The organism is Streptomyces sp. NPDC029152, assembly GCF_055564355.1.
This window is the reverse complement of the sequence record NZ_JBVHWR010000005.1, coordinates 311596-368645: the sequence shown is the minus strand read 5'-3', so window position 1 is coordinate 368645 and position 57050 is coordinate 311596. Positions and strand designations below refer to the sequence as shown.

Sequence of the window (57050 nt, the reverse complement as noted above, 5' to 3'; positions counted from 1 at the left end):
ACCCGTGGATCTCGCCTGGGTGGTGCACGTCTACGCCCTGACCTTCGGCGGCCTGCTGCTGCTCGGCGGCCGGGCCGCCGACCTGTACGGACGGCGGCGCCTGTTCGTCCTCGGGCTCGCCGTGTTCGGCACCGCCTCCCTGACGGGCGGACTGGCCCAGGCGCCCTGGCAGCTGGTGGCCGCCCGCGCGGTCCAGGGAGCAGGGGCCGCCGCGCTCGCCCCGGCTGCCCTGGCCCTGCTCACCGTCACCTTCCCGGAGGGCCCGTCCCGGGTGCGGGCCCTCGGTGTGTGGAGCGGCGTCAACGCGGTCGGCGGGGCCTCCGGAGTGCTGGTCGGCGGCCTGCTCACCGAGTACGCCGGCTGGCGCTGGGTGATGCTGGTCAACGTGCCCGTCGTCCTCGGCGCACTCGCCGCGGGCCTGGCGGGCATGCCGGGCGGAGCCGGCGGCGGGCACCGGGGCCGTCTGGACGTGCCGGGCGCGCTGCTCGCCACCGCCGGCACCGGAGTGCTCGTGCTCGGCGTGGTGCGCACGGACCGCGAGGGCTGGACCTCGCCGGCGACGGTGGCCCCGCTCGCCGCGGCCGCCCTGCTGCTGGCCGCGTTCGTGGCCGTGGAACGGCGGGTGCGGCAGCCCCTGGTCCGCCCGGGGCTGTTCCGCAACCGGTGGATCAGCGGGGCCAACGCCTTCGTCATGCTCGTCGCTGCCGGGCAGTTCAGCGCCTTCTACTTCGTCTCCCTCTACCTCCAGCAGGTGCTGCACCTGAGCGCGGCCGCCACCGGGGCCGCCTTCCTGCCCTTCTCCCTCGGCACCGTCGCGGCGACCGTGGTCGCGACGCGGCTCGGCTCCCGCCGCTCCCCGCGCGCGGCCCTGCTCGCGGGCGGGCTCGCCGGTGCCGCCGGACTCGGCTGGTTCGCGCTGATCAGCCCCACGGGCGGCTTCCTGACGGACGTGCTCGGGCCCTCGCTGCTCACGGCGGCCGGCATCGGACTGTGCCAGGCGCCCGTGGCAGCCGCCGCGACGACCGGAGTGAGCGCCGCCGAGGCCGGCTCCGCCTCCGGGATCCTCAACAGCTCCCGCCAGCTGGGCGGATGTCTCGGCGTCGCCGCGCTCGCGACGGTGGCGGCCCGGCACACCGGCACGGACGCCGGCGAGGCGGCGCTCAGCGGCGGCTACGCGCTCGGCCTAGGGGTCGGCGCCGTCCTGCTGCTCGCGGCGGTCGCCCTCGCCGCCTTCGTCCTGCCGGCGCACCGGCCCCGGCACCCCGGCCCCGACCGGACGCCCCCCTCCACGGCCTCCGGGACACCACTGAAAGGAACCGTGTCATGACCGCACTCCACCCGATCGACCTGTTCTCCGCCGCGGTCCACGTCGGACCCGACGGCGGCGTCACGGCCGGCGAACGCCGGATGACCGAGGCCGCCCGGCCTGGCTCCTGGCAGATGGCGGCCTTCCGCGCGGCCACGGACGCCGACGTCCACGCCGACCACTGGGAGATGCATCCCGCGGCCGACGAGCTGGTGTGCGTGCTCGCCGGCCGAGTGCGCTTCCACCTGCGGCCCGTGACCCCGGACGAGCCGCAGGAGGCCGTCATCCTCACACCGGGCACCGCGGTCGTCGTACCCCGGGGCCGGTGGCACCGCATGGAGGTCGACGGCCCGGTCGAGCTGCTGTCCCTGTCGCCGCGCGAGGGCACCCGCCTGGAGCCGGTGGCGGCCGGCCCGGACACCGCGGGCTGAGCGCCGCGAACCTCCGCACACGCGGGCGGCCCCCACACCGTCGCCGGGTGGGGGCCGTCACCGTACGGACCGGGCAGGCGTCAGGCCAGCCCCGGCTCCCGCACCGGGATCGTCGTGAACGTCGGCGCGGGCGCCGGGTCCTGGAAAAAGTCGTTCGGCTTGTTCATCTAGCGTGTACCCTCGTACGATCACCGCCATGATCAAGCACCCGAGGGTCCTGGGCGCTGTCCGCCTGTCCATCCTCAAGGACGACACCACCAGCCCCGAGAAGCAGCGGCAGGCCGTAGAGCACTGGACTGCTGGCCCCGCCGTGGACGGTCGCATAGCGGGCTGGGCGGAAGACCTGGACGTGTCCGGGGCGATGCACCCCTTCAAGCGACCGGGCCTCGGTCCATGGTTCAACGAGCGGGCCGACGAGTGGGACGTGTTGGCCGTCTGGAAGCTCGACCGCCTCAGCAGGAAGGCGGGCCACTTCGCCGAGGTCTTCGAGTGGTGCCAGAAGCACGGGAAGTCCATCGTGTCCGTGACCGAGGGCATCGACATGTCCACCCCCATGGGCAAGATGTTCGCTCAGATCATCGCCGCCTTTGCCGAGGGAGAGTTGGACACCATCCGCGCCCGCGCACTTTCTGGCTCGGCCGCTCGTAAGGCCAAGGGTGTTTGGATCGGTGGCGTCGAGCCGTACGGGTACCGCTTCGAACGGCAGGACGGCGGCGGAAAGAAGCTGGTTCAGGACCCCACGTATGCGGAGCTGTTCCGCGAGATCGTCGAGCGGCTGAAGGGCGACTGGTCGTCGTACAAGATCGCGCTTGATTTGAATGCGCGCGGCGTTCCCACCTGGCGGGATCATCTTCGAATCGTGAAGGGGGAAGATCCGAGGGGTGTTGCCTGGACTGCCAATGCGATTCGTGCCATAGCCATGAACCCCACGGTGGCCGGCATCTACACGTACAAGGGCGAGAACGTCGTAGACGAGAACGGCGAGAATGTTCGGATCACTGATGATCCCTTGATGGATTTTGCCGAGTGGTCGGAATTCGTGGCCGCGCTCAAGAGTGATCGCCCGGTTAGGCGGTCCACTCCTTCGCGGTCGATGCTGGGCGGTGTGGCTACTTGCCAGGGTTGCGGCGCCCGGATGTCGTCCAACAAGAAGACGAAGCCGAACGGGCGCGTGCATCACTACTACGCCTGCAACAACGTCAACACCGGAACATGTCCTAACCCCGGCCGCATTCGGCGCGATGACCTGGATATGGCTGTTGGGACTTTCGTGAAGGTCACTCTCGGCCCGCTTCCGGTTATGGAGCGGGCCGGTAATTCCATCAGTCAGGCCAAGACCGAGCTTTCCGAGGCCGAGGCGACGCTAGACCGACTGGAAGCTGACTACCTAGCTGGACGGTTTAAGACCGACGTTCAAGTTGAACGCTACTGGGGGCAACACGAATTCCAGTCGGCCAAGATTGAACGCCTGAGAGAGGAAATCAAGACCGCCGAGGATGCCCCGGCCTGGAAGGAGACGGGGCGGACCTACTCCGAAGAGTGGACGACCAAGGAGGACGAACAGAAGCGTGTGTTCCTGCAACGGCACGGCATAACTGTGACGGTGGGGGCTACGGAAGACGGGAGCCGACGAGTCGTCTGCAAGATGCCTGAGCTTGCCGAGATTACCAAGGATACCGGGCTTCAAGTTCCCGAGGGATACTGGTTGATCGAGCCGGAGGCGGAATACATTCTGCCGAAGCAGATGGCTTATAAGCGGAAGTAGGCAGGGTCGCCCACGCTCCCAACCTTTGCCCCCGTCGCGTGTAAACGCTTCGGGGGCTTTTCCATGCCCATGCTCGGCCCCCTGGCCGTTTAAACACTCTTCCTTGATTCCGCCACCCCCGGCGGGTTAAAACCTAGGCACAGAAGACCGCACAACGGCCCCGGATAACCCGGGTCTTTTCTGTACCGCATCCCCCGAAAGGGAACGTGACCCATGACCTTTGCCGAACAGTACGCGGACGCTATCAAGGGGCGCAGAGTGAAGCTGCGAAAGCGCAGGTTCGCCCTTGCGGCCGAGACGGCTACCCCGACCGGGCAAGCCGCCCTGTGGTATGCCGACGCGGTTCAATGCGTGCCGCGTAGCGGCCAGGCCGTGGCCCGCCAGATAGCCCGCCTCTGCGGCGACGAATCCGAGGTGACTGTTCCGTGGCGTTCGCTTGCCGATGCTGTCGGTGTGCGGGACCGGGCCGGGAACCTTCGCCGCTATGCCGAGCGTGGAGTAAAGGCCCTGATTGATGCCGGATGGCTCGAAGTCGAGACGGTTGGGAGCAAGCGTGGAGCGAAGACGACGTTCCGCCTCCTGGCGGGTGACCGTTCCTCGGAGTGCCTGGGCTGGATCGGTGACCGGAGATGGTTCACCGAGGCTGCCTGAACGGCCCTCGGCGACTTATGGCCTTAGTAAGGCCCCCTCGGGGGCCGTTAGCTGCTGCGCTCCGCTGCGCAGATATGCCCTGGCCGATCAAGGCCAGGGAACTTATGGCCTTAGAGAGAAGCAGCGCCCCTCTAAGGGCGCTGCTCTATAGAAGGTCACTAGCGTGCGCTTCTCGCCCTGGCCGAGGAATGGAGGCCAGGCTTCATGGCAACCTAACGGCACCCGGTGGAGGGTGCCTCTATCTGCGAGACAGAATTACTCAGCTTCAACGACGTCGGAGGGCGAGTCGTCCTCGGCGTCGAGTAGGCCGCCGAAGTGACCAAACACCCAACGATCGACCATGGTTGGGTAAGCGTCTATCAGCATCCTCGGAAGAGAGTCTTTCGGCTCATCGAGATGGAAGCACCATTGCGACACGACGTTGTCGCCCAAGGCTAGATCGGCTACAGTAGCGCGCAGCCGCGCCGCATGCTCCAAGATGTCGCCTTGACTCACGGCAGATATTGAGCCTATCGAGGCTCCTTCGTGCGCAATGAAGTTGCGGGCTTTCCTCCCCCCATCGAGGGCGCCGAAGTCGGAGGTTCGCGAGCCGAGCGATGTGTTCGCTAGGTCTCGTAACGTCCTCCCAAGCATCTTGTCCGGGGGCAGGCCATTGATCATCTCTTGCAGACCCAACACCGGGTCGGCTTGTGCAGCCTCGGCAAGGTTGGCCATCCGCAAGACGTACTGACACTTCGCCTCGAAGGCATTGGCCAAGTGCAATGCGCGACCAGCCGACAGGAAAAGCGCGTCCAACAACTGTGGCTCACGCGGCTTCAGATAGCTCAGCGACCAACCCATGCGATCCACGGTACCGACACCGTCAAGGGGATTTCGGCCGGCTGACGGGGAAGGCCCCGGTGCCCAGGTTGCGGAGGCTCCATAACGGCCCTGGCCGCCGGGAAATCCGGGGAGGGGGAGTCTGAAACTCTGAGGGGAGCCTTCCCGGCACCCGCCGCCTTCGCTCCGCTTGAACGTGCGGGGGTTCGCTCGAACTTGTGAGAACTTGAGACAATGAAAACCCTGCATACGGTTTTTCATATTGCATGATCCATACTCGGCTGTTGATGCGATATGCGTTGCTTTGACTCGGTTGCACGATAAGAAACTTTCCGCGCGTGCATGGTTCTGCGAAGGCTCAAGGTTACGCTGCGGCTAACTTCCGTCGACGTTCCGGGTAGGCTCCCATGGGATACAACCTTGCCAGTGTGACCCTGCGATTTGAGGGCCGGTAAATCAATACAGTCAAGTGGGTGACGGACGTACTCACGTCGCTTAACTATTCCTATGATGTCGCAGCCGTCGCATACTTCATGGAGCACGGAGGAGTGGGCTCTCAGGTAGACCTCCTCGAAAACGTTCTAGAGGGCACTGCGGAAGCCGGCCTGTCGGCCGCTGTTCTCTCTATCGAGCCCATGCTTGAGGAGGGAGCCAAGCTGAGGCTGGAAAACCTGGCGACCGGGCATACATTCGAAATCAACGTCACTGGCGTGGCTGAGGTGATCGACTCTTTGGCGAAGGTAGTCGATCCAGCAAGGCGAGCCGACCTTAAAGAGGACACGAAAAAGAAGCAAGGCGAGCGCGCGCATCAGGCCGAAATGGATAAAACAGCGGAGGTGATCGCCAAAGCTTCCGCCGAGCTCCAGGTTCTAACTATCAACAATCAAATTGCTCTGGAGGATCTTAGGGGATTCAGGGAGGTGATGAAAGAATACTCAAACCTCCACAGCCAGCTTGTTGAAAACTTCGGGGAAGGAAATGCAGGCAAGCTATTGGAGAAGTTTGCCGCAGAATACGCTCGCGGCCTAGGTTTGCTTCCAGCCAGCGAGATCAAGGTAATCGAGGGTCCGAAGTAGGCGCCGTCACGCCTTCTGAACGTAACTGACTTCTCGCACCGCCGCGTACGACGGTGCGAGGGCGTGTGTCCGGGCGTCTATGCGTTCACGCGACTATGCGCGTTGTCGCATAAACCGGCGGGGCGGCTGGTCCATCGTGGAGCTCACCAGGGGGGCGTACCCGGAGCCTTTTTGCCTGCCCGCAGCGGCAGACCCCCCGGCGGGCGCGCCGAGGGGTCTGGGAGGGGGCATCAAGGGCACTCAGGCCAGGCCCGGTCCCCGCACCGGGATGCTGGTGAATGTCGGCTGCTCAGGTTCCCGCGAAGTGAAGAAGTCGTTGCCCTTGTCGTCCACCACGATGAACGCCGGGAAGTCCTCGACCTCGATCTTCCAGACCGCCTCCATGCCGAGTTCCTCGTACTCGACGACCTCGACCTTCTTGATGCAGTCCTGTGCGAGCCGCGCCGCCGGGCCGCCGATCGAGCCGAGGTAGAAGCCGCCGTGCGCGTGGCAGGCGTCGGTGACCTGCTTGCTCCGGTTGCCCTTCGCCAGCATCACCCTGGAACCGCCCGCCGCCTGGAACTGCTCCACGTAGGAGTCCATCCGCCCGGCCGTGGTCGGCCCGAAGGACCCGGACGCGTACCCCTCCGGCGTCTTCGCCGGGCCCGCGTAGTACACCGGGTGGTCCTTCAGGTACTGCGGCATCTCCTCGCCCGCGTCCAGCCGCTCCTTGATCTTGGCGTGCGCGATGTCGCGCGCCACGACCAGCGGGCCGGTCAGCGACAGCCGGGTCTTGACCGGGTACTTGGTCAGCTCCGCGAGGATGTCGTCCATCGGCTGGTTGAGGTCGATCTTGACGACGTCCCCCTCCGACTCCAGCTGCTCGTCCGTCGTCTCCGGCAGGAACCGCGCCGGGTCGGTCTCCAGCTGCTCCAGGAAGACGCCCTCGGCGGTGATCTTCGCGACCGCCTGGCGGTCCGCCGAGCAGGACACGGCGATGGCGACCGGGCAGGACGCCCCGTGCCGCGGAAGGCGCACCACGCGCACGTCGTGGCAGAAGTACTTGCCGCCGAACTGCGCGCCGATGCCGATCCTCTGCGTCAGCTCGAAGACCTTCTCCTCCAGCTCCTTGTCCCGGAAGCCGTGCCCGAGCTCGGAACCCTCGGAGGGGATCTCGTCCAGGTAGTGCGCGGAGGCGTACTTCGCGGTCTTCAGGGCGTACTCGGCCGACGTGCCGCCGACCACGATCGCCAGGTGGTACGGCGGACAGGCGGCCGTGCCCAGCGAGCGGATCTTCTCCTCCAGGAACTTCATCATGGAGGCCTCGTTCAGCACGGCCTTCGTCTCCTGGTACAGGAACGACTTGTTGGCCGAGCCGCCGCCCTTCGCCATGAACAGGAACTTGTAGGCGCCGCCGTCGGTCGCGTACAGCTCGATCTGGGCCGGGAGGTTGGAGCCGGTGTTCTTCTCCTCCCACATGGTGAGCGGAGCCATCTGCGAGTAGCGCAGGTTCAGGTTCTTGTAGGCGTCGTAGATGCCCCGGCTCAGGGCCTCCTCGTCGCCGCCCGTCGTCAGGACGTTCTGGCCGCGCTTGCCCATGACGATCGCCGTGCCGGTGTCCTGGCACATCGGCAGCACGCCCGCCGCCGCGATGTTCGCGTTCTTCAGCAGGTCCAGCGCCACGAACTTGTCGTTGCTCGACGCCTCGGGGTCGTCGACGATGCGGCGCAGCTGCGCGAGGTGGGCCGGGCGCAGGTAGTGCTGGATGTCGTGGATCGCCTCCTCGGCGAGCTTGCGCAGCGCCTCGGGCTCCACCTTGAGGAACGTCCGCCCGTCGGCCTCGAAGGTGGAGACACCCTCGGCGGTCACCAGCCGGTACGGAGTGGTGTCCTCGCCCTGGGGGAGCAGATCGGTGTACGCGAACTCAGGCATCTCGCCCATTCCTCACTCGGCATCACGCGCGGCTGGATTCCTCAGCAACGACGGCTGGCCTCCATCGGCAGCGTCCACCAGCGTAGAACCTGCCGTCGGCGACGGGCTTGTGAGGTAAGGCTCAGTGGGGAGGACGGGGGCGGGCGGCGCGACGGGACCGCCCCGACCCCTGGTCGCGATCTATCGCGTTTCGGTACGCTGCCGGGGTGGACCTTCAGAAGCACGACCGACAGCAGGACGCCGGCCCGGCGCCGCGCGTCACCGAGCTGCGCGCCTCGGACGCCGACCGTGACCGCATCGCCGACATGCTGCGCGACGCCCTCGCCGAGGGGCGGCTGACCGCCGAGGAGCACGCCGAGCGGGTGGAGGGCGTGCTGGCCGCCAAGACGGTGGGCGAGCTGGACGTGTTCGTGCGCGACCTGCCCGCCGCGCACGCCGGCCGGGGCACCGCCGCCGCCCCCGCCCCGCACCGCCCCACCGCCGGCGCCGTCCCCGCCGACCCCGACGAGAACGTGGTGGCGGTGTTCAGCAGCGCCGTCCACAGGGGCCGTCGGCGGGCGGGCCGCCGCATCCACGCGTACGCGGTCTTCGGCAGCGTCGAGATCGACCTCAGCGAGGCGGTCTTCGAGCATCAGCAGGTCGTGATCAAGGCGTTCTCCGTCTTCGGCAGCATCGACGTGCGCGTCCCGGAGAACGTGTCGCTGCGCGGCGCGGGCGGTGGTGTGCTCGGCAGCTTCGAGGTGGCCACCCTCGACTCGGACGAGACCGAGGCCCCGGTCGTCTACGTGGACGGCTGGGCCGTGCTGGGCAGCATCGAGGCGCGCCCGAAGCGCGGCAAGTTCGTCGCGGACATCCTCGACCGGGTGCAGCGCAAGGTGGAGAAGAGTTTGCGCAAGCACGTGTAGCGCGACGCTGGGCGCGGCGGGGAACTCAGTGCATAGGCGCGCGCACAGCGGGTAAGCCTGACGCATCGTCTCTCGCTCGCGAAGCCGTCGTCAGGAGTAGACCGTGCTGCAACCGCCGCATTCGTCCCTGCAGGTAGCCGCCGTTCCGGCCCAGCGGGTACCCGTGCGGGACAGGGACCAAGACGCTCCGTGGCACACCGAGGCGGTGTGCCGGCGCGACGAGGCCGGACTGTTCTTCGCACCCTCCAAGGAACCCACCGCCGCCCGGCTCTCCCGCGAGGAGGCGGCCAAGCGCGTGTGCGCCCGCTGCCCGGTCATGGTCGAATGCCGCGAGCACGCGCTCCTGCAGCCCGAGCCCTACGGCGTCTGGGGCGGCCTCACCGCCGCCGAACGCCGCGTGGTCCTCGCCCGCCGTCGCCGCCGCGACCTGGAGCTGAAGAAGACGGCCCGCACGGCAGCCGGCCGCATAGCCGCGGCCGGCTGATCCCGGACACGACGAGGGCGCCCCCTCCGCACAGGGGGCGCCCTCGTCACGCCGGTCAGGACGGCCGGCTCAGGGGCACGGCCTTTTCACGTCCTGGACCCGCGCGGGCGCGACCGGTCACCGCGGACCCGCACCCGCCGACGGACAGGCGCTCCCGCTTCGAGGGGCGCCCGCGACACCGGCAAAGTCACTTCGCCCGGTCGAAGTCGATCGCGCTGTACGCCCGCAGCTTGCTCAGCCGGTGCTCGGAGTCGATCCGCCGCACCGTGCCCGACTTCGACCGCATCACGATCGAGTCGGTCGTGGCCGTCTCGGACCGGTACCGCACCCCGCGCAGCAGCTCGCCGTCGGTGATGCCGGTCGCGACGAAGAAGACGTTGTCCCCGGCGACCAGGTCGTCGGTGGTCAGCACCCGGTCCAGGTCGTGCCCGGCGTCGATCGCGCGCTGCCGCTCCTCGTCGTCCTTGGGCCACAGCTTGCCCTGGATCGTGCCGCCCAGGCACTTCACGGCACAGGCCGAGATGATGCCCTCCGGCGTGCCGCCGATGCCGAGCAGCAGGTCGATGCCGGTGCCCTCGCGCAGCGCCAGGATGGAGCCGGCCACGTCGCCGTCGGAGATCAGCTTGATCCGGGCGCCGGTCTCCCGGACCTCCTTGATCAGGCTCTGGTGCCGGGGCCGGTCGAGGATGACGACCGTGACGTCCTCGGGCGTGGCCCGCTTGGCCTTGGCGACCCGGCGGATGTTCACCGACACGGGCGCGTTGATGTCGACGAAGTCGGCGGCCTCCGGTCCGGTGACCAGCTTGTCCATGTAGAACACGGCCGACGGGTCGAACATGGAGCCGCGCTCGGCGGCGGCCAGGACGGCGATCGCGTTGGTCATGCCCTTGGCGGTCAGCGTGGTTCCGTCGATCGGGTCGACGGCGATGTCGACCTCGGCGCCGGTCCCGTCCCCGACCCGCTCCCCGTTGAAGAGCATCGGGGCCTCGTCCTTCTCACCCTCGCCGATGACGACGACGCCGTTCATCGAGACGGTGGAGACGAGGGTGCGCATGGCGCGGACCGCGGCACCGTCGGCGCCGTTCTTGTCACCGCGCCCGACCCAGCGGCCGGCGGCCATCGCCGCGGCCTCGGTGACCCGGACGAGTTCCAGGGCGAGGTTGCGGTCGGGGGCCTCTGAGGGGACGTCCAGTTCGGACGGCAGATGATGATGCTCGGTCATCGGAGCGCACCTTTCTGATACGACGACGGCCGGATGAGGGTATGGGCGCACTCTATCGCCAGTACGACAAAATGAGCAGGGGACCCCACGGATGAGCAGTTCGGGGACCTGCGACGATAGGGGCGTGGCAGGTACGAAAGGCAAGCAGAAGACGGCCCGGGACATGATCCTCTCCCTGGGGGTCATCGTGCTCGTGGGGCTGGGCATGTGGCTCTTCATCCCGCACGACGAGGGGGAGCCCGACATCAAGCGGGTGGACTACCGGGTCGAGCTGCTCACCGCGCGCCGTGCCGCGTCGTACCCGGTGGCGGCGCCGGAGGGGCTGTCCGAGGACTGGAAGCCGACCTCCGTCCGGTTCCGCGGCGACGAGTTCGACGCCTGGCACCTGGGCTTCCGTGCCCCCGACGGCGAGTACGTGGCGGTCGAGCAGTCCGCCGGGAAGCCGGCCGCCTTCATCGAGGAGGCCAGCCAGGGCGGGCGGAAGACCGACGCCACCGAGCGGATCGGCGGCCGGACGTGGACCCGGTACGAGGGCGGCCGGTACGACGCGCTGGTGCTCCAGGACACGGACGGCGTCAAGGGCGCGACGACCGCCGTGGTGGGCACCGGGTCGTTCGAGCAGCTGGCCGACATGGCGGCGGCGCTGAAGACGGGCTGAGCCCCGGTCGCGACCCGCGTACGGCGAAGGCCCCCGGCGTGTGCCGGGGGCCTTCGTCCTGCGGTGACCGCGCCGCGGCGCGGTCACCGTCTCAGACGGTGGTGACGACCTGCTCGTACGACAGGCGCGGGGAGCGCGGGAACCAGGCGTCCGGGCCCGGACGGCCGATGTTGACGACCATCAGCGGGGTGTGGTCGTCGTCCAGGAACTCCTTGCGGACGCCCTCGAAGTCGAGGCCGGTCATCGGGCCGGCGGCCAGACCCGCGGCGCGGACGCCGACGATGAAGTACGCGGCCTGCAGGGCGGCGTTCAGCGTGGCGGCACCCTCACGCACGGGGCGCTCGCTGAAGAAGGCGTCCTTGGCCTCGGGGAAGTGCGGGAAGAGCTGCGGCAGCTCCTCGTGGAACTCGTTGTCGGCCGACAGGATCGCGACCAGCGGGGCGGCGGCGGTCTTGGGCCGGTTGCCCTCGGCCATGTGCTGGACCAGGCGCTCGCGGGCCTCGGGGGAGCGGACCAGCGTGATGCGCAGCGGGGACTGGTTGAAGGCGGTCGGCCCGTACTTGACCAGGTCGTAGATCGCCTGCACCTGCTCGTCGGTCACCGGCTCGTCGGTGAAGGTGTTGGCGGTGCGGGCCTCGCGGAACAGCAGGTCCTGGGCGGCGGGGTCGAGAACGAGAGACATGCGTGAACTTCCTGGGGATGTGCGTCGGCCCGCGCTGTTCGGCGCGGGAGCCGTTGACGGCGACGACACTACGCCAAAGAAGTTCAAGCTTCAACCAAAGTCCCCTTCGCGGTGATCCGGTTCACACGGCCACCGGAGTGAGGGGCGCGAGCGGGTCCGCGGTCTCCTGCGCGTCGGACGGGAACGGCGATACCGGAGTGCGCCGGTACGACCGTGCGGAGGACACGGCGCTCGACGGTGCGACCGGACCCGCCGTCGCGGGCGTCGGGCTCGGCCGCGTCGGACCGCCCACGGCGCTCGCGCTCTCCGGCGCGGGCGCGACGGTCATCGGCTTCGACGGTCATCGGCGTCGACGGCGGCCCGGGGCGGTTCGCGTACCCCTTCTCCGAGAAGCCCGGCACGTCAGAACCCCGGCCCGCACCGGACCGGCGTGCCGGTGACGCCGGAACGGGTGCGGGGGACCGCCGGCGGCCGGCGCCGCGCGACCGTACGGGCGGGCGGCGGGAAGGAGGCGGAGGGCCTCGAAGGTTTCTCCCCCGGCGTGAGGAACAGCGGACCGGGCGCGCGGTGGCCCCGCCTCACCTCGCTGGAGGTGGAGTACGGGGGGTGACGCACATCACGGCCGGCGGACGATCACTTCGCCCGCCGGCCGCGGTCCTACCAGGCACAGACCGCACCTCACACGGATGGGACCGCGCCGACATGACCAGCACCGTCAAGGGCCCCGCCTCCTACTTCCCGTCGATCGAGAAGAAGTACGGCCGGCCGGTCGCGGAGTGGAAGGAACTGATCCGCTCCTCGCCGCTCACCAAGCACATGGAACTCGTCACCTGGCTCAAGACCGAGCACGGACTGGGCCACGGACACGCCAACGCGCTCGTCGCCCACACGCTCGCCGAGGACAGCGGGAAGTAGCGGGAAACAGGGGGAGGAGGCGAAGGAGCGGGGGCGCTAGGCGTCCTCGTCCTCGTTCCCGTCCCGCGCCCCGGTCTCCTCGGCCAGCGCCGCGTCCAGACGGGCGCGGGCGCCCTCCAGCCACCGCCGGCACACCTTCGCCAGCTCCTCGCCCCGCTCCCACAGGGCGAGGGACTCCTCCAGGGTCGTGCCGCCGGCCTCCAGCCGCCGTACGACCTCGATCAGCTCGTCCCGTGCCTGCTCGTACCCGAGCGTCTCGGACACGGCCGCCGGCTGTTCCACCTCGCTGGTCATCCACTCACCCTATGCGTCGACTCGTACGGAGAAATCACCCTCGGACACGCGTGCGCGCAGCGTCTCGCCCGGCTCCACCTCGTCCGGGTCCCGCACCGCGCGGCCGTCGGACCGCTGCAGCACGGCGTACCCGCGCCGGAGGGTCGCGGCGGGGGAGAGGGCCACCACGCGCGCGTGCGTGTGCGTCAGCTCGGAGTCGGCCCGGTCGAGCTGGTGCCGCAGCGTGCGGCGCCCCCGCTCCAGCAGGGCCGTCACCTGCTCGGCCCGCTCGTGGATCATCCGGTGCGGGTCCTGGACCGACGGCCTGGACAGCGCGTGGGCCAGCCCCCGCTCCTCGCGGTCGACGAACGCCGCCACGCACCGGCGCGCCCGGTCCCGCAGCAGCCGCACCCGCTCGTACTCCTCCCCGACGTCCGGCACGACCTTCTTCGCGGCGTCGGTCGGCGTGGAGGCGCGCAGGTCGGCGACGAGGTCCAGCAGGGGAGTGTCCGGCTCGTGCCCGATCGCCGAGACGACCGGCGTACGGCAGGCGGCGACCGCCCGGACCAGCTGCTCGTCGGAGAACGGCAGCAGGTCCTCCACGCTGCCGCCGCCGCGCGCGACGACGATCACGTCCACGTCGTCCCGCGCGTCCAGCTCCTTCACCGCCTGCACCACCTGCGGTACGGCGTGCACGCCCTGCACGGGGACGTTGCGCACCTCGAAGCGGACGGCGGGCCAGCGGTTCCGTGCGTTCTCCAGCACGTCCCGCTCGGCCGCGGAGGCTCGCCCGCAGACCAGGCCGATCAGCTGCGGCAGGAAGGGCAGGGGCTTCTTCCGCTCCGGCGCGAACAGGCCCTCGCGCGCGAGCGACTTCTTCAGCTGCTCCAGCCGCGCGAGCAGCTCCCCGACGCCGACCGGCCTGATCTCGGCGGCCCGCAGGGACAGCTGCCCGCGCGGCGCGTACCACTCAGGTTTGGCGTGCACGACCACGCGGGCGCCCTCGCCGACCACGTCCGCCACCGCGTCGAACACCTGGCGGTAGCAGGTCACGCTCACGGAGACGTCGTACGACGGGTCGCGCAGCGTCAGGAACACCACCCCGGCGCCCGGACGCCGCGACAACTGCGTGATCTGCCCCTCGACCCACACCGCGCCGAGCCGGTCGATCCAGCCCCCGATCAGCCGTGACACCTCGCCGACGGGCAGGGGAGCTTCGGGGGACGTGTTCGCAGCCATGCGCCCGAGCGTAACGGCCGGGTGCGACAACGGTCCCCGTCCGGACACGCCCGCCGCGCCCACCGGGCCGGCCCCGCGCCGGGCGGTCTCACGCCCCCGCCGGGCCCCGCCGTCGCGCCTGGGCCGCCAGGACCGCCAGGCCGATCACCAGCCAGACCGCCCCCACCACCCGCGCGGTCCCCGAGGCCTCCACGATCACCGCGACCGTGATGGCCGCGCCGAGCACCGGCACCAGCACATGCCGCCACCAGCTCACCGGGCCCCCGCGGCGGCGGACCGCGAACCAGCCCACCACGCTCGCGTGCAGCAGCGTGAACGCGGTCAGCGCGCCGACGTCGACCACCGACACCAGCTGGTCGAGGCCGTCGTCACGCCGTGCCGCCCACACCGCCGCCACCAGCGTGATCACGGCCGCGACCAGCAGCGCCACCCGCGGCACCCCGCCGTCCGTGCGCGACAGCGCCCCCGGCAGCCGCCGGTCGCGGCCCATCGCGAACAGCAGCCGCCCGGCCGCCGCCTGCCCGGCCAGCGCGGCGAACGCCGCGCCGATCGCCTTGCTCACCGCCACCAGGTCGTGCAGCCACGTCCCCACGGACGAGTCCACCGCGTCGTAGAACGCCGACCCCTGCCGCCCCGGCTCCGCCGCCAGCCGCGCCGACGACACCGGCTCCAGCAGCGCCACCAGGTACGTCTGCGCCACGAACAGCACACCCGTCAGCGCCAGGCAGAACAACAGCGCCCGCGCCACCTTCGCCGACCCGCCGGTGACCTCCTCCGCGAACGTCGCGATCGCGTCGAAGCCCAGGTACGACAGCACCGCCACCGACACCGCGCCCACCACCGCCGACAGCGCGAACGCCCCCTGCGTGCCGTCCCCGGTCAGCGGCGACAGCCAGTCCCGCTCGGCCCCGTCGCGCGCGAGGACCACGATCGCCGTCGCCACGAACACCAGCAGGACCGCGACCTCCAGGGCGAGGACCAGGAAGCCCACCCGGGCCGCCGTCCGCACCCCCCACAGGTTCAGCGCCGTCGTGACGACCACCGCGAGCGCCGTCCACACCCACCGCGACACCTCCGGGACCAGGGCCTCCATGGCGATGCCGGAGAACAGGTAGGCCACCGCCGGGATCAGGACGTAGTCCAGCATCGCCATCCACCCGGCGACGAACCCGGCCCCGTCGCCGAGCCCCGCGCGCGCGTAGGCGAACACCGACCCCGCCTGGGGGACCACCCGCACCATCTGGGCGTAGCTGAAGGCGGTGAACGCCATCGCGACCGTGGCGACGACGTAGACGAGCGCCACCGCGCCGTGCGACTTGGCGTCCAGGGTGCCGAAGACGCCGACCGGCGCCATGGGCGCGATGAACAGCAGCCCGTAGACCACCAGGTCCCCGAAGCCCAGGCTGCGCCTCAGCTCGTGTTCCCGACCGGCCCCGCGGGCCGTCGTACCGGACTCGGTCATCGTGCCTCCGCCAGCGCATCGCACCTGTGCCTCGGACTGTGCCTCGGAACGTCCCCGTCAGTGTCCCCGCCGACGCCGTGCCCACGCGATCCCTGGCCCGCCGAACGCGGCCTTACGATGGGTGCCATGACCGCTTCGTCTGGCCGCCGTGTCCTGCTCGCCGCCCCCCGTGGCTACTGCGCGGGTGTGGACCGCGCCGTGATCGCCGTCGAGAAGGCCCTGGAGCAGTACGGGGCCCCCGTCTACGTCCGGCACGAGATCGTCCACAACAAGTACGTCGTGCAGACCCTCGAGAAGAAGGGCGCGATCTTCGTCGAGCGGACGGAGGAGGTCCCGCCGGGGAACATCGTCATGTTCTCCGCGCACGGCGTCGCCCCCGTCGTCCACGAGGAGGCCGAACGCGGCCGGCTCGCCACCATCGACGCCACCTGCCCCCTCGTGACCAAGGTGCACAAGGAAGCCGTCCGCTTCGCGAACGACGACTACGACATCCTCCTGATCGGCCACGAGGGCCACGAGGAGGTCATCGGCACCTCCGGTGAGGCCCCCGACCACATCCAGCTCGTCGACGGCCCCGAGGACGTCGCCAAGGTCGAGGTCCGCGACCCGTCGAAGGTGGTGTGGCTGTCGCAGACCACCCTCTCCGTCGACGAGACGATGGAGACCGTGGACGCGCTCAAGGAGAAGTTCCCACAGCTCCTCTCCCCGCCGAGCGACGACATCTGCTACGCCACGCAGAACCGCCAGCTCGCGGTCAAGCAGATGGGCGCCGAGGCCGACCTGGTGATCGTCGTCGGCTCCCGCAACTCCTCCAACTCCAAGCGGCTCGTCGAGGTCGCCAAGCAGGCGGGCGCGCGCGACGCGTACCTCGTGGACTTCGCCGACGAGATCGACGAGGCCTGGCTGGACGGCGTGACCACGGTCGGCGTCACCTCCGGCGCCTCCGTCCCGGACGTCCTGGTCGAGCAGGTCCTGGAGTGGCTGTCGCAGCGCGGCTTCGAGGACGTGGAGATCGTCAAGGCCGCCGAGGAGTCGATCACCTTCTCGCTGCCCAAGGAGCTGCGCCGCGACCTGCGCGAGGAGGCCACCGCGCTGGTGGCCGGGCGGGGCGGCTCCGGCACGGCGGGAGCGTGACCGGCTGGAACACGCCGCCCGCGTGACGGTCGGTGGCCCGTCGTAACGTGGAGCCATGCAGATCTTCGGCGTGGACATCGGCGGATCCGGGATCAAGGGCGCCCCTGTGGATCTCGACAGGGGCGACTTGGCCCAGGAGCGCTGCAAGGTGCTCACCCCGCACCCGGCGACCCCCGACGGGGTGGCCGACGGGGTGAAGCAGGTCGTCGACCACTTCGGCTGGACCGGCCCGGTCGGACTCACCTTCCCGGGCGTCGTCACCGGCGGCGCCACGGTGCGTACGGCGGCCAACGTCGACAAGAGCTGGATCGGCACGGACGCGCGGGCCCTGTTCAGCGAGCGGCTCGGCGGACCGGACGTCACGGTCGTCAACGACGCGGACGCGGCCGGCGTCGCCGAGATGCACTTCGGCGCCGGGCGCGGCCAGCGGGGGACGGTCGTCCTGCTCACCTTCGGCACGGGCATCGGCAGCGCCGTCTTCACCGACGGCGTCCTCGTCCCCAACAGCGAGCTGGGCCACCTCGAGCTGGACGGCCACGAGGCCGAGAAGCGGGCCTCCGGCAAGGTCAAGGACGACCACGACCTGTCGTGGGAGCAGTGGGCCCGCCGCGTGCGGAAGTACCTCGCCCACGTCGAGATGCTGTTCTCGCCCGAGCTGTTCATCATCGGCGGCGGGGTCAGCCGCAAGTCCCACAAGTTCCTGCACCACCTCGAGGGCATCCGGGCCGAGATCGTCCCGGCGCAGCTGCAGAACAACGCCGGCATCGTGGGAGCGGCGATGCGCGCGGCCGGCTGACCGGCCGGCGTCCGGGCCGCCGTGCACGCCGGGGCACGGCCGTCACGGTGCGGCGGCCGTCACGCCGTCGGCCGCTTCCGGGCGGTGGTGGTGGCAGCGGCGGCAGCGGCCCGGCGCGCCGAGCGGATCCGCCGGGCGATCGCGATCGACCCGGCGATCAGCGTCCCGCCGTACAGCCAGCCGGCCTCGGTGGCCAGCGCGGTCACGAGCCCCGTCAGCCGCCCGCCGGCACCGTCACCGTGCCCGGCGGCGGTCAGGAGACCCGTGGCGAAGGCGATCGGCACGACGACGGGCGCGGTCAGCAGGTCGCCCCTGCGCACCCAGAACGCCGTGAGCACGCACACCGGCAGGAACAGCACGCCGTACACCGTCAGGGACCCGCCGAACAGCGCCTGGACGAGGAACCCGAGCGCGACCATCACCGCCGCGCAGAACAGACCGCTGCCCAGCCCGGTCAGCCGCGGATTGGGCAGCGCGCGCACCCGCCGCAGGACCCGCGGCGCGGCCGGCGCCGCCGCCCCGGGCCGGGGACCCGCCACCGGGGCCGGACGACGCGGTCCGCCGCCCGCGCGCGGTGCGCCGGGCCGGACCGGCGGTCTCGCCGGCCCGCCGCCGGCGCCCCGCCCCTGCGGGGGCAACGGCGTCCGGCCCCGTCGCGGTCCGTACTGCGCAGGTCGCGTCCCGTGTTGCTCCACCGGACCAACTTAGGTCGGTTTATGTGCCGAATAGCCCGACAGACACGCCGTAGGGCGGGACCCGGCCAAGCGTTCGACGCCCGGCACGGCCGTTACCGGACACCCCGTAGACTGGTGGATCGGCCCAGCCCGGCCTGCCCCGCCCTCCGCACCCTCACGTACGGGAAGTCGCAACGTGTCGCTCACGATCGGAATCGTCGGTCTGCCGAATGTCGGCAAGTCGACCCTGTTCAACGCCCTGACCAAGAACGACGTGCTCGCGGCCAACTACCCGTTCGCCACGATCGAGCCCAACGTCGGCGTCGTGGGCGTCCCCGACCCGCGCCTGACGAAGCTGGCCGAGATCTTCTCCTCCGAGAAGGTCCTCCCGGCGACGGTCGACTTCGTCGACATCGCCGGCATCGTGCGCGGCGCGAGCGAGGGCGAGGGCCTGGGCAACAAGTTCCTGGCCAACATCCGCGAGTCCGACGCGATCTGCCAGGTCATCCGCGCCTTCAAGGACGAGAACGTCGTCCACGTCGACGGCAAGGTCTCGCCCAAGGACGACATCGAGACGATCAACACCGAGCTGATCCTCGCCGACCTCCAGACCATCGAGAAGGTTCTGCCCCGCCTCCAGAAGGAGTCGCGGATCAAGAAGGACGTCGCGCCCAAGGTCAAGGCGGTCGAGGAGGCCAAGGAGATCCTGGAGAAGGGCGACACGCTCTTCGCCCACGGCGTCGTCCAGGGCAGCGAGCGCGCCGAGCTCCTCCACGACCTGCACCTCCTCACGACGAAGCCCTTCCTCTACGTCTTCAACGTCGACGAGGACGAGCTGACCGACGAGGAATTCAAGAACGAGCAGCGCGCGCTGGTCGCCCCCGCCGAGGCGATCTTCCTCAACGCCAAGCTGGAGGCGGACCTCGCCGAGCTGGAGGAGGACGAGGCCCTGGAGCTCCTCCAGTCCGTCGGCCAGGACGAGCCCGGTCTCGCCACCCTCGCCCACGTCGGCTTCCGCACCCTCGGCCTGCAGACCTACCTGACGGCCGGCCCCAAGGAATCCCGCGCCTGGACCATCAAGAAGGGCGCCACCGCCCCCGAGGCCGCCGGTGTCATCCACACCGACTTCCAGAAGGGCTTCATCAAGGCCGAGGTCATCTCCTTCGACGACCTGGTCGCCACCGGCTCGGTCGCCGAGGCCCGCGCCAAGGGCAAGGCGCGCATGGAGGGCAAGGACTACGTGATGCAGGACGGGGACGTGGTGGAGTTCCGCTTCAACGTGTAGCGCGGAACCACCAGGTCGTCGATCTGACACGTGCGCAGGCTGGACGGGGCCCGCTCTTCCGGAAGAGCGGGCCCCCGGTCGCCTCGGCCAGGGCGCCGGTGGCCGGCCGGTCGACGTTGCGGGCGGAACGGGCCGGGCTCGGAGATGACGCCGAACAGCCGGCCGGCGCGGGCCCGGGCGGTGGCGCGCACCTTCCGGTGGGTGGTCCTCCTGGCGTCTCAGCTCGACAGGGCGCTCTCGGCGGCCGCCAGCACCGTGCGTGTCTGGTGTTCCACCTGCTGCCGCACGGGCACCCAGCGCAGACGCAGGGCCTGTTCGAAGTCCGCGCACCACGCGGTGAACAGCTCTTCCAGCTCGCGGTGCAGTCCCGGGGCGGCGGGGTCGGTCGCCTCGTCCAGCAGGCGCAGCAGCAGGCCTGCCGCGCGCAGCGGCTGCCGGCGGGCCACGACGTCCAGGGCGGAGACCCGGGCCGTCGCCAGGCGCCGCGGATCGTCGGGGCCGGTCGCCTCGGCGGCCTGCCGGGCGAGTGGTTCCCAGGAGTCGGCGACCAGGTCGTAGAGGTCGTCGGCCATCCATTCCAGCACGCGTCGTGGCGCGCTGTCCCGGGCCGGCGGCAGGAAGCCCCTCGCCTTGTCGAGGAGGGCGGTCACCTGCCGTCCGCCCTCCCGTACCAGCGCGGACAGGTCGCGCAGTACGTGGGCGGCCCGCGGGTGCGGGGAGAGGTCGTCGGCCGTGTCGCTCGCCCACATGGGTACTTCGACGATCGCGGTGGCACCGCCGTACCGCTGAGGAGCGCACCAGGTGGACAGGCCGATGTTCTCCGACCCGGCCGCCAGCCGGTCGGTGCTGTCCGGCGGAGGCAGGACGTACACGCCGGGGCCGGGGTTCTCCCAGTACAGGGCGTCGTACGTGCCGTGCTGGACGGGGATCCCGAGTTCGTGCGCGGAGGTCCGGAAGGGGGCGGCGAGGCCGGGGAGGTCACGGGTCAGCTGGACCCAGCTGCCGCCCGCTTCGACGTTGTGCAGGGAGCACTGCAGGAACGGGCGCTGTTCGTCGATCACGTCGAACAGCGCGCGGCTCTCCGGGAGCTGCCGCGAGACGATCGGTGCCCATTCCGGCTGTTCCTCCGCGACCGGGCGGAAGGCGGCGCGGTAGTAGCCCGCCAGGGTGGGGGCGGGGCCGGCCGTCGCCTGCTCGATCCCCTCGCTCAGAGCGGCGCCGTCCGGGTCCAGGCACAGAACGAGGTCCCAGGTGACGACTGCCGGGTCGGTCGCCGGAGACGGCCGTTCCCCGTGCACCACCCGCTCCGCCAGCGCGAGCGCCGTCGCGCCGCCGACCGGCTCGTCCGGGTGCGGTCGGGCGACCACCAGGACGTGGCGTGGTCCGTGGCCCACGGACAGCATCAGGATCGGGCGGCCTTCGCGCGACGTCCCGATCCGGAGCAGGCGGGCGGTTCCGGGGAACCGGGAGACCAGACGCCGCGCCGAACCGGTGACCTCCGCGACCGTGAGGTAGCGGTCCAATGCGTGTCCGATCAGGCGCCGCCGTTGCCGCCGCTGTCGCCGGTGGTCTCCTTCTTGTCCAGCGGACGGATCTCGATCTTGTTCGGCATACCGTGTCCTTCCGGTGGTGACTGCGGGGTGCGGCGAGCCGCTGTGCTCTTGCCAGACTTCGCCGCCCGGATCACTGTTGTCAACGTCCGTTGATGCCGGGGCAGTCGGGGCCGACGAGATTGGCGCGAAGATGACGGTGCAGGCGATGCGGAGACCTCGGATCAAGCCGGAGCACCGGGCCTACCGGACGGTGGACGGGCACGTGAGGATCGGCAGCGTCGTCCACGGCATCGGCTCGGAGGTCAAGGATCCCGACGGCTGGGTGTGGACGCTGGTCGAGGCCATGGACGGTACGCGCGACGCCGCCGGCATCGTCGCCGAGGTGTCCCGGCGCCACCCGGAACTGCGGTTGCCGACGCCGGACATCGTCCAGGCGATGACGGACCTGGCCGCTGCCGGGTACGTCGAGGACGCCGGGGCCCCGCCGCCCGCCGAGCTGTCCGAGCGGGAACGCGAACGGTACGGCAGGGGCATGGCCCTGATGCGCTGGATGGACCTCCGGCCCAGGCGGAACCCGTGGGAGCCGCAGCTGCGGCTGCGCCGGGCCCGGGTCCTGCTGGTCGGCGTCGGCGGTACCGGCGGAGCCGCCGCACGGGACCTGGTGGCCTCCGGAGTGGGGCGCTTGCACTGCGTCGAACCGGACGTCGTGGAACTGTCCAACCTCAACCGGCAGACGCTCTTCCGTGAGCACGACATCGGCATGCCCAAGCTCGACGCGGCGCTGGCGGCGTTGCGCGCCTTGAACTCGGACACGACCGTCACGGGTGAGCGCCGCGAGGTACACGGGCCGGCGGACCTCGCGGACGTGCTCGCCGGCGCCGGCGAGGGGGCGGGGTACGACGTGCTGCTGCTGGCCGCCGACCGGCCCCGTCCTGTGGCTCGTCACCCGGTGGCGCAACCGCCGCCCGGGCAGGCGTGCGTGAGCGTCCGTCCGGTGGACCTCACCCCCGCCCGATCACCTGCCGGCACGCCTCCACGTACCCCCGCACCAGCGGGCGGCCCTCGTCCTCCCGGCGCCAGGCGAGCGCGTAGCGGCTGGGGCTCAGCCCGCGGACCGGGCGGGTGGTGACGCCGCCCAGGGTGATCAGCGGGGCGTTGCCCGCGGCGACGAGGCAGACGCCGAGGCCGGCGACGAGGGCCTCGTACGTCTCCTCCGTGCCGGCGATCTCCGCGCCGATGCGGGGCGGGCCGCCGGTGCCTCCGGCCGGGCCGTGCCGTTCGGCCAGGGCACGCCGTTCGTCCAGCGCCAGCCAGAAGTCGCGCAGGACGCCCGCCTCCGGCGGCAGGGCGAGGAACGGCTCGTCGACCAGGTCCGCGAAGTCGACCTCGGGGCGGGCCGCGAGCGGGTGGGTGTCGGGGAGGGCGACCAGGCGGGGCTCCTCGGCGACCGTGGTCCACGCGTAGCGGCCGGCGTCGGGCAGGGGCAGCCACACGTAGGCGAGGTCGGCCGTGCCGTCGGCCAGGCCCGCGGTCGGGTCGTGCCAGCTCAGCTGCCGCAAGCGGGGCAGCGCCTCGGGATGGGCCGCCGTGAACCGGGAGCGGATCGCCGGCAGCAGGCCACCGCGTCCGGGGCTGGTGCTCATGCCGATCACCAGGGTGCCGCGCCGCGCCGCCAGCGCCTCCCGCACCGCCACCGCGCCCTCGGTCCAGTCGGCCAGCACCCGCCGGGCGTACGGCAGCAGTGCCGTGCCCGCCTCGGTGAGCGCCACGCCGCGCGGCTCGCGCCGGAACAGTTCGGCGCCCAACTGCCGTTCCAGCGCCCGGATCTGCTTGCTCAGCGCCGGCTGGGACACGTACAGCCGCTCGGCCGCCCGCGTGAAGTGCAGTTCCTCGGCCACCGCCGCGAAGTAGCGCAGCTCCCGCACGTGCACGTCCGTCGTCATGACCGTTGGCTATCACCATGGGTCTTGGATGGGCAACCGGCTTTCCCGGCAGGGTGGTCGGCGGTTGCAGGACAGGCGGACGACGAGGGAGCCGGCATGAACAAGGTGTGGCTGATCACGGGTGCGAGCAGCGGTTTCGGGCGGGCGATCGCCGAGGCGGCGCTCGCCGAGGGCGACGTGGTCGTCGGCGCGGCACGGCGGCCCGAGGGGCTCGACGACCTGGTGGCCGCCCGCCCCGACCAGATGGAGGCGGTGCGCCTGGACGTCGCCGACACGGCCGCCGCCGAGGCCGTCGTGCGGGACGTGGTGGCCCGGCACGGGCGGATCGACGTGCTGGTCAACAACGCGGGCCGCACGCACGTCGGCGCCTTCGAGGAGACGGGCGAGGACGAGCTGCGCGCCCTGTTCGACGTGCACGTCTTCGGGCCGGCCGCGCTGACGCGGGCCGTGCTGCCGCACATGCGGGAGCGGCGCTCGGGCGCGATCGTGCAGATGAGCAGCATGGGCGGGCAGATGTCCTTCGCGGGCTTCTCGGCCTACAGCGGGACGAAGTTCGCGCTGGAGGGCATGAGCGAGGGGCTCGCGGACGAGGTGCGGGAGTTCGGGATCAAGGTGCTGATCGTGGAGCCGGGCGCCTTCCGCACCGGCCTGTTCGCGAGCGGCGCGGCCGGGCTCAGCGCGGACAGCGGCGTGTACGCCAAGGTGAGCGAGACCCGCGGGTTCGTCACCGGCGGCGACGGCAGCCAGCCCGGCGACCCGGCCAAGGCGGCGGCCCTCGTCCTCGCCGCCCTGGCGGCCGACGACACCCCGCTGCGGCTGCCGCTCGGCGACGACGGTGTCAGCGCGGTCCTCGGCCACCTCGACCAGGTGCGGGCGGACGTGACGGCCTGGGAGAAGCGCGCGAGGGCCACGGGCTTCGACGACTGAGACGCACACCGGCCGGAGCGGCGGCCCGGAGGGGACGCCCCCTCCGGGCCGTCCGCTCCGGGCCGTCCGCTCCGGGCCGCCGCTCCGGACCACCCCCCGGGACCGTCGCTCCTGATCTCGCGTACCGCCCCCGCCCGGCGCGCGCCTACCATGCGATCAGTCACGCGGCCGTGCGTTCCGGGCGGCCGCTCCCGCCCCGCGGGGCCTTCGCGTCGCCGCACGGATCAGGAGCACGGCACCCGTGTCCATACCGCCGCCCCCCGGCCCCCAGGGACCGTACTCCCCAGGGCCGTACCCCCAGGGGCCGTACGCCCCGCAGCAGCCCCAGCCGGTCTGGGGCGGTCCCTACGGGGCGTACCCGCGACAGGCACCCGTCAACGGCGTGGCCATCGCCGCGCTCGTCCTCGGCGTGCTCTGCTTCGTACCGGCGGTCGGACTCGTGCTCGGCCTGGTCGCCCTGCGCCAGATCAGGAGGAAGGGCGAGCGGGGCAAGGGGCTCGCCGTGGCCGGTTCCGTGCTCTCCTCCGTGGGCCTCGCCCTGTGGGTGGTGTCGCTCTCCACGGGCGTCGCGGCCGACTTCTGGCAGGGCTTCAGGGACGCCGCGCGGGGCGAGGGCACCGCGTACGCGCTCTCCGAGGGCGAGTGCTTCACCACGCCCGGCGGATCCCTGCAGGGGGTCGCCTACGACGTCGACGTGGTGCCCTGCGCGCAGGAGCACGACGGCGAGGTGTTCGCCGCCTTCGACCTGCCCGGCGGCGCCTACCCCGGCGACGACGGGATCACCCGGTCCGCCGACGACCGGTGCTATGCGCTCCAGGACACCTACGCCATGGACCGCTGGGCCCTGCCGGCGGACGTCGACGTGTACTACCTGACGCCGACCCGGCAGAGCTGGCGCATGGGCGACCGCGAGGTCACCTGCCTGTTCGGCAACACGGACGAGCAGGGCACGCTGACCGGCTCGCTGCGCAACGACGCCAGGACGCTCGACCCGCACCAGCACGCCTACCTGACGGCGGAGGGCGTGCTCAACCGGGCGATGGACGAGATGCCCGAGGCCGAGGCCGTCGAGGACGACTTCCCGGCGTACGGGGTCTGGGCGGGGCAGGTGTCCGAGGCGCTGGTCCGGGAGACCGGGATGCTGCGCCGGCACAGCTGGCCCGCCGGGTCCGAGCGGCAGGTCGCCGATCTGCTCGAGGACCTCGAGGAGGCGCGGGAGGAGTGGAGCCTGGCGGCCCGGGCCACCGACGTCGACACGTACTACGAGCACTACGACAAGGGTTTCGACCTCGTCGAGGCCGACACGACGGTCACCGCACGCAAGGCCCTGGGGCTGTCCACGACACCGCCGGTCTACGAGGACGGCGGCGGCGACGGGGGAGACGGCACCGGCATGGAGGTGTGAGGGCGTCCACAGCGGGGAGAAAGTGCCTGCGTGAAGCCCTCCGCCGGCACATGTCATCACTTCGAGTGATTCCTTGGCCTTTGCTTGCCTGGCACAACCTACGGTTGCCACGCTGTTGCTGTCTGTACAACCTGATGGGAGCGGCCAGTGACATTCGGTGAGCAGCCGGCGTACCTGCGTGTCGCGGGTGATCTCCGCAAGAAGATCGTCGACGGCCTGCTGGCGCCGCACACCCGCCTCCCTTCCCAGGCCAGGATCCGCGAGGAGTACGGCGTCTCGGACACCGTCGCACTGGAGGCGCGCAAGGTGCTCATGGCCGAGGGGCTGGTCGAGGGCCGCTCGGGTTCCGGCACCTATGTGCGCGAGCGGCCCGTGCCCCGGCGCATCGCCCGTTCCGGGTACCGGCCGGCCGGCGGCGCCACGCCCTTCCGGCAGGAACAGGCCGACACCGGGTCCCGCGGCACGTGGGAGTCCCGCAGCGAACAGACCGAGGCGAGCGGTGCCGTCGCCGAGCGGCTCGGGATCAAGCCGGGGGGCCGGGTGATGTGCACGCGGTACGTCTTCCGGGAGGGCGGCGAGGCGATGATGCTCTCGACCTCCTGGGAGCCGCTCGACCTCACCGGCCGCACACCCGTGATGCTGCCCGAGGAGGGTCCGCTCGGCGGCATGGGCGTCGTCGAGCGGATGGCCGCCATCGACGTCGTCGTGGACAACGTCACCGAGGAGGTCGGCGCCCGTCCCGGACTCGCCGATGAACTGCTCGCCCTGGGCGGCGTCCCCGGGCACGTGGTGCTGGTCGTCCAGCGCACCTTCTACGCCTCGGGCCGCGCGGTCGAGACGGCCGACGTGGTCGTCCCGGCCGACCGGTACCGGGTGGCGTACCACCTGCCCGTCAAGTAGGGCGCCCGCCCGTCGGGCGGGGCCCGGACCCGTCGGCCGGGCCCGCCCGCCGTCAACCGGCCGACCTGCTCTGTGAGATGGCGCACGCCTTCGTGCGCCTCTCGCGCCCCCTCGCCCGCGTCGGCAGCGCGTCCCGCGTCCCGGATCGCCGTCCCGCACCGCGCCGTTTCGGTCGTTCTCGCAGGTCGCCCCCGTCCCGCCGCGCACACCCCTGACCGGAAGCGTCGACGCCCCGGGAGGGCGCGTCGGGCCTCGTGCGCCCCTGTGTTCTGGCTGGTTGCGTACCCCTTTGTGAAAAGCCGTATTCGCTGAGTGAAGGTTGGGCGTAGGCTCGGGCATATGCGGATTGCGGTTTCCTCCACGGACGGGGCGTGACGAGGAACGCGGGGCGGGAAGCGGAGGGGCGCGATGAACGACAGCACGGTCACTCTTCCCTGGCTGGTGTTCCGCCAGGACGACAACGGCAATCGCTACCGCGTGGGCAGGTACGCGACGCGGGCCGAGGCCCAGGAGGTCGCGGACACCCTCGACGGCCGCGGTCACAAACAGCTCTACTGGATCGAGAAACTCGGCCCGAGCACCACCGTGCCGTCCGGCCCGGCCGACTGACCCGGCGCACCACCGTGCCGTCCGGCCCGGCGGGGGAACTAGGCTCCGCGGCATGACGGAACGGATCGTGGTGGGTGCCGCGCTGGTCGACGGGGGACGTCTGCTCGCCGCCCGACGCAGCGCGCCGGCCGACCTGGCCGGGCGCTGGGAGCTGCCCGGCGGCAAGGTGGAGCCGGGCGAGACGCCCGAGGCGGCCCTCGTGCGCGAACTGCGCGAGGAGCTCGGTGTGACGGCCGAGACCGGCGAGCGGGTCCCGGGACAGTGGCCGCTGAGACCCCCGTACGTCCTCCAGGTGTGGACCGCCCGTCTGCTGCCCGGCTCCGCCGCCCCCGAACCCCTCGAGGACCACGACGCCCTGCGCTGGCTCGCCCCCGCCGAGGTCTGGGACGTGCCCTGGCTCGACCAGGACGTGCCGGCCGTCGAGCGGGCGCTCGCGCACCTGTCGCCGGAGGCGGACGACGCGCGGGGCGCATAGAGGGGCCGGTACGGATGCCCCCCGTACGCCGTCGGTGCTTCCGTGCGCTCGCGCGCTCCGAGATGCCCCTCCGGACGATATCGGCTCCCCGAATCGGGTATGTCCCCATTAACCCCACGAAACCGGACGGGGTGGGGTTGTCGGCCGGGGATGTGAGCGGCGTGATCAGGACCGAGGACGACTGCGTCGAGTGGGTCTTTTCGGGGCAGCCGGACGCCGTGCGGACCGCGCGCTCCCTCGTCCGCGACCGCCTGCGCGGCTGGGGCCTCGAGGGGGTCGGCGACATCACCGCCCTGCTGGTCAGCGAGCTGGTCACCAACGCCCTGCGGCACGCCACCGGCCCCATCGGGGTCCGTCTCGTCCACCGCTCCGGCGGCCTGGGCGGCGTCCTGCTCGTGGAGGTCTCCGACCCGCTCCCGGACCCGCCCCGCGAACGCGCGGCCCGTCCCGAGGACGAGGGCGGCCGGGGGCTGCAGCTGGTGGCCTCCTCCGCCCGCCGCTGGGGCACCCGGCCCGGAGGGAGTGGCAAGACGGTCTGGTTCGAACTCACGGTGCCGGAGTGACGCGGCGCCGGCCGCCGGCGCGGCCCGGCGACCGGTAACGGGACCGTCGCCCGGCCGTGCGGGCCGGTGGCAGTTGCCGGGTACGTGATTCGATGCCGTGTCCGCTGGTTAGAAGACTGGAAGTGTTGTCACGGTCCGGACCGAAAAGCATCGGGACCGTGCTGTGATCGTGAACACCGTGTCGCGCGGCACCGTAGTGCTGGATACTGCGGGCAGCCGCCCCCGGTGACCGGTGCCGGGCGCGGTGAGCTGGAGGGGACGGTTCGCGTGAGCGAGATACCAGCGAGGGCCACGGAGACCGAGGGTCCGTCGGACGTCGTCCGGGCCGGCGCCGCGGGCGCGGCCGGGAGTGCGACGGGCACCGGAGCCGGCGGCGGCCCGTCCGGTGACGTGCCGTCCGGCGACGCCGTGTGGCAGACCAGCCCGCCCGGCTCCATGTACGACTACATCAAGGTCGCGTCCTTCTCCATCGGCCCCGACGGTCTCGTCGACCAGTGGAGCCTCCGCGCCGAGCAGCTGCTCGGCATCCCCGCCGAACACGCCGTCGGCACCGACCCCATCGAGACGCTCATCGACCCCGACCTGCGGGAGCGGGGCCAGCGCAAGATGGCCGAGATCCTCGACGGACGCGAGTGGACCGGCGTGGTCCCCTTCCGGGCGCCGGCCGCCCGGCCCGAGGAGGGGGGACGCGGGCGCCGCGGACCGCGCGGGCTCGCCGAGGTGTACGTCATGCCGACGCGGACGGAGGACGGCGAGAAGGCCGCCGTCTGCATCGTCGTCGACGTCCGCACCCTGCGCAGCATCGAGACCGACCTCGCCGCCTCGCAGGCCATTTTCGGCCAGTCTCCGTTCGGGTTCCTGCTGATCGACCCCGAGCTGAGGGTGCGCCGCGCCAACCAGAGGTTCGCCTCCGTCTTCGGCGGCACGCCCGACGCCCACCGGGGCAAGGGCGTCCACGACTACCTGCCGCGCGCCGAGGCCGACCGGGTCTCCGCCACCCTGCGCCGGGTGCTGGAGACCGGCGAGTCCATCACCGACATGCACGTCACGGGCTTCGTGCCCGGGTCCGACGAGCGCCGCCACTGGTCCGTCAACCTCTACCGCGTGCACAGCGGTTCGGGCCGGCCCATCGGCGTCGCCTGGCTCGGCACCGACATCACCGCCCGCCGCCAGGCCGCCCGCGAGGCCGCCGCCGCCCGGCGCAATCTCGCCCTCCTCAACGAGGCCGGAGCCCGCATCGGCAACTCCCTCGACCTGGAGACCACCGCCCGCGAACTCCTCGACGTCGTCGTCCCCGGCTTCTGCGACCTGGCCACCGTCGACCTCTACCAGGGCCTGCTGGCCGGCGACGAGACCCCGCCCGGCCTCGCCGACGGCAGTGCCGAACTGCGCCGCGTCGCCTTCTCCAGCGCCGTCTCCGACGCGCCCTTCCACGGCGCCGGCGAGCGGGTCAAGCTCGGCGCCCTCCACCACTACCCGTTCAACTCGCCCTGCGCGGACGCCCTGCGCACGGCCCGCCCGCGCACCGTGCCCGCCGAGGAGGGCGGACTCGTGCAGTCCACGCTCGCCGTCCCGATGGTCGCCCACGACACGGTCGTGGGACTCGCGCAGTTCGCCCGGACCAAGGGCAGCGAGCCGTTCGGGGACCGCGACCGCGACCTCGCCGTGGAACTGGCGGCGCGGGCCGCCGTCTGCATCGACAACGCCCGCCTCTACCGGCGCGAGCACGAACGCGCGCTGATCCTCCAGCGCTCCCTGCTCCCGCCCGGCGACCCGGAGGCCTCCGGACTCGACATCGCCTGCCGCTACCTGCCCGGCAACGCGGCCACCGGCCGGCCCAGCGAGGTCGGCGGCGACTGGTTCGACGTCATCGAGCTCCCCGGCCACCGCACCGCCCTCGTGGTCGGTGACGTCATGGGGCGCGGACTGCGCGCCGCCGTCGCGATGGGCGAACTGCGCACCGCCGTGCGGACGCTGGCGCAGCTCGACCTCGAACCGGCCGAGGTGCTCTCCCACCTGGACGAGATCGCCCGCGGCCTCGGCGCCCCCGGAGGCGTCCAGCAGGCGACGCGCGCGGCCCGCCGCCCCCGCGAGAAGGACCTCTCGGAGGTCTACCTGGCGACCTGCGTCTACGCCGTCTACGACTCGGTGACCCGGCGCTGCACCTTCGCCAACGCGGGCCACCTGCCGCCCGTCCTGGTCGAGCCCGGCGAGTCCGCGCTGATGCTGGACGTCCCGCCGGGCCTGCCGCTCGGCGTCGGCGGCGAGCCGTTCGAGGAGGTCGAGGTCGAACTGCCCGAGGGCGCTCTGCTCGCGCTCTACACGGACGGTCTGGTCGAGAGCCGCGACCACCCCCTCGACGAGGGCCTCCAGGCCTTCGTGGGCGCCCTCACGGACCCCGCGCGCCCTCTGGAGGACGTGTGCGACCAGGTCCTGCACACCCTCGGCTCCCACCACGGCGAGGACGACATCGCCCTGCTGATGGCCCGCGTCCAGGGCCTGCCCGCCGAGTCCGTCGGCGACTGGACCCTGCCGCGCGAACCGCGCAGCGTGGGCCGGGCCCGCGAGTACGCGCGGGCACAACTGCTCAGCTGGGACATGGAACCCCTGGTCGACACCACCGAGCTGCTGGTCAGCGAGCTGGTCACCAACGCGCTCCGCTACGGCGAGGGCGAGATCAGACTCCGCCTCCTGCTCGACCGCACCCTGGTGTGCGAGGTCTGGGACTCCGGCCTGGTCCAGCCCCGCCGGCGCCGCGCCCGCGACACCGACGAGGGCGGCCGCGGCCTGCAACTGGTCGGCCTGCTCAGCGCGGCCTGGGGCTCACGCCGTACCCCGCGCGGGAAGACGGTGTGGTTCGAACTCCCCCTGCCGGGCGGCGACACCCAGCTGACCGACCCGGCGGAGGCCCTGCTCAGCCTCTTCTGACGCGCCCCGGTGTCGTACGCGTCCTGGCCCGCCGGACGCGGCGTGCCCGGGCGTGCCCGGCCAGCAGCAGCGCCGCCCCGGCCGCGGCCAGGGGCGGCACCAGGTCGGCGGGGATCACCGCGCCGCACCCCGGACCGCAACCGGAACACCGGTTCGAGTCGTCCCCACGGGCAACACGCTCGGAGCGTATGCGCCGGATCCGGCCACCGCGACCGGGGACGGCCACAGGGAAGGGAGCGCCGTGGAGCACGCGGAGCCGCACACGGACCCGGGAACCACCGGCCCGGGAACCACCGCCCCGGGAACAAGCGACCTGGGAACCACCGCCCCGGCGGCGGCCGACGGCGGAAGCCGTACGGACGGCGGGGGCGGGAAGGCGGCGGACGAGAAGGCGGCGGACGGGACGACGGGACGGGGAAGACGGCTCCGCCGCGTCCGCCGCACCGCCCTCGTCGTCCTCCTGGTCCTGCTCGTCCCCCTCCTCACCGCCGAGGCGGCCCTGCGCGTCAACTACATGGGCGACCCCGCCGACGGCACCTACACCAGGAACCGCGACGCGATCTGGCTCGGCCACGCCTGGGTGGACGGCCGCAAGGACGACGCGGACCTCGCCGCGCTGGCCCGCAGCCTGAAGACCACCGGCATCCGCGACCTGTACGTGCACACCGGCCCGATGGAGCACGACGGCACGCTGCCCGAGTCCCTCCACCCCAGGGCCCGCTGGCTGACCGAGGCCGTGCACCGGGAGATGCCCGGCGTCCGCGTCCAGGCCTTCCTCGGCGACGTCCTCGCCACCGAGAGCCCCGACGGCATGCGGCTGGAGAAGGCCGCCACCCGGGCCGCCGTCGTCCGCTCGGCCCGCCAGGTCCTGGACGTCGGCTACGACGGTGTCCACCTCGACCTGGAGCCGCTCCACTCCGGCGACCGGAACTACCTGTCCCTCCTGGACGACCTGCGCGCCGTGACCCGGGCCGAGGGCGCGCAGCTCTCGGTGGCCGCCCACCAGATCGACCCGCTCCCCGCCTTCCACTCCTTCTGGGGCACGGTCGCCGGGCACCCCAAGTGGTGGTCGCAGGAGTTCTTCGGCCAGGTCGCCCGCCGCGTCGACCAGATCGCCGTCATGTCGTACGACACCATGCAGCCCCTGGAGAGCCTGTACGGCGGCTATGTCGCCCAGCAGACCTCCCTCGCCCTGGAGGTCACGCCGCCCACCACGCACCTGCTGATGGGCCTGCCCTTCTACCACGAGAACCGCTTCGGCCACTGGGCGCACGCGGAGACCGTCGCCGCGGCCGTCCGCGGGGTCCGCCTGGGCCTGTCCCGCACGGACGCCGGCCGGGAGCGCTTCGGCGTCGCCGCGTACATCGACTTCGCGGCGACGGAGGAGGACTGGGCGGCGTACCGCGACGGCTGGGTCCGTTAGGACGGCCGGCGCCTGATCTTCGGGCCCAGCCACACCAGCGGGTCGTACGCGCGGTCCACGACCCGCTCCTTCAGCGGGATCAGCGCGTTGTCCGTGATCCTGATGCCCTCGGGGCAGACCTCCGTGCAGCACTTGGTGATGTCGCAGTGGCCGAGGCCGTGGGTGTCCTGGGCCGTGCGTCTGCGGTCCAGGCCGGTCTCCGGTGCCGCGTCCGGCGGGTGCGTGTCCAGCCCGGCGACCCGCATGGGGAAACGCGGTCCGGCGAAGGCCTGCTCGTTCTCCTCGTGGTCGTGGACGACATGGCAGGTGTCCCGGCACGGGAAGCACTCGATGCACTCGCGGAACTCCTGCGAGCGGTCCGCGTCCTCCCGCATACGCCCAGAAGCCCCGGTAGCAGGCCTTGCGGTAGTAGCAGCAGGCCGGGCGGAAGCCGAGCGGGAAGACCAGGATGACGATCGCGGGGGAGACGCCCCGCCAGGTGCCGAACAGCTCCTGGTCCGGGCCGGCGCGCATCGGCTCGCGGTTCTCCGCCAGGCAGGGGGAGTGGAGCGGCGAGACGTACGGGGCCGTGTAGTGGTCGGCGTTCGCGAAGGCCCGCCCGGTGGAGTGGACGACGAAGGCCGGCAGCCCGGCGGCGGTGGCGGCCGGCGCCGGGCTGCCGGCGGTCGGTGCGCAGGTGCGGGGCGCGGACGGCGGCGCGCCCCGGGGCGTGGACGCCGCGGGGACGGGGGTCCGTGCCGGGTGGGTCCGTTCCGGTGGCCACGGGCCGGCTCCGGTCCGGTGTCAGGGGGCGCGGCGGTCGCGGGCGCCGAGGCCCTCGTCGTCCGAGTCCGTCCACAGGGAGCCGTCGTACGGCGTGTCGGGGATCGGGACGAGGTCGGGCCGCTTCGCCGCGTCGGGGGAGGCGGCCGCAGCCCGCAGCAGCGCGACGCTCTCCCGCAGGTGGTCGGCGTCGGTGCGGACCCGGCGCATCTCCAGGCCGTCGCCGCCGATCCGCCGCGCCAGGCGGTTCACCGACCGGGACAGGTCGTCGAGGCAGCGCTGGAGGGATGACAGGTCGTCGTGGACGGACATGACGTGACCTCACTTCCGTAGGGCCCGGCGTCCGGCCGGCCCCGGACGGCGACGTCCATGCGCCTGAGAGTGTCGCGCGTCGCACCTGCCGCTGGGAAGGGACGTGCACCGATCGCCCGGGGTGTACGGGGGCGAGGAGCGGTGCGTTGCGCCGCACGGGTGGCCTTGCGCACCGCCACCGCCGTGTCTCCCCGCGTCGCCGAACCGTTTCCTCTTCAGTGGCCGCATATCGCACGAATACAAATGATCAACTCCAAATACCGCAAGAGCGGTCATCGTGGACCCGATCACCCCGGACGTGATCACCACCCCGCGGCCTTCCGGAGGTAGCAGAGATGTCCCACGTCGGCGTCGGACCCCGCGCGGTCACGCGCTCGGTCGCCTTCCTCACCGCGGGTGTGCTCGCGCTCCCCGCGCTGGCCGGCTGCAGCTCCGAGGACTCCTCCGGGGAGCCGCTCGCCGGGCAGGACATCGCTCCGGCGGCCCGCGCCCGGATCGCCGACGGCGGCACCCTGCACTGGGCCGTGGACTCCGTGCCGGACACCCTGAACACCTTCCAGTCGGACGCCGACGCCACCACGGCCCGCGTCGCGCAGGCCGTGCTGCCCTCGATGTACCGGACGGACGCGACCGGCCGCCCGGTGCGCAACCCCGACTACCTGGAATCCGCGAAGGTCGTCGACACCGAGCCCAAGCAGGTCGTCCTCTACAAGCTCGACCAGCAGGCCGTCTGGAGCGACGGCCGGGAGATCGGCGCCGCCGACTTCGCCGCCCAGTGGCGCGCCCTGTCCGGCAAGGACAGCGCCTACTGGACCGCGCGCAACGCCGGCTACGACCGCATCGAGAAGATCGAGCGCGGCGACAACGACCTGGAGGTCAAGGTCACCTTCAGCCGGCCCTACACCGACTGGAAGTCGCTGTTCACGCCGCTGTACCCCAAGGAGGTCATGGGCACCCCGGACTCCTTCAACGACGGAGCCCGGCGCAGGCTCGAGGTCACCGCCGGGCCCTTCTCCCTCAAGAAGGTCGACACCGAGGACGACGAGATCGTCCTCACCCGCAACCCCCGCTGGTGGGGCGACCAGCCCAAGCTCTCCGAGATCGTGCTGCGCGCCGTGCCGCGCGACAAGCGGGTCTCCGCGCTGGCCGCCGGCAAGGTCGACCTGGCCGAGCTCGACCCGGACACCGCCGAGGAGGTGACGCTGGCCGCCGGACCCCGCGAGGCGGCCACCGGGACCCCGGTGATGGGCGCGAGCGGCACCTCCGCCGGCACCCCGTCGGCCACGGAGGACGGCAAGCGGTCCGCCGCCGACGAGCTGCGCTCCTGGGCCGTCGCCAACGGCTCCGACGAGGAGGCGGCCGACGAGGAGACCCTCGCCCGCGAGGAGCGCCGCGAGGCGGCGGAGAAGCAGCGGCGCAGGCAGCAGGCCCTGCGCGGATTCGAGCTGCGCAAGTCGCTGGAGCCCGCCTACACCCAGCTCGCCCTCAACGGCGCCGGCGGCCCCCTCGCCGACGAGCGCGTCCGCCGCGCCGTCGCCCGCGCCCTGGACCGCAGGGCACTGGCCAAGGCGGTGCTGGGGCCGCTGGACCTGCCCGCCGAGCCCGTGGGCAGCCACCTCGCCCTGGCCGGCCAGCCCGTGTACGCCGACAACAGCGGGGCGCTCGGCGGCCAGGACGCCAAGGAGGCCCGCGCCCTCCTCGCGGACGCCGGGTGGGTGTCCGGCGGGCCCGTGGACGAGCGGGAGAAGGGGGAGAAGGCGGCCGGCGCCGAGGGCGAGAAGTCCGAGGACGGCGAGGACGGCGAGGACGGCGAGGAGAACAAGAAGAACAAGAAGGAAGGCGAGGAGAGCAAGGAGGGCAGGGACGGGGAGAAGTCCGAGGGCGACGACGACGGCACCTACATCGTCGGCGAGGACGACAAGAAAGACGACACCGACCGGGAGAGCGGTGAGAAGCACAGGAGCGGGAAGAACACCGCCCAGGGCGGAGCACCCGGCGCCTACGCCCCCAAGGGCACCGCCGCCCCGGCGGGCTCGGCGGTGAAGCCGCTGGCCAAGGACGGCAAGGCCCTCACCCTGCGCTTCGTGCTCCCCTCCGGCCCCGGCTCCGAGGCGCTGCGCACCGTGGCCGACCGCGTCTCCGGCATGCTGAAGAAGGTCGGCATCGGCACCGACATCACCAAGGTCCCCGGCGAGAGCTACTTCAAGGACCACATCGCCTCCGGCGAGTACGACCTGGCGCTCTACTCCTGGCCGGCCACCGCCTTCCCCGCCACCGACGCCCGCCCCATCTACGCCAAGCCCGTCCCGGCCGCCGACGGCTCCCTGAACGTCGCGCAGAACTACACCCGGGTCGGCACCGACCAGGTCGACCAGCTCTTCGACCAGGCCCTGGCCACGCTGGACGAGAAGGAGGCCCGCGACCTGCTGCGCAAGGCCGACTCGCGGATCTGGGCGGCGGCCGGCTCCATCCCCCTCTACCAGCGCCCCCAGCTGACCGCCGCCCGCAAGAACCTCGTCAACGCGGGAGCCTTCGGTTTCGGGACCCCGGTCTACGAGGACATGGGCTTCCTGAAGAAGGGCGCCGAGGGCGCGCCGCGGTCGGCGAGCCCGTCGTCCTGAGCGGGCGTCCCCGGCCCCCGGACACGGCCCGGCAAGCCCCTGCCCCCGCGGCCCCGTACCATTGGGTGAGGCCGTGGCATGTATCGCCCGGCAGGCCCGCGTGACACGGACGTCCGCGAGGGCCGTCCTCACACCCTCCGGGAGTACGCCACACATGGCTGTGTCTGTTACGCGTCACAACATCCGCAACGTCGCCATCGTCGCCCACGTCGACCACGGCAAGACCACCATCGTCGACGGGATGCTCAAGCAGGCCGGTGCCTTCGCCGCGCACCAGCTCGACTCCGTCGACGACCGCATGATGGACTCGAACGACCTGGAGCGTGAGAAGGGCATCACGATCCTCGCCAAGAACACGGCGGTGAAGTACCACCCGAAGGACGGCGGGGAGCCGATCACGATCAACATCATCGACACCCCCGGCCACGCCGACTTCGGCGGCGAGGTCGAGCGCGGTCTGTCGATGGTCGACGGCGTCGTCCTGCTCGTGGACGCCTCCGAGGGTCCGCTGCCGCAGACCCGCTTCGTGCTGCGCAAGGCGCTCCAGCAGCGGCTGCCGATCATCCTCTGCATCAACAAGACGGACCGGCCGGACGCCCGGATCGACGAGGTCGTCAACGAGACGTACGACCTCTTCCTCGACCTGGACGCCGACGAGGAGCAGATCGAGTTCCCGATCGTCTACGCCTGCGGCCGCGACGGCGTCGCCTCCCTCACCAAGCCGGAGGACGGCACGGTCCCGTCCGACTCGGACAGCCTGGAGCCGTTCTTCTCGACGATCCTGGAGCACATCCCGGCCCCCACCTACGAGGAGGGCGCCCCGCTCCAGGCCCACGTCACCAACCTGGACGCCGACAACTTCCTCGGCCGCATCGCGCTGCTGCGCGTCCACCAGGGCGAGCTGAAGAAGGGCCAGACCGTCGCCTGGATGAAGCGCGACGGGTCCGTGCAGAACGTGCGGATCTCCGAGCTGATGATGACCGAGGCGCTCACCCGCAAGCCCGCCGAGAAGGCCGGCCCCGGTGACATCTGCGCGGTCGCCGGCATCCCGGACATCATGATCGGCGAGACCCTGGCCGACCCGGAGAACCCGGTCCCGCTGCCGCTGATCACGGTGGACGAGCCCGCGATCTCCATGACCATCGGCACCAACACCTCCCCGCTGGTCGGCCGCGGCGCCACCGGCAAGGGCGCCGACAACAAGGCGGCCGTCAAGGACCGCAAGGTCACCGCCCGCCAGGTCAAGGACCGCCTGGACCGCGAGCTGATCGGCAACGTCTCGCTCCGCGTCCTGGACACCGACCGCCCGGACGCCTGGGAGGTGCAGGGCCGCGGCGAGCTGGCGCTCGCCATCCTGGTCGAGCAGATGCGCCGCGAGGGCTACGAGCTGACCGTCGGCAAGCCGCAGGTCGTCACCAAGGAGGTCGACGGCAAGACGTACGAGCCCGTCGAGCGCATGACGATCGACGTGCCCGAGGAGCACATGGGCGCCGTCACGCAGCTCATGGGCGTGCGCAAGGGCCGCATGGACAACATGTCCAACCACGGTTCGGGCTGGGTCCGCATGGAGTTCGTGGTCCCCTCCCGCGGCCTCATCGGCTTCCGCACGGAGTTCCTGACCCAGACCCGCGGCACCGGCATCGCCCACTCCATCCACGAGGGCCACGAGCCGTGGTTCGGCACCCTGACGACCCGCAACAACGGCTCGCTGGTCGCCGACCGCGCCGGCGCCGTCACCGCGTTCGCGATGACGAACCTCCAGGAGCGCGGCGTGCTCTTCACGGAGCCCGGCACCGAGGTGTACGAGGGCATGATCGTCGGCGAGAACTCCCGCGCCGACGACATGGACGTCAACATCACCAAGGAGAAGAAGCTCACCAACATGCGGTCGTCCACGGCCGACGTGACCGAGTCGATCGTGCCGCCGCGCAAGCTGTCGCTGGAGCAGTCGCTGGAGTTCTGCCGCGACGACGAGTGCGTCGAGGTGACCCCCGAGGCGGTCCGCATCCGCAAGGTGAACCTGGACGCCCGTGAGCGCGCCCGCGCCGCGAGCCGCGCCAAGCACGGCTGACCCGCCCCGCGGAGAACGGCGCCGGGCATTCCTCCTCGGAGGGGTGCCCGGCGCCGTTTTCCGTACATGCGGTGCGATGCGTGGGGTGCGATCCTCTGGAGAGGGGCTCGCGAAGACGTAGGGAAAACCCTCGACTCCGGGACGAGGCGCCGTACGGGGGGCCGGCTCGCACTACCCTGCCCGCAAGTCGCGCGCCCGGTCGGACCGGTGGGGCCGAAACCGGCGTCACCGAGGTCAACGGCCTTGCACACGGAGCGTGGTGGGTGCGGGACATGCCCGTGGGCACCCTGCACGGCGGGCACGTTACCCGCAATCTCTTTTTCCGACACGGGTGTCCGCTATTCGGGCACCGGCTTCCGATAGATGTGTAACAAGTCCGTTTCGCAGTGATCTCTCACCAAACCCTTTGTCCGGATTTTGGAAGATCTAGGCCCTATCTGTGATCGAACCGAGACCTCGAGAGTGTGGTTCGGTCCCTGGCGGATGGCAGATAGTTAGGCGCGTAGAGCTCGTATGAACGGGTCACGCGCTGACGGCGCAGACTCGCGAGCGCGGGGGCACTTGACGAATCTCGGGCACCGGTGACGGGGCCGGAAGTTGTCGTGTGCTCCTCTTTGCGGTGAACCAGCGGATTCATGAGGAGGAACCCATGCGAGGTGCCACAAGCGCCATATGGGCCGCGTCGTCCCCGGTGGCAGGTGCAGGTCCCGTAGGTGGGTTCGGTTCCGCCGCCTTCGCCGCGGTGGCGATCCGGTGGCGCGAACTTCCCTGACGGCTCGCTCCCGTGGCCGGCCGGTGCCGGTCGCGAGCCGGGCCCCCGAGGGCGGGTTCCCCCAAGTCGTTGTTCCCCTCGCGCGCTTCGAATGACATACGCCGTGCGAAGGCCGTCGGACCACTCGTGCACTCCCGGCGGTCTCCAACACCTGTGAAATGGACGAATCATGACGAGTCCAATCGAGATTGAGGGTGCTGAAGCCTCTTCCGTCTTGGACAAAGAGAGCGCACCCCAGGGTGACGCCAAGGAGTCGAAGAAGTCGGAGGGGCGCAGCCCCGGGCAGTTGATGTGGAGTCGCTTCAAGCGCGACCGGACCGGTGTCATCTCTGCCTTCGTCGTCCTGTTCTTCTTCGTCGTCGCGGCGGCGGCACCGCTGATCGCGAAGGTGTACGGCAAGAACCCGTATACGCTCTACGGCCAGGACAACCCCGACCTCCTGGACATGTTCACCATGCCGGCGAAGCCCGCCGGCGGCATCGACGGCGAGTTCTGGTTCGGCATCGAGCCCGGTCTGGGCCGCGACGTCTTCACCCAGCTGCTGTACGGCATGCGGACCTCGATCGCCACGGCACTGGCCGCGACGCTCATCATGACGATCCTGGGTGTCCTGATCGGCCTCGCCGGAGGCTACTTCGGCGGCAAGACCGACTACTGGCTCGGCCGGGTGACCGACTTCTTCATGGCCCTGCCCAGCCAGCTGTTCTTCGTCGCCGCGATGCCCGTGATCACCACGGTGTTCGTCGCCCCGGACGAGGAGACGCCCACCTACGTGCGCACCTGCGCGATCATCATCGTGATGTCCTTCCTCGGCTGGATGAGCATGGCGCGCATCGTCCGGGCCGCCACGCTGTCCCTGCGCGACCGGGAGTTCGTCGAGGCGGCGCGCATCTCCGGCGCCTCGTCCTGGCGCATCATCCGCAAGGAACTGCTGCCCAACATCGTCACGCCTACGCTCGTGCAGGCGACCCTGACGCTGCCGAGCACCATCCTGAGCATCGCCTTCCTCTCCTTCGTCGGTGTCGGGTACGTCGAACCCACGCCGGACTGGGGCCGGATGTTCGCCATCGGCGCGAACATCGTGGAGCAGGACCCGTACTACATGCTCTTCCCCGGCATCGCCATGGTGATCTTCGTCGTGGCCTTCAACCTCCTCGGCGACTCGGTCCGGGACGCCTTCGATCCCAAGACGGGCCGCTGAGCCCCCACGGGGACTCCTCGCTCTGCCCCAGGTCGGGCCCGGTGCCACCCAGCCCGTCTCCGGCCGCGTACCAGCAGTGCTCACTACTCACAGGCAGGTGGATTCGACTCCATGAGCATCTTCCGAAACCGCACCGCTACGGCCGCGCTCGTCGCGGTGGCGGCGGGCGCCCTGACCCTCACCGCCTGCGGCGGCGGCGACAGCGGCAACTCGTCCAAGGACAACAGCAAGAGCAAGAAGGACGCCGCGTCGCAGTCCAAGCCTGTGCAGATCGGCGACGCCAAGGCGTCGGCCGGTCCCGCCCCCGAGGTCCCGGGCGCCAAGCCCGGCGGCGTCGCGACGGTGTACCAGGAGGACGACTTCTCCCACCTGGACCCGGGCCAGATCTACGTCTCGGACGGCAAGCTGCTCAGCCGCCTCATCTACCGCGGCCTGACCCAGTACTCCGAGGACGACAAGGGCAACCTGACCGTCGTGGGCGACCTCGCCACCGACGCGGGCAAGGTGGCCGACGGCGGCAAGACCTGGACGTACACCCTCAAGGACAACCTGAAGGACGAGAACGGCAACCCGATCAACTCGGCGGACATCCGCCACACGGTCGAGCGCCTGTACGCGAACTACATCACCGACGGCCCGACCTACCTCCAGCAGTGGCTGTCCGGTGCCGGCACCACCTACCGCAAGGCGTACGAGGGTCCGGACAAGGGCAAGCACCTGCCCGACAACGTCCTGGAGACGCCGGACGACAAGACGATCGTCTTCCACTTCAAGGAGGCGCAGCCCGACCTCCCGCAGATGCTGACCATGCCCGGTTACAGCGTCGTCCCCGTGGAGACGGACACCAAGGAGAAGTACGACTCCGACCCGGTCGCCACCGGTCCGTACAAGATCGCGGACTTCAAGCCGGGCAAGTCGATGAAGCTGGTCAAGAACACCCAGTGGGACCCGAAGTCCGACTCGGTGCGCCACCAGTACGTGGACGGCTTCGACATCGAGATGAACCACGATGACGAGGACCAGACCAAGACCCTGCTCGCCGACCAGGGCGCGGCCAAGAACGCGATGATGTTCACGGGCCAGGTCGCCACCACGCAGCTGCAGAAGGTCGTCAGCAACAAGGACGCCATGACCAACCGCACGATCCAGGGCTACGCGCCCTACGTGTGGCAGCTCAACTTCAACATGGACCGCGTCAAGGACAAGAAGCTCCGTGACGCCATCGCCCTGGCGATGCCGGCCACCTCGGTCTTCAAGGCCGACGGCGGTGCCTACGGCGGTGAGGTCGCCAACTCCCTGATGTCGCCCACCACTCCGGGCTACGACGAGAAGTACGACCCGTTCAACCGCGCCAAGAAGCCCAACGGCGACATCGAGGCCGCCAAGAAGCTGATCAAGGAAGGCGGCTTCGAGGGCAAGAAGCTCGTGTACGCCTACGCCAACACGCCGACCCGTCAGCAGCAGGCCGTCCTGATCGCCGACGCGCTGGGCAAGATCGGCCTCGACATCCAGAAGAAGGAGATCGACGCCGCGACCTGGTACGAGCAGGTCGGCAAGGTCAACAACGGCCTGGACCTGTACATGACCGGCTGGGGCCAGGACTGGCCGTCCGCGTCCACGGTCTTCCCGCCGGTGTACGACGGCACGCAGATCCAGGACGGCGCGTCGAACTACTCGCACATCAACGACGAGCACGTGAACTCGGAGATCAAGCGGATCCAGAAGATCACCGACACCGCCGAGGCCACCAAGGCGTGGGGTGAGCTGGGCACGTACATCACCGAGAAGGTCAACCCGGCCGCGCCGATCTACTACACCAAGGTCTTCCAGATCTTCGGTTCGAACATCGGCGGCATCCGCTACAGCTCCGACTCGAGCTACGTGGACGTCACCCGGATCTTCCTCAAGAAGTAATCCGCCCTGTCGGGAAACCGGTGGTGGGCGCGCGGCGGAGCGCCCACCACCGGGGCCCGGACCCCCTTCCAGACCTCCCCAACCGATTGCCGCCGTCCTGAGAGCAGCTGCCTGCCATGCTTCAATTCCTCATTCGCCGGACGTTCGGCGCGGCGCTGATTCTGCTGTTGATCAGTGCGTTCACGTTCTTCATGTTCTTCGCGATCCCGCAGGACCCGGCCATGCTGGCCTGTGGCAAGAACTGCACGCCGGACGCGCTGGCGATCATCCACAAGAACCTCGGCCTCGACTCGCCGGTCCCCGTCCAGTACTGGAACTTCATCGTCGGCATCTTCGCCGGCCGTGACTTCGCCGTCGGTCACTGCGCCGCGCCCTGCTTCGGCGTCTCCTTCGCGAACAACCAGAACGTCTGGGACACGATCGTCGACCGCTTCCCGCTGACGCTCTCGCTGACCGTCGGCAGCCTCGTGGTCTTCCTCATCGTCGGTCTCGGCGCCGGCATGCTGGCCGCGAAGAACCGCGGCACCTGGCTGGACAAGACGTTCAGCTCCGGCTCTCTGGTCATCAGCTCCATGCAGATCTACTTCCTCGGTCCGCTGGTCCTGCTGCTCCTGGTCTACAACACGGGCTGGCTGGACAAGCCGAAGTACGTGCCGTTCTCCGAGGACCTCGGCGGCTGGTTCATGGGTCTGCTGATCCCCTGGATCGTCATGGCGACGATCTTCACCGCCAACTACACCCGCATGAGCCGTTCGTCGATGATCGAGCAGCTCCAGGAAGAACACGTGAAGGCGGCCCGCGCCAAGGGCATGTCGGGCAACTACGTCTTCTTCCGGTACGCCTGGCGCGGCTCCCTCATCCCCATCGTCACCATCCTCGGCATCGACCTGTCCGGGCTGCTGTCCGGCGGCATGGTGACCGAGCTGACGTTCGGCCTGGCCGGACTCGGCCGGCTCGCGCTCGACTCCGTCACCAACAAGGACCTGCCGATGCTGATGGGCGTGATGCTGGTCAGCGCCGCGCTCATCATCGTCTTCAACCTGATCGTGGACGCCCTGTACGCCGTCATCGACCCGCGCGTGCGCCTGTCCTAGGAGAACCACCGTGACCACTCAGACCAAGCCCGAAGAGGCACCGGCCGCCGCCGCGGGGGACGCCTTCCTCTCGGTGCGCGACCTCAAGGTCCACTTCTCCACCGAGGGCGGCATCGTCAAGGCGGTGGACGGGCTCTCCTTCGACCTGGAGCGCGGCCGGACGCTCGGCATCGTGGGCGAGTCCGGCTCCGGCAAGTCGGTGACCAACCTGGCCGTCCTCGGCCTGCACAACCGCAAGAACACCGCCATCGACGGGTCGATCACACTGGACGGTCAGGAGCTGACCACCGCCAGTGAGAAGCAGATGGAAAAGCTGCGCGGCATGAAGATGGCGATGATCTTCCAGGACGCGCTGACCGCCCTGTCGCCGTACTACACGATCGGCCGTCAGATCGGCGAGCCCTTCATGAAGCACACCGGTGCCTCCAAGAAGGACGCCCGGGTGCGCGCCATCGACCTGCTGGAGAAGGTGGGCATCCCGCACCCGCAGCAGCGGGTCGACGACTACCCGCACCAGTTCTCCGGCGGCATGCGGCAGCGCGCCATGATCGCCATGGCGCTCGCCTGCGACCCCGACCTGCTGATCGCCGACGAGCCGACCACGGCCCTCGACGTGACGGTGCAGGCGCAGATCCTCGACCTGCTCAAGGACCTGCAGCAGGAGTTCGGCTCCGCGATCATCATGATCACCCACGACCTGGGCGTGGTCGCCAACATGGCCGACGACATCATGGTGATGTACGCGGGCCGTGCGGTCGAGCGCGGCACCACGCGTGAGGTGCTCAAGACGCCGCAGCACCCGTACACCTGGGGCCTGCTGGGATCGATGCCGAGGCTCTCCTCCGACGTCGACGAGCCGCTGATGCCGATCCCCGGATCGCCGCCCTCGCTGCTCAACCCGCCCTCGGGCTGCGCGTTCCACCCGCGGTGCGCATTCACCGACAAGGTCCCCGGCGGCCGTTGCTCGGGTGAGCGCCCGGTGCTCGCCCCGGGCCGCGCGGCCGCCTGTCACCTGACGGGGGAACAGCGGCAGCAGGTGTTCATCGAGACGATTCAGCCCCGGCTGGGCTGAGCGGAAACCGGCGACTGGGGCATCACCATGAGCGACAACAGCAAGACGAACACGGCGGTCGCCGACTCGATCCCGCAGCAGCGGGACGGCGACGGCGCACCCCTCATGCGGGTCAAGGGCCTGAAGAAGCACTTCCCGATCAAGGGCGGCTTCCCGATCCGGCGCACCGTCGGCGCGGTCAAGGCCGTCGACGGCGTCGACTTCGAGGTCTTCGCGGGGGAGAGCCTCGGCCTCGTCGGCGAGTCCGGCTGCGGCAAGTCGACGACCGGCCGGCTGATCACCCGTCTGTACGAGCCCACCGAGGGCACCATCGAGTACAACGGGCAGGACATCAGCCACGCGAACCGGTCGCAGCTGGCGCCGATCAGGTCCGAGATCCAGATGATCTTCCAGGACCCGTACGCGTCGCTGAACCCGCGGCAGACCGTGGGCACGATCATCTCGGGCCCGATGGAGATCAACGGGATCAACCCGCCCGGCGGCCGTGAGAAGCGGGTCCGGGAGCTCCTGGAGATCGTCGGTCTCAACCCGGAGCACTACAACCGCTTCCCGCACGAGTTCTCCGGCGGTCAGCGCCAGCGCATCGGTGTCGCGCGCGCCATCGCGCTCGAGCCGAAGCTGATCATCGCCGACGAGCCGGTCTCGGCCCTCGACGTGTCGATCCAGGCCCAGGTGGTGAACCTGCTGCAGGAGGTGCAGCGGGAGATGGGGATCGCCTTCGTCTTCATCGCCCACGACCTGTCGATCGTGCGGCACTTCTCGCAGCGCGTCGCGGTGATGTACCTGGGCAAGATCGTGGAGATCGCGGACCGCGACTCCCTCTACGAGCGGCCCCGCCACCCGTACACGCACGCGCTGCTGTCGGCCGTGCCGGACGCGGACATCGACGCGGAGAAGAAGGAGCGCATCCGCCTCCAGGGCGACGTGCCCTCGCCGATCGCCCCGCCGTCCGGCTGCCGCTTCCGCACGCGGTGCTGGAAGGCCCAGGACAAGTGCGCGACCGAGGAGCCGCCGCTCGTCCGCATCGAGGGCAGCAAGGCCGGTCACCTGACGGCCTGTCACTTCCCGGAGGAGCCGACCGTCGAGGCCCGCGCCGAGGACATCGTCCTCGACCCGGCTCTCGCGGCCCTGGAGGACGGCCCCGCCGGCGAGGCGGGCGTCTCGAAGAGCTGACCCGGCGGTTCCGGCCCCGGCCGGTCGCCTGACGGCCCATGGACCGGGGGCGGGAGGACACCTCCCGCCCCCGGTCCTTCGCGTGCCGCCGGGCGCGAGCGAGCGCGGGCCCGGCGCCCCTGCGCCGTACGTCCGTCCGGAGGACCCCCCGAACCCGTACGGACCGGACGAATGTGCGCTGCGGGACCCGCCCCCGGATGCTGGCCGAGAACGGACCGGCGGACGAGTCAGGCACTGGGAGGCACTCCATGCGCGGAGCCACGCACGCCACACGGGCCGCATGCGCGGCGGCGGCGGTCCTCGCGGTGTCGGCCTGCGGCGGCGGCAGCGGCTCGGACGGCGGTGCCGTGCTCAGTTCCTCCTGGGGCGACCCGCAGAACCCGCTGGAGCCGGCCAACACCAACGAGGTGCAGGGCGGCAAGGTCCTCGACATGATCTTCCGGGGGCTGAAGAAGTACGACCCGAGGACCGGCGAGGCGAAGGACATGCTCGCCGAGAGGATCGACACCTCCGACTCGCAGAACTTCACCGTCACCGTCAAGGACGGCTGGACCTTCAGCAACGGCGAGAAAGTGACCGCCCGGTCCTTCGTGGACGCCTGGAACTACGGCGCGAGCCTGAGGAACAACCAGCGCAACGCGTACTTCTTCGCGTACATCGACGGCTACGACGAGGTGCACCCCGAGGACGGCGGCGAGCAGAGCGCCGACACGCTCTCCGGGCTGAAGGTCACCGGCCCCCGCACCTTCACGGTCAGGCTCGGCCAGAAGTTCTCGTCCTTCCCCGACACCCTCGGCTACCCGGCCTTCGCCCCGCTGCCCAGGGCGTTCTTCGACGACCACGACGCCTGGCTGGAGAAGCCGGTCGGCAACGGACCGTACCGGGTCGACAACTACACCCGCGGCTCGCAGATGTCCCTGCGCGCGTGGGACGGGTACCCCGGCCCCGACAAGGCCCGGAACGGCGGCGTCGACCTGAAGGTCTACACCGACAACAACACCGCCTACACCGACCTGATGGCCGGCAACCTCGACCTCGTCGACGACGTTCCCGCCGCCCAGCTCAAGAACGTCCGGAAGGACCTCGGCGACCGGTACATCAGCAGCCCCGCCGGCATCATCCAGACCCTCGCCTTCCCCTACTACGACGAGAACTGGAACAAGCCCGGCTCCGAGAAGGTCCGCACCGGCCTGTCCATGGCGATCGACCGCAAGCAGATCACCGACACCATCTTCCGGAAGACCCGCACCCCGGCCACCGACTGGACCTCGCCCGTCCTCGGCGCGGACGGCGGCTACAAGGCCGGCCTGTGCGGGGACGCCTGCGCGTACGACCCCGAGCGGGCCAAGAAGCTGATCGAGGAGGGCGGCGGTCTGCCCGGCGGCCAGGTCAAGATCACCTACAACGCCGACACCGGTTCCCACGGACAGTGGGTCGACGCCGTCTGCAACTCCATCAACAACGCCCTGGGCAACGACCGCGCCTGCGTCGGCAACCCGGTCGGCACCTTCGCCGACTTCCGCAACCAGATCACCGGCAAGAAGATGAGCGGCCCCTTCCGCGCCGGCTGGCAGATGGACTACCCGCTCATCCAGAACTTCCTCCAGCCGCTCTACTACACCAACGCCTCCTCCAACGACGGCAAGTGGTCCGACGAGAAGTTCGACGCCCTCATCGACGAGGCCAACGGCCAGACCGGTACCGCCCAGGCCGTCCGGACCTTCCAGCAGGCCGAGGAGGTCGTGCGGGACAGCATGGCCGCCATCCCGCTCTGGTACCAGAGCGGCAGCGCCGGCTACTCGCAGCGGCTGTCCGACGTCGAGCTCAACCCCTTCAGCGTCCCCGTCTACAACGAGATCAAGGTCAGCTGAGGAGGCGCCATGGGACGGTACGTCGTCCGGCGGCTGCTCCAGATGATCCCGGTCTTCATCGGGGCCACGCTGCTGATCTTCCTGATGGTCAACGTGATGGGCGACCCCGTCGCGGGCCTGTGCGGCGACCGGGAGTGCGACCCGGCGACCGCGGCCCGGCTGAGGAGGGAGTTCGGCCTGGACAAGCCCGTGTGGCAGCAATACCTCACCTACATGGGCAACGTCTTCACCGGAGACTTCGGCACCGCCTTCAACGGCCAGCCGGTCACCGAGCTGATGGGAACGGCGTTCCCGGTCACCGTCCGGCTGACCGTCGTGGCGATCGTCTTCGAGATCGTCGTCGGCATCGCGCTCGGCGTCGTCACCGGCCTGCGCCGCGGACGACCCGTCGACACCGGGGTCCTGCTGTTCACCCTGGTCGTCATCTCGGTCCCCACCTTCGTCACCGGCCTGCTGCTCCAGCTCCTGCTCGGCGTCAGATGGGGCTGGATCGACCCGGCCGTCTCCACGGCGGCCCCCCTCGACGAGCTGATCGTCCCCGGCCTGGTCCTCGCCTCGGTGTCCCTGGCGTACGTCACCCGGCTGACCCGCACCTCCATCGCGGAGAACCGGCGCTCCGACTACGTCCGCACGGCCGTCGCCAAGGGCCTGCCCCGCCACCGGGTCATCACCCGGCACCTGCTGCGCAACTCCCTCATCCCGGTGGTCACCTTCATCGGCACCGACATCGGCGCCCTGATGGGCGGCGCCATCGTCACCGAGCGGATCTTCAACATCCACGGCGTCGGCTACCAGCTCTACCAGGGCATCCTGCGCCAGAACACGCAGACCGTCGTCGGCTTCGTCACCGTCCTGGTCCTCGTCTTCCTGGTCGCCAACCTCGTCGTCGACCTCCTGTACGCCGTACTCGACCCGAGGATCCGCTATGTCTGAGCAGAAGCCCTACGAGCCCGAACGCGCCGTCGCCGGGGCCGGCACGGGCGGGACGACGGACCTCGGCGCCGGCGAGGCCGTCACGCCGGAGAAGCCCCCGCAGCGCCCCGACGGCGCCGGCCCCCGGGGGCCGGGCCCCTCGCCCGCCTCCGGCGCACGGCCCCGCAGCCTCTGGTCCGACGCCTGGCACGACCTGCGCCGCAACCCCGTCTTCATCATCTCGGGCCTCGTGATCCTCTTCCTGATCGTCATCTCCGTCCGGCCGTCCCTGATCGCCCCCGGCAACCCCCTCGCGTGCGATCTGGCCAAGGCCCAGGAGGGCTCCCAGCCCGGCCACCCCTTCGGCTTCAACGGCCAGGGCTGCGACGTCTACACCCGCACCGTCCACGGCGCCCGGACGTCGGTGGAGGTCGGCGTCCTCGCCACGCTCGGGGTCGCCGTCCTCGGCAGCGTGCTCGGCGGGCTCGCCGGGTACTTCGGCGGCGCGGGGGACGCGGTCCTGTCCCGGATCACCGACGTCTTCTTCGCGATCCCCGTCGTCCTCGGCGGCCTGGTGCTCCTCTCCGTCATCACCAGCAACACCGTCTGGCCGGTCATCGGCTTCATCGTGCTGCTCGGCTGGCCACAGATCTCCCGCATCGCCCGCGGCTCCGTCATCACCGCCAAGCAGAACGACTACGTCCAGGCCGCCCGCGCCCTCGGCGCCTCCCACTCCCGCCTCCTGCTGCGCCACATCGCGCCCAACGCCGTCGCCCCCGTCATCGTCGTGGCGACCATCGCGCTCGGCACCTACATCTCCCTGGAGGCGACCCTGTCCTTCCTCGGCGTCGGCCTGAAGCCGCCCAGCGTCTCCTGGGGCATCGACATCTCCGCCGCCGCCCCCTACGTCCGCAACGCCCCGCACGCGCTGCTGTGGCCCTCCGGCGCCCTGGCCGTCACCGTCCTCGCGTTCATCATGCTCGGCGACGCGGTGCGCGACGCCCTCGACCCGAAGCTGAGGTGAGCCGCCGCCATGCTGCTCGAAGTGCGCGACCTGCACGTGGAGTTCCGCACCCGGGACGGTGTCGCCAAGGCCGTCAACGGCGTCAGCTACGGCGTGGACGCCGGCGAGACCCTGGCCGTCCTCGGCGAGTCCGGCTCCGGCAAGTCCGTCACCGCCCAGGCGGTCATGGGCATCCTCGACACCCCGCCCGGCCGGATCACCGGGGGCGAGGTCCTCTTCGAGGGCCGGGACCTGCTGGGGCTGAAGGAGGAGGAACGCCGGAAGGTCCGCGGCGCCGAGATGGCGATGATCTTCCAGGACGCGCTGTCGTCGCTGAACCCCGTCCTCACCGTCGGCGACCAGCTCGGCGAGATGTTCACCGTGCACCGGGGCATGTCCCGCAAGGACGCCCGCGCCAAGGCCGTCGAGCTGATGGACCGGGTGCGCATCCCCGCCGCCGGGGAGCGGGTGAGGCAGTACCCGCACCAGTTCTCCGGCGGCATGCGCCAGCGCATCATGATCGCGATGGCGATGGCCCTCGAACCCAAGCTGATCATCGCCGACGAGCCGACCACCGCCCTCGACGTCACCGTCCAGGCCCAGGTCATGGAGCTGCTCGCGGAACTCCGGCGCGAGTACCGCATGGGCCTGATCCTCATCACCCACGACCTGGGCGTGGTCGCCGACGTCGCCGACAGGATCGCCGTGATGTACGCGGGCCGGATCGTGGAGACGGCCCCCGTCCACGACATCTACAAGGCCCCGGCGCACCCGTACACCCGCGGCCTGCTGGAGTCGATCCCGCGCCTGGACCACAAGGGCCGGGAGCTCTACGCCATCAGGGGCCTGCCGCCCAACCTCACCCGCATCCCGCCGGGCTGCGCCTTCCACCCCCGCTGCCCGATGGTCCAGGACGTCTGCCGCACCGACGTACCGCCGCTGTACGACGTGACGGAGCCGCAGTGGGCCGGCGCGGAACGCGGGAGCGCCTGCCACTTCTGGAGGGAGTGCCTGCATGGCTGAGGCCACCGAACCGATCCTCGAGGTCCGCGGCCTCGTCAAGCACTACCCGCTCACCTCCGGCATCCTCTTCAGGAAACACGTCGGCGCGGTCAGGGCGGTCGACGGCGTGGACTTCGACCTCGGGCGCGGCGAGACCCTGGGCATCGTCGGCGAGTCCGGCTGCGGCAAGTCCACGGTCGCCAGGATGCTGGTCAACCTGGAGAGGCCGACGGCGGGGGAGATCCGCTACAAGGGCGAGGACATCACCCGCCTGTCGGGCAGGGCCCTCAAGGCCGTGCGCCGCAACATCCAGATGGTCTTCCAGGACCCGTACACCTCCCTCAACCCCCGGATGACGGTGGGCGACATCATCGGGGAGGCCTACGACATCCACCCGGAGGCGGCCCCGAAGGGGGACCGGCGCCGGCGGGTCCAGCACCTGCTGGACGTGGTCGGCCTCGACCCGGAGTACGTCAACCGCTATCCGCACCAGTTCTCCGGGGGACAGCGCCAGCGCATCGGCATCGCGCGCGGGCTCGCCCTGCGCCCGGAGATCATCGTCGCGGACGAACCGGTCTCCGCCCTCGACGTGTCGGTCCAGGCGCAGGTCGTCAACCTGATGGGCCGGCTCCAGGACGAGTTCGAGCTCTCGTACGTCTTCATCGCCCACGACCTGTCGATCGTGCGGCACATCTCGGACCGGGTCGGCGTGATGTACCTCGGCCGCATCGTGGAGACCGGCCGCGACGCCGAGATCTACGACCACCCCACGCACCCCTACACCCAGGCACTGCTGTCCGCCGTGCCGGTGCCCGACCCGGAGGCCCGGGAGCACCGCGAGCGCATCATCCTGGCCGGCGACGTGCCCTCCCCGACGAACATCCCCTCGGGCTGCCGCTTCCGCACCCGCTGCTGGAAGGCGCGGGAGCGGTGCGCCCTGGAGGTGCCGGCGCTGGCGGTGCCCGCCGGGTTCCGGGACGTCCCGGGCCCCGCCGCGCACGACTCGGCGTGTCACTTCGCGGAGGAGAAACGGGTGGTCCCGCCCGGGGCGGGGAGGGGGACGGTGGGCGAGGCCGACGGCAGCGGGCCGGGGTGACATGGTGCTCCCCGGCCCGCTCACGGCACCCGCACGGCCGTACGCCGATCAGCGTGACGCGTCCGCATATCGGCACCGCTTCGGCGAAGTTGCCCCTGTGTTACGGCGGTCGGCGCCTTCGGGCGGGTCAGGCCAGCGACCGCTTCAGGAAGTCCACCTGGAGCAGCAGCAGGTTCTCGGCGACCTCCTCCTGCGGGGTCATGTGGGTGACGCCGGACAGCGGGAGCACCTCGTGCGGGCGTCCGGCCGCCAGCAGGGCCGAGGACAGGCGCAGGGAGTGCGCCACCACCACGTTGTCGTCCGCCAGCCCGTGGACGATCATCATGGGCCGGTGCGGCTCGGCGGCGTCGACCAGGCCCGCGTCGTCGATCACCGAGTTGCGGCGGTAGACCTCCGGCTGCTCGTCCGGGTGGCCGACGTAACGCTCCTGGTAGTGGGTGTCGTACAGCCGCAGGTCCGTCACCGGGGCGCCCACGATCGCCGCGTGGAAGACGTCCGGCCGGCGCAGTGCCGCCAGCGCCGCCAGATAGCCGCCGAAGGACCAGCCGCGGACGGCCACCCGGCCCAGGTCGAGCGGGAAGTCGGCGGCGAGGGCCTGGAGCGCGTCGACCTGGTCCTGGAGGACGACGGCGGCCACGTCGTCCTTGATGGCCTTCTCCCAGGCGGGCGAGCGCCCCGGCGTGCCCCGTCCGTCGGCGACGACCACCGCGAACCCCTGGTCGGCGAACCACTGGGAGGTGAGGTGGGCGTTGTGCGCGGCCACCACGCGCTGACCGTGCGGGCCACCGTACGGGTCCAGGAGGACGGGGAGGAGGGTGTCACCGTGGTAGTCCGTCGGCATAAGCACGGCGCACGGGACACGGCGTGCGCCCCCCTGGGTGAGCGTCACGCGCGGGGACAAACCGGGGTGTTCGGCGTACGAGGCGACGGTGGCCGCGGTCTCCCCGTCCCGCAGCACCCGGGCCCGGGCCCCCGGCCGGTCGAGCGTCGCGGAGACGAGAACGGTCACGCCCCCGGCGCGCACCGCCGAGTGCACGCCGGGCTCCTGCGAGACGCGCTCCACGCCGAGCTCGTTCACCCGGTACACGTGGACCTCGCCGGTCTCCGGGCCGGCCGCGTCCTCGCCCGCCGACGCGGAGACCAGCACGTCGTCGTCGGAGACGTCCAGCACCGCCCGCAGGTGCAACTGCGATCCGGTCAGCGGCCGTTCACCGACCGCGAGCACCCGTGCCCCGCCCTCGTCGGCGATCCGCACGAGCTGTCCGGCCGGGCTCCAGCAGGGCACGCCGGGGAAGAGTTCCAGCCAAACTGGATCTTCGTCCGCGTGCACCATCCGGGTCGCCCCGGACTCGGTGTCCACGGCCAGGTACAGCTGGCTGCGCTGGTCGCGCGCCTGTACGAGGAGCAGCGGCGCGCCCGCCCCTGACCAGTGCACTCGCGCCAGATACGGGTACCGCACCCGGTCCCAGAGGACCTCCGTGCGCCCCCCGTCCAGCCCGGTCAGGAACAGCCGCACGTCCGCGTTGGCGGTGCCCGCCGCCGGGTACGGGACGTGTTGTGGGTCACGTCCGGGGTGGGCCGGGTCGGAGATCCACCACCGCCTGACCGGCGTGTCGTCCACCCGCGCGACCAGCAGCCGGTCGGACCGCGGGCCCCACCAGAAGCCCCGTGTCCGCCCCATCTCCTCGGCGGCGATGAACTCGGCGAGCCCGTGGGAGACGCCCTCGGCGTCCGGCTCGGCCAGCGCCCTGTCCCCGTCCCCCTCGGCGCCCACCACCCGCAGGGCGCCCCGGGCGACGTAGGCGACGTGCCGTCCGTCGGGGGAGGGGCGCGGGTCGATCACCGGGCCGCGGGTGGGGAGTTCACGCGCCGTCCCCGCGCGCAGCTCGGCCGTGAAGAGCCGCCCCGACAGGGCGAAGGAGGCCAGCTCCACGGCCGCGTCGGTGGCGTAGCCGACGATGCCGGCGCCGCCCTCGCGGCTGCGCTCGCGCCGCGCCCTCTCCTCGGGCGACAGGTGCTCCTCGGCGCCGCCCAGGAGGGCGCGCGGGTCCGCGGCGACGCGCTCCCCGCCCTCCGCGACGTCGAGCACCCACAGGGAACCGGCCCGGTCCGTACCGGAGCCGGAGCGCAGGAAGGCGACCCGTGAACCGTCGGGCGCCACGGTGAACGAACGCGGCGCGCCGAGCGTGAACCGCTGGGTGCGGGCGTGCCGTCTGGGGAAGGAGTCGGGCTCGGTCGTCATGCCCTGACCATATTGGCCATGCGCCCCCTTGTGCGGCCGTGCGCCGATCGATGCGCGCGTACGGATAGTTATGATCACTAGCGCACAGTGGGTATCAACCAGGTGCCCGCTGCGTGGATTTATCTGCTCCTGCGTACCGAAGCGTTCCGATAGTCCGACCGCGTCCGACCTTCCCATGTCCCTGGGTTCTTTGGAGGTGAGCCGCCGTGGCACTCTCGATTTCGGCGGTGGTGCTGCTGGCGATCATCGTCTTCCTGCTGGTCAAGAAGTCAGGACTGAAAGCCGGTCATGCGATCGTCTGCATGCTGCTCGGCTTCTACCTGGCCTCCTCGACCGTCGCGCCCACGATCAGTGAGGTGACGACGAACATCGCGGGGATGATCGGAAGCATCAACTTCTGAGCACCGTCTCCCGGCCGGGACCCGTGGCACGTCCCGGGGCCCGGCCGGAGTCCACGTCCCGTCCGTGGGCCGGCCGCCGACGACGGCCGGAACGGGTGATCGTTCCGACGCGCGCCCACCGGCCCCTCGCGTGTTACCTGCCGGTAGGCAATGATGGCGGGGCCATCATCCACGCGCGCAGGGCGGAGCCGACGGTGACGACTTCCGAGGAACAGAGCGAGGAACGCGGCGGGTCGCGGGCGAGGGTGCACGCCTTCCGGGACGACGCCCTCGGGGACCACGACGCGGTCGGCCTCGCCCGCGCGATCCGCCGGGGCGAGGTCGGCGCCGCCGAGGCCGCCCGCGACGCCGGGGCACGGGTCAGGGCCGTCGAGTCCCGGCTGAACGCCGTCCAGGTCCGTCTCGACATCCCGGCCCTCGGCTCCGCGCCCGACGGCGCCTTCGCCGGGGTGCCGACCTTCGTCAAGGACAACACCGACTACCGGGGCCTGCCCACCGGCCACGGCAGCGCCGCCTTCGCGCCCCGGGCGGCCCGGCGGCACGCCCCGTTCGTCCGCCAGTTCCTGAGCACCGGTGTCACGGTGCTCGGCAAGACCCGGTTGCCCGAGTTCGGGTTCAGTCCCTCCACGGAGTTCGAGGGGGCCGAGCCCGTCCGCAACCCGTGGCACACGGACCACTCGGCGGGCGGGTCCTCGGGCGGCAGCGCGGCCCTGGTCGCCGCCGGGGCGGTGCCGATCGCCCACGCCAACGACGGCGGCGGCTCGATCCGCATCCCCGCCGCCGCGTGCGGACTCGTCGGCCTGAAGCCGAGCCGCGGCCGGGTGGTGGCGAACGCGCAGGGCCGCAGGCTCCCCGTCGACCTCGTCGCCGACGGCGTCGTGAGCCGCTCGGTGCGCGACAGTGCGGCGTTCCTGGCAGCCGCGGAGCGCCACTGGCGGAACCCGGAGCTGCCGCCCGTGGGCCTCGTCGAGGGCCCCTCGGACCGCCGCCTGCGCATCGGCCTCCTGGTGGACTCCCCGAACGGCGTCCGGGCCGACGCCGGCACCCGGGCGGCCGTCACGGAGACGGCCGAGCGCCTCGAGCGGCTCGGACACACCGTGGAACCGGTGGAGCTGCCCCTCGACCCGCGGTTCACCGACGACTTCCTCACCTACTGGGGCATGTTGTCGTTCCTGCTCGGCGTCAGCGGCAGAACGCTGGGCGCGGACTTCGACCGGAGCCGCATGGACGGCCTGAGCCGGGGCCTGCGCGAGACGTACGTGCGGAAGTGGAAGCGGACACCGGGCGTCGTGCGCAGGCTGAGGCGCACGCGGGAGGCGTACGCGGCGGGCTTCCGGGGCCTCGACGTGATCCTCTCCCCGGTCCTGGCCCACACCACCCCGCCGATCGGCCACCTCAGCCCGGCCGTCCCCTACGCCACGCTGATCGAACGGATCCTCGCCTACGTGGCGTTCACCCCGGTCGACAACGTCGTCGGCACCCCGTCGATGTCGGTGCCGGCCGCGAGCGCGACGGCGGACGGGCTGCCGATCGGCGTCATGTTCTCGGGCCGTCCGGGAGCCGAACGGACGCTGCTGGAGCTGGCGTTCGAGCTGGAGGCGGACCGGCCGTTCCGACGGCTCCAGGATTCCTGAGAGGCGGCGGCCGGGGGCCGGCCCGGGGCCTTTCCGGGCGTCGCCCCGCCCGCCGTCAGAGCAGAAGCAGCACCGCCGCGCCCCACAGCACCGACAGGGCCACCAGCGGAGGCCCGACCGGCATGCCCTGCTGCCCCGCCTGCGCCTCCGCCGACGGTCGCAACTCCGGGCGGAGCAGCAGCGCCCGCACCTCCTCGGCGACACGCTCCGCGCCCGGCTCGCGGCCCAGGCGGCGCTCCAGCCACGCCCAGCCGGTGGGGGAGAGCCGGACGGGAGAGTCCTTGGCCCGGCCGACGCCGATGCCGTCCTCGGAGTGCCGCACGGACGTGATCACGTCCCACGGGACCCGCCGCACGCGCCACGCACCGGTCACCCACAGCCCGTCACGGTCGGCGGTGATCCGCCAGGTGAGCGCCGTCGCCACGGACGTCACCAGCCACGGCAGGGCCAGGGCCGGCCACAGCCCGCTCCACGACGGGCCCCCGTCGAGCGCGGCCCAGATGCCGCCGCCCTGCACCAGCAGCAGACCGAGGCCGACGGCACGCGAGAAGCCGTGCGCCCGCCACACCCGGGGGCCCGCCGTGGGCGTCAGGCCGGCGGCGACCTCGTCGACGGACCGCCGCGGGCTCTTTTGCCCATGGCGCCGCGGCCCGCGCTTCCCCCACCCCGGGACGGCCGGTCTCACCGCGGTGACGCTGCACTCCACCGACACCTCGGCGTCGTCCGCGTCGTCGCGCGCGACGAAGGCGACCTCGGCGCCGGCATAGGGGACGCCGTACAGGACGGCCTCCCGCAGCGGCGGGGTGGGGCCCCCGCCCCGGAGGATCTCCGTGACCCTGCCGAGTTCGGCGTCGGCCGCGGAGTCGTCGCCCGCGTCGGGGCCGTCGTCCTCGTCCTCGTCGTCCTCGTCCTCGTCGTCCTCGAAGGCGTACAGCGAGTGGAAGTGCAGGACCGGCCGAAGACCCTCGGGGTCGTCGGCCGCGAACACCCAGGTGCGGCCGTCGTCCCGGCCCTCGCGCACCAGCACGCGCAGCGCCGGCAGCGGCCCGCGCCGCAGACGCCGCGAACGCGTCCGCCCGGTCACGCCGTTCACCAGGAACGCCAGTGCCGTGGCGGAGCCGCCCAGCACCAGCAGTTCCCAGCCGAAGACGTCGTACGGCTCGGCGACTAGCGCCGCCCAGTCGCCGTCCACGACGATGTCGACCCGGCTGCCCACGGGGAAGTCCTCGGGGAAGGCCGTCTCGAAGCGGTGGGTACGCCCCTCGGCCGTCACCGTGAGGACGTCGGCGTCCTCGCCGTCCAGGGCCGTGACCCGGCCGGACAGTTCCGTGGCGCCCGCGGCACGCTCCTCGTAGGCGTCGGCGACCTGCCGGGCCTGCCAGAAACCGAACCCGGCGACGGCCAGCAGCAGCGCGGCCAGGACGAAGGAGAGCCGGCCCCGGTGGAACGTCCGCGCGGCGGCGGGCAGCGGCTGCGCGACCGG

Annotated in this window: 48 protein-coding genes and 3 pseudogenes (2 of these 51 only partly in view); 35 read left to right on the top strand and 16 right to left on the bottom strand. The window is 71.3% G+C overall.

Going from position 1 to position 57050, the window contains the following annotated elements; genetic code table 11:
• The 4 genes from ACZ4V6_RS13925 to ACZ4V6_RS13910 form a co-directional block, all read left to right on the top strand.
• Positions 1–1327: the 3' portion of an MFS transporter gene (locus tag ACZ4V6_RS13925; protein ID WP_467826351.1), read on the top strand. 131 nt of this gene lie to the left of the window's left edge; the window shows 1327 of its 1458 coding nt (coding positions 132–1458); the start codon falls outside the window, past its left edge; the stop codon is at positions 1325–1327.
• Positions 1324–1737 (top strand): cupin domain-containing protein, encoded by a 414-nt coding sequence (locus ACZ4V6_RS13920; protein ID WP_467826348.1) that lies wholly within the window; start codon positions 1324–1326, stop codon positions 1735–1737. Before ACZ4V6_RS13925 ends, ACZ4V6_RS13920 begins: the two co-directional genes overlap by 4 nt.
• A 196-nt stretch (positions 1738–1933) precedes the next feature.
• Entirely contained in the window at positions 1934–3502 is a 1569-nt protein-coding gene (locus ACZ4V6_RS13915) for a recombinase family protein (RefSeq protein ID WP_467826346.1), read from the top strand.
• 213 nt (positions 3503–3715) lie between these two features.
• Positions 3716–4153 (top strand): hypothetical protein, encoded by a 438-nt coding sequence (locus tag ACZ4V6_RS13910; RefSeq protein WP_467826343.1) that lies wholly within the window; start codon positions 3716–3718, stop codon positions 4151–4153.
• 255 nt (positions 4154–4408) lie between these two features.
• Here the strand turns inward: ACZ4V6_RS13910 and ACZ4V6_RS13905 are convergent, their stop codons facing one another.
• Positions 4409–4993 carry a hypothetical protein gene (locus ACZ4V6_RS13905; RefSeq protein WP_467826341.1) on the bottom strand — a complete coding sequence of 195 codons (585 nt, stop codon included), beginning with the start codon at positions 4991–4993 and terminating at the stop codon, positions 4409–4411.
• Between the two features lie 452 nt (positions 4994–5445).
• Between ACZ4V6_RS13905 and ACZ4V6_RS13900 the strand changes: the two genes are divergently transcribed.
• On the top strand, positions 5446–6048 hold the full coding sequence (locus tag ACZ4V6_RS13900; RefSeq protein WP_467826339.1) for a hypothetical protein: 603 nt from the start codon (positions 5446–5448) through the stop codon (positions 6046–6048).
• A gap of 240 nt (positions 6049–6288) precedes the next feature.
• Here the strand turns inward: ACZ4V6_RS13900 and ACZ4V6_RS13895 are convergent, their stop codons facing one another.
• Positions 6289–7968, bottom strand: a complete 1680-nt coding sequence (locus ACZ4V6_RS13895) for a fumarate hydratase (RefSeq protein ID WP_467826338.1) — start codon at positions 7966–7968, stop codon at positions 6289–6291.
• Between the two features lie 197 nt (positions 7969–8165).
• On the opposite strand from ACZ4V6_RS13895, the gene ACZ4V6_RS13890 reads away from it, so the two are divergent.
• Positions 8166–8864 (top strand): DUF1707 SHOCT-like domain-containing protein, encoded by a 699-nt coding sequence (locus ACZ4V6_RS13890; RefSeq protein WP_467826336.1) that lies wholly within the window; start codon positions 8166–8168, stop codon positions 8862–8864.
• Positions 8865–8967: 103 nt separating this feature from the next.
• Complete coding sequence (locus ACZ4V6_RS13885; RefSeq protein WP_077796867.1) at positions 8968–9348, top strand: WhiB family transcriptional regulator; 381 nt, start codon at positions 8968–8970, stop codon at positions 9346–9348.
• 187 nt (positions 9349–9535) lie between these two features.
• Here the strand turns inward: ACZ4V6_RS13885 and glpX are convergent, their stop codons facing one another.
• Entirely contained in the window at positions 9536–10570 is a 1035-nt protein-coding gene (gene glpX / locus ACZ4V6_RS13880) for a class II fructose-bisphosphatase (RefSeq protein ID WP_467826334.1), read from the bottom strand.
• Between the two features lie 124 nt (positions 10571–10694).
• On the opposite strand from glpX, the gene ACZ4V6_RS13875 reads away from it, so the two are divergent.
• Positions 10695–11228 carry a DUF4245 domain-containing protein gene (locus ACZ4V6_RS13875; protein WP_467826332.1) on the top strand — a complete coding sequence of 178 codons (534 nt, stop codon included), beginning with the start codon at positions 10695–10697 and terminating at the stop codon, positions 11226–11228.
• Between the two features lie 91 nt (positions 11229–11319).
• Here the strand turns inward: ACZ4V6_RS13875 and ACZ4V6_RS13870 are convergent, their stop codons facing one another.
• Positions 11320–11910, bottom strand: a complete 591-nt coding sequence (locus ACZ4V6_RS13870; RefSeq protein WP_467826331.1) for a malonic semialdehyde reductase — start codon at positions 11908–11910, stop codon at positions 11320–11322.
• A gap of 702 nt (positions 11911–12612) precedes the next feature.
• On the opposite strand from ACZ4V6_RS13870, the gene ACZ4V6_RS13865 reads away from it, so the two are divergent.
• Positions 12613–12825, top strand: coding sequence for a DUF4287 domain-containing protein (locus ACZ4V6_RS13865; RefSeq protein WP_351015957.1), 213 nt, complete (start codon positions 12613–12615; stop codon positions 12823–12825).
• A gap of 36 nt (positions 12826–12861) precedes the next feature.
• Here ACZ4V6_RS13865 and ACZ4V6_RS13860 read toward each other — a convergent pair whose 3' ends face one another.
• The 3 genes from ACZ4V6_RS13860 to ACZ4V6_RS13850 all read right to left on the bottom strand — a co-directional run bounded on the left by ACZ4V6_RS13860 (position 12862) and on the right by ACZ4V6_RS13850 (position 15799).
• Positions 12862–13119 (bottom strand): exodeoxyribonuclease VII small subunit, encoded by a 258-nt coding sequence (locus ACZ4V6_RS13860; RefSeq protein WP_467826328.1) that lies wholly within the window; start codon positions 13117–13119, stop codon positions 12862–12864.
• 9 nt (positions 13120–13128) lie between these two features.
• Entirely contained in the window at positions 13129–14337 is a 1209-nt protein-coding gene (xseA, locus tag ACZ4V6_RS13855) for an exodeoxyribonuclease VII large subunit (protein ID WP_467826325.1), read from the bottom strand.
• Positions 14338–14425: 88 nt separating this feature from the next.
• Positions 14426–15799: an APC family permease gene (locus ACZ4V6_RS13850; RefSeq protein WP_467826322.1), complete on the bottom strand. Its 1374-nt coding sequence runs from the start codon at positions 15797–15799 to the stop codon at positions 14426–14428.
• A gap of 117 nt (positions 15800–15916) precedes the next feature.
• On the opposite strand from ACZ4V6_RS13850, the gene ACZ4V6_RS13845 reads away from it, so the two are divergent.
• Both ACZ4V6_RS13845 and ppgK read left to right on the top strand, forming a co-directional pair.
• On the top strand, positions 15917–16933 hold the full coding sequence (locus ACZ4V6_RS13845) for a 4-hydroxy-3-methylbut-2-enyl diphosphate reductase (protein WP_467826320.1): 1017 nt from the start codon (positions 15917–15919) through the stop codon (positions 16931–16933).
• Positions 16934–16988: 55 nt separating this feature from the next.
• Positions 16989–17729 (top strand): polyphosphate--glucose phosphotransferase, encoded by a 741-nt coding sequence (gene ppgK, locus ACZ4V6_RS13840; RefSeq protein ID WP_467826317.1) that lies wholly within the window; start codon positions 16989–16991, stop codon positions 17727–17729.
• Between the two features lie 59 nt (positions 17730–17788).
• On the opposite strand, the gene ACZ4V6_RS13835 is transcribed toward ppgK, so the two are convergent.
• Complete coding sequence (locus tag ACZ4V6_RS13835) at positions 17789–18424, bottom strand: DUF6542 domain-containing protein (RefSeq protein ID WP_467826314.1); 636 nt, start codon at positions 18422–18424, stop codon at positions 17789–17791.
• Between the two features lie 175 nt (positions 18425–18599).
• On the opposite strand from ACZ4V6_RS13835, the gene ychF reads away from it, so the two are divergent.
• A complete protein-coding gene (gene ychF / locus ACZ4V6_RS13830; RefSeq protein WP_467826312.1) occupies positions 18600–19688 on the top strand; it encodes a redox-regulated ATPase YchF in 1089 nt (362 codons plus the stop codon).
• Positions 19689–19906: 218 nt separating this feature from the next.
• On the opposite strand, the gene ACZ4V6_RS13825 is transcribed toward ychF, so the two are convergent.
• On the bottom strand, positions 19907–21211 hold the full coding sequence (locus ACZ4V6_RS13825) for a M14 family zinc carboxypeptidase (RefSeq protein ID WP_467826309.1): 1305 nt from the start codon (positions 21209–21211) through the stop codon (positions 19907–19909).
• Positions 21212–21222: 11 nt separating this feature from the next.
• Positions 21223–21384 (bottom strand): hypothetical protein, encoded by a 162-nt coding sequence (locus ACZ4V6_RS13820; protein WP_467826502.1) that lies wholly within the window; start codon positions 21382–21384, stop codon positions 21223–21225.
• A gap of 47 nt (positions 21385–21431) precedes the next feature.
• Between ACZ4V6_RS13820 and ACZ4V6_RS13815 the strand changes: the two are divergent.
• Positions 21432–22154: pseudogene (locus ACZ4V6_RS13815) on the top strand (ThiF family adenylyltransferase); the annotation flags it as partial.
• An 88-nt stretch (positions 22155–22242) separates the two neighbouring features.
• On the opposite strand, the gene ACZ4V6_RS13810 reads toward ACZ4V6_RS13815, so the two are convergent.
• Positions 22243–23184: a LysR family transcriptional regulator gene (locus ACZ4V6_RS13810; protein WP_467826307.1), complete on the bottom strand. Its 942-nt coding sequence runs from the start codon at positions 23182–23184 to the stop codon at positions 22243–22245.
• Positions 23185–23280: 96 nt separating this feature from the next.
• On the opposite strand from ACZ4V6_RS13810, the gene ACZ4V6_RS13805 reads away from it, so the two are divergent.
• The 8 genes from ACZ4V6_RS13805 to ACZ4V6_RS13770 all read left to right on the top strand — a co-directional run bounded on the left by ACZ4V6_RS13805 (position 23281) and on the right by ACZ4V6_RS13770 (position 32414).
• On the top strand, positions 23281–24111 hold the full coding sequence (locus ACZ4V6_RS13805) for an oxidoreductase (protein WP_467826304.1): 831 nt from the start codon (positions 23281–23283) through the stop codon (positions 24109–24111).
• A gap of 241 nt (positions 24112–24352) precedes the next feature.
• A complete protein-coding gene (locus ACZ4V6_RS13800) occupies positions 24353–25516 on the top strand; it encodes a DUF4190 domain-containing protein (protein ID WP_467826302.1) in 1164 nt (387 codons plus the stop codon).
• Positions 25517–25663: 147 nt separating this feature from the next.
• A complete protein-coding gene (locus tag ACZ4V6_RS13795) occupies positions 25664–26416 on the top strand; it encodes a GntR family transcriptional regulator (protein ID WP_467826300.1) in 753 nt (250 codons plus the stop codon).
• Positions 26417–26824: 408 nt separating this feature from the next.
• Positions 26825–27025 carry an SPOR domain-containing protein gene (locus tag ACZ4V6_RS13790; RefSeq protein WP_467826297.1) on the top strand — a complete coding sequence of 67 codons (201 nt, stop codon included), beginning with the start codon at positions 26825–26827 and terminating at the stop codon, positions 27023–27025.
• 52 nt (positions 27026–27077) lie between these two features.
• Positions 27078–27500, top strand: coding sequence for a (deoxy)nucleoside triphosphate pyrophosphohydrolase (locus tag ACZ4V6_RS13785; RefSeq protein ID WP_467826294.1), 423 nt, complete (start codon positions 27078–27080; stop codon positions 27498–27500).
• A gap of 152 nt (positions 27501–27652) precedes the next feature.
• Positions 27653–28063, top strand: coding sequence for an ATP-binding protein (locus tag ACZ4V6_RS13780; protein WP_467826292.1), 411 nt, complete (start codon positions 27653–27655; stop codon positions 28061–28063).
• Positions 28064–28330: 267 nt separating this feature from the next.
• A complete protein-coding gene (locus ACZ4V6_RS13775) occupies positions 28331–30991 on the top strand; it encodes a SpoIIE family protein phosphatase (protein WP_467826289.1) in 2661 nt (886 codons plus the stop codon).
• Between the two features lie 241 nt (positions 30992–31232).
• Positions 31233–32414 (top strand): glycosyl hydrolase family 18 protein, encoded by a 1182-nt coding sequence (locus ACZ4V6_RS13770; RefSeq protein WP_467826286.1) that lies wholly within the window; start codon positions 31233–31235, stop codon positions 32412–32414.
• On the opposite strand, the pseudogene ACZ4V6_RS13765 reads toward ACZ4V6_RS13770, so the two are convergent.
• The 3 genes and pseudogenes from ACZ4V6_RS13765 to ACZ4V6_RS13755 all read right to left on the bottom strand — a co-directional run.
• Positions 32411–32788: pseudogene (locus ACZ4V6_RS13765) on the bottom strand (succinate dehydrogenase/fumarate reductase iron-sulfur subunit); the annotation flags it as partial. The gene ACZ4V6_RS13770 and the pseudogene ACZ4V6_RS13765 sit on opposite strands and share 4 nt — an antisense overlap.
• Before the next feature lies 1 nt (position 32789).
• Positions 32790–33177: pseudogene (locus ACZ4V6_RS13760) on the bottom strand (hypothetical protein); the annotation flags it as partial.
• A gap of 20 nt (positions 33178–33197) precedes the next feature.
• A complete protein-coding gene (locus ACZ4V6_RS13755; protein ID WP_467826283.1) occupies positions 33198–33488 on the bottom strand; it encodes a hypothetical protein in 291 nt (96 codons plus the stop codon).
• Positions 33489–33823: 335 nt separating this feature from the next.
• On the opposite strand from ACZ4V6_RS13755, the gene ACZ4V6_RS13750 reads away from it, so the two are divergent.
• The 12 genes from ACZ4V6_RS13750 to ACZ4V6_RS13695 all read left to right on the top strand — a co-directional run bounded on the left by ACZ4V6_RS13750 (position 33824) and on the right by ACZ4V6_RS13695 (position 51290).
• Positions 33824–36109, top strand: coding sequence for an ABC transporter family substrate-binding protein (locus tag ACZ4V6_RS13750; RefSeq protein ID WP_467826280.1), 2286 nt, complete (start codon positions 33824–33826; stop codon positions 36107–36109).
• Between the two features lie 154 nt (positions 36110–36263).
• Positions 36264–38180: a translational GTPase TypA gene (gene typA / locus ACZ4V6_RS13745; RefSeq protein WP_077800262.1), complete on the top strand. Its 1917-nt coding sequence runs from the start codon at positions 36264–36266 to the stop codon at positions 38178–38180.
• 941 nt (positions 38181–39121) lie between these two features.
• Positions 39122–40153: an ABC transporter permease gene (locus ACZ4V6_RS13740; protein WP_467826277.1), complete on the top strand. Its 1032-nt coding sequence runs from the start codon at positions 39122–39124 to the stop codon at positions 40151–40153.
• A gap of 111 nt (positions 40154–40264) precedes the next feature.
• Positions 40265–42067, top strand: a complete 1803-nt coding sequence (locus ACZ4V6_RS13735) for an ABC transporter substrate-binding protein (protein ID WP_467826274.1) — start codon at positions 40265–40267, stop codon at positions 42065–42067.
• Between the two features lie 116 nt (positions 42068–42183).
• Entirely contained in the window at positions 42184–43161 is a 978-nt protein-coding gene (locus tag ACZ4V6_RS13730) for an ABC transporter permease (RefSeq protein WP_467826271.1), read from the top strand.
• Positions 43162–43171: 10 nt separating this feature from the next.
• On the top strand, positions 43172–44233 hold the full coding sequence (locus tag ACZ4V6_RS13725) for an ABC transporter ATP-binding protein (protein WP_467826268.1): 1062 nt from the start codon (positions 43172–43174) through the stop codon (positions 44231–44233).
• Positions 44234–44260: 27 nt separating this feature from the next.
• Positions 44261–45406, top strand: coding sequence for an ABC transporter ATP-binding protein (locus ACZ4V6_RS13720; RefSeq protein WP_467826265.1), 1146 nt, complete (start codon positions 44261–44263; stop codon positions 45404–45406).
• Positions 45407–45654: 248 nt separating this feature from the next.
• Entirely contained in the window at positions 45655–47277 is a 1623-nt protein-coding gene (locus ACZ4V6_RS13715; RefSeq protein ID WP_467826263.1) for a peptide ABC transporter substrate-binding protein, read from the top strand.
• A gap of 9 nt (positions 47278–47286) precedes the next feature.
• Positions 47287–48210, top strand: coding sequence for an ABC transporter permease (locus ACZ4V6_RS13710; RefSeq protein ID WP_467826261.1), 924 nt, complete (start codon positions 47287–47289; stop codon positions 48208–48210).
• A complete protein-coding gene (locus ACZ4V6_RS13705) occupies positions 48203–49213 on the top strand; it encodes an ABC transporter permease (protein ID WP_467826258.1) in 1011 nt (336 codons plus the stop codon). The genes ACZ4V6_RS13710 and ACZ4V6_RS13705 overlap by 8 nt, the downstream gene beginning before the upstream one ends.
• A 9-nt stretch (positions 49214–49222) precedes the next feature.
• Positions 49223–50215, top strand: coding sequence for an ABC transporter ATP-binding protein (locus ACZ4V6_RS13700; RefSeq protein WP_467826255.1), 993 nt, complete (start codon positions 49223–49225; stop codon positions 50213–50215).
• The gene (locus tag ACZ4V6_RS13695) at positions 50208–51290 is read left to right on the top strand and encodes an ABC transporter ATP-binding protein (protein WP_467826253.1); all 1083 of its coding nucleotides are present in this window, start codon (positions 50208–50210) and stop codon (positions 51288–51290) included. The genes ACZ4V6_RS13700 and ACZ4V6_RS13695 overlap by 8 nt, the downstream gene beginning before the upstream one ends.
• A 127-nt stretch (positions 51291–51417) precedes the next feature.
• On the opposite strand, the gene ACZ4V6_RS13690 is transcribed toward ACZ4V6_RS13695, so the two are convergent.
• Positions 51418–53532 carry a S9 family peptidase gene (locus ACZ4V6_RS13690; RefSeq protein ID WP_467826250.1) on the bottom strand — a complete coding sequence of 705 codons (2115 nt, stop codon included), beginning with the start codon at positions 53530–53532 and terminating at the stop codon, positions 51418–51420.
• Between the two features lie 206 nt (positions 53533–53738).
• On the opposite strand from ACZ4V6_RS13690, the gene ACZ4V6_RS13685 reads away from it, so the two are divergent.
• On the top strand, positions 53739–53933 hold the full coding sequence (locus ACZ4V6_RS13685; protein ID WP_077800274.1) for a hypothetical protein: 195 nt from the start codon (positions 53739–53741) through the stop codon (positions 53931–53933).
• A gap of 194 nt (positions 53934–54127) precedes the next feature.
• Complete coding sequence (locus tag ACZ4V6_RS13680; RefSeq protein WP_467826248.1) at positions 54128–55567, top strand: amidase; 1440 nt, start codon at positions 54128–54130, stop codon at positions 55565–55567.
• Positions 55568–55622: 55 nt separating this feature from the next.
• Here ACZ4V6_RS13680 and ACZ4V6_RS13675 read toward each other — a convergent pair whose 3' ends face one another.
• Positions 55623–57050 carry the 3' portion of a hypothetical protein gene (locus ACZ4V6_RS13675; RefSeq protein WP_467826246.1) on the bottom strand. Its footprint extends 459 nt past the window's final position, so 1428 of the gene's 1887 nt are visible here — the last part of the coding sequence; its start codon lies beyond the right edge, outside the window — the gene reads right to left on this strand; its stop codon occupies positions 55623–55625.

Coding starts and splice junctions, on each gene's coding strand:
- ACZ4V6_RS13785 (WP_467826294.1), top strand. CDS start 27,078: ATGACGGAACGGATCGTGGTGGGTGCCGCGCTGGTCGACGGGGGACGT.
- ACZ4V6_RS13920 (WP_467826348.1), top strand. CDS start 1,324: ATGACCGCACTCCACCCGATCGACCTGTTCTCCGCCGCGGTCCACGTC.
- ACZ4V6_RS13870 (WP_467826331.1), bottom strand. CDS start 11,910: ATGTCTCTCGTTCTCGACCCCGCCGCCCAGGACCTGCTGTTCCGCGAG.
- ACZ4V6_RS13740 (WP_467826277.1), top strand. CDS start 39,122: ATGACGAGTCCAATCGAGATTGAGGGTGCTGAAGCCTCTTCCGTCTTG.
- ACZ4V6_RS13895 (WP_467826338.1), bottom strand. CDS start 7,968: ATGGGCGAGATGCCTGAGTTCGCGTACACCGATCTGCTCCCCCAGGGC.
- ACZ4V6_RS13750 (WP_467826280.1), top strand. CDS start 33,824: ATGTCCCACGTCGGCGTCGGACCCCGCGCGGTCACGCGCTCGGTCGCC.
- ACZ4V6_RS13695 (WP_467826253.1), top strand. CDS start 50,208: ATGGCTGAGGCCACCGAACCGATCCTCGAGGTCCGCGGCCTCGTCAAG.
- ppgK (WP_467826317.1), top strand. CDS start 16,989: ATGCAGATCTTCGGCGTGGACATCGGCGGATCCGGGATCAAGGGCGCC.
- ACZ4V6_RS13720 (WP_467826265.1), top strand. CDS start 44,261: ATGAGCGACAACAGCAAGACGAACACGGCGGTCGCCGACTCGATCCCG.
- ACZ4V6_RS13850 (WP_467826322.1), bottom strand. CDS start 15,799: ATGACCGAGTCCGGTACGACGGCCCGCGGGGCCGGTCGGGAACACGAG.
- ACZ4V6_RS13805 (WP_467826304.1), top strand. CDS start 23,281: ATGAACAAGGTGTGGCTGATCACGGGTGCGAGCAGCGGTTTCGGGCGG.
- ACZ4V6_RS13845 (WP_467826320.1), top strand. CDS start 15,917: ATGGGTGCCATGACCGCTTCGTCTGGCCGCCGTGTCCTGCTCGCCGCC.
- ACZ4V6_RS13865 (WP_351015957.1), top strand. CDS start 12,613: ATGACCAGCACCGTCAAGGGCCCCGCCTCCTACTTCCCGTCGATCGAG.
- ACZ4V6_RS13705 (WP_467826258.1), top strand. CDS start 48,203: ATGTCTGAGCAGAAGCCCTACGAGCCCGAACGCGCCGTCGCCGGGGCC.
- ACZ4V6_RS13710 (WP_467826261.1), top strand. CDS start 47,287: ATGGGACGGTACGTCGTCCGGCGGCTGCTCCAGATGATCCCGGTCTTC.
- ACZ4V6_RS13860 (WP_467826328.1), bottom strand. CDS start 13,119: ATGACCAGCGAGGTGGAACAGCCGGCGGCCGTGTCCGAGACGCTCGGG.
- ACZ4V6_RS13730 (WP_467826271.1), top strand. CDS start 42,184: ATGCTTCAATTCCTCATTCGCCGGACGTTCGGCGCGGCGCTGATTCTG.
- glpX (WP_467826334.1), bottom strand. CDS start 10,570: ATGACCGAGCATCATCATCTGCCGTCCGAACTGGACGTCCCCTCAGAG.
- ACZ4V6_RS13905 (WP_467826341.1), bottom strand. CDS start 4,993: ATGGGTTGGTCGCTGAGCTATCTGAAGCCGCGTGAGCCACAGTTGTTG.
- ACZ4V6_RS13810 (WP_467826307.1), bottom strand. CDS start 23,184: ATGACGACGGACGTGCACGTGCGGGAGCTGCGCTACTTCGCGGCGGTG.
- ACZ4V6_RS13790 (WP_467826297.1), top strand. CDS start 26,825: ATGAACGACAGCACGGTCACTCTTCCCTGGCTGGTGTTCCGCCAGGAC.
- ACZ4V6_RS13700 (WP_467826255.1), top strand. CDS start 49,223: ATGCTGCTCGAAGTGCGCGACCTGCACGTGGAGTTCCGCACCCGGGAC.
- ACZ4V6_RS13915 (WP_467826346.1), top strand. CDS start 1,934: ATGATCAAGCACCCGAGGGTCCTGGGCGCTGTCCGCCTGTCCATCCTC.
- ACZ4V6_RS13715 (WP_467826263.1), top strand. CDS start 45,655: ATGCGCGGAGCCACGCACGCCACACGGGCCGCATGCGCGGCGGCGGCG.
- ACZ4V6_RS13690 (WP_467826250.1), bottom strand. CDS start 53,532: ATGACGACCGAGCCCGACTCCTTCCCCAGACGGCACGCCCGCACCCAG.
- ACZ4V6_RS13755 (WP_467826283.1), bottom strand. CDS start 33,488: ATGTCCGTCCACGACGACCTGTCATCCCTCCAGCGCTGCCTCGACGAC.
- ACZ4V6_RS13910 (WP_467826343.1), top strand. CDS start 3,716: ATGACCTTTGCCGAACAGTACGCGGACGCTATCAAGGGGCGCAGAGTG.
- xseA (WP_467826325.1), bottom strand. CDS start 14,337: ATGGCTGCGAACACGTCCCCCGAAGCTCCCCTGCCCGTCGGCGAGGTG.
- typA (WP_077800262.1), top strand. CDS start 36,264: ATGGCTGTGTCTGTTACGCGTCACAACATCCGCAACGTCGCCATCGTC.
- ACZ4V6_RS13735 (WP_467826274.1), top strand. CDS start 40,265: ATGAGCATCTTCCGAAACCGCACCGCTACGGCCGCGCTCGTCGCGGTG.